At 32.6% G+C, this 57671-nt stretch carries 57 protein-coding genes and 3 tRNA genes (2 of these 60 running past the window's edge); 9 read left to right on the forward strand and 51 right to left on the reverse strand.

The features are described from left to right. From ACY3IT_RS07250 to ACY3IT_RS07315, 14 genes are all read right to left on the reverse strand, one after another. Positions 1-97, reverse strand: the 5' portion of a protein-coding gene (locus tag ACY3IT_RS07250; protein ID WP_463082284.1) for a CBS and ACT domain-containing protein. The gene continues 545 nt to the left of window position 1, outside the view; only the first 97 of its 642 coding nucleotides appear in the window; the start codon lies at positions 95-97; its stop codon lies beyond the left edge, outside the window. Positions 98-103: 6 nt separating this feature from the next. Next, the gene (locus ACY3IT_RS07255; RefSeq protein ID WP_463082285.1) at positions 104-808 is read right to left on the reverse strand and encodes an ABC transporter ATP-binding protein; all 705 of its coding nucleotides are present in this window, start codon (positions 806-808) and stop codon (positions 104-106) included. Continuing rightward, on the reverse strand, positions 795-1574 hold the full coding sequence (locus ACY3IT_RS07260; protein ID WP_463082286.1) for an ABC transporter ATP-binding protein: 780 nt from the start codon (positions 1572-1574) through the stop codon (positions 795-797). Before ACY3IT_RS07260 ends, ACY3IT_RS07255 begins: the two co-directional genes overlap by 14 nt. Then, a complete protein-coding gene (locus ACY3IT_RS07265; protein WP_463082287.1) occupies positions 1574-2551 on the reverse strand; it encodes a branched-chain amino acid ABC transporter permease in 978 nt (325 codons plus the stop codon). Before ACY3IT_RS07265 ends, ACY3IT_RS07260 begins: the two co-directional genes overlap by 1 nt. Beyond that, the gene (locus ACY3IT_RS07270) at positions 2551-3429 is read right to left on the reverse strand and encodes a branched-chain amino acid ABC transporter permease (RefSeq protein ID WP_463082288.1); all 879 of its coding nucleotides are present in this window, start codon (positions 3427-3429) and stop codon (positions 2551-2553) included. Before ACY3IT_RS07270 ends, ACY3IT_RS07265 begins: the two co-directional genes overlap by 1 nt. Positions 3430-3516: 87 nt before the next feature. Then, complete coding sequence (locus ACY3IT_RS07275) at positions 3517-4647, reverse strand: ABC transporter substrate-binding protein (RefSeq protein ID WP_463082289.1); 1131 nt, start codon at positions 4645-4647, stop codon at positions 3517-3519. 124 nt (positions 4648-4771) lie between these two features. Then, the gene (asnS, locus tag ACY3IT_RS07280; protein ID WP_463082290.1) at positions 4772-6073 is read right to left on the reverse strand and encodes an asparagine--tRNA ligase; all 1302 of its coding nucleotides are present in this window, start codon (positions 6071-6073) and stop codon (positions 4772-4774) included. A gap of 12 nt (positions 6074-6085) precedes the next feature. Next, positions 6086-7366, reverse strand: coding sequence for an amidohydrolase (locus ACY3IT_RS07285; RefSeq protein ID WP_463082291.1), 1281 nt, complete (start codon positions 7364-7366; stop codon positions 6086-6088). Then, positions 7363-8397 carry an S-methyl-5-thioribose-1-phosphate isomerase gene (gene mtnA / locus ACY3IT_RS07290; RefSeq protein ID WP_463082292.1) on the reverse strand — a complete coding sequence of 345 codons (1035 nt, stop codon included), beginning with the start codon at positions 8395-8397 and terminating at the stop codon, positions 7363-7365. Before mtnA ends, ACY3IT_RS07285 begins: the two co-directional genes overlap by 4 nt. Further along, the gene (gene mtnP / locus ACY3IT_RS07295; RefSeq protein ID WP_463082293.1) at positions 8394-9185 is read right to left on the reverse strand and encodes an S-methyl-5'-thioadenosine phosphorylase; all 792 of its coding nucleotides are present in this window, start codon (positions 9183-9185) and stop codon (positions 8394-8396) included. The genes mtnA and mtnP overlap by 4 nt, the downstream gene beginning before the upstream one ends. Further along, on the reverse strand, positions 9182-9934 hold the full coding sequence (locus ACY3IT_RS07300) for a zinc dependent phospholipase C family protein (protein ID WP_463082294.1): 753 nt from the start codon (positions 9932-9934) through the stop codon (positions 9182-9184). Before ACY3IT_RS07300 ends, mtnP begins: the two co-directional genes overlap by 4 nt. A gap of 25 nt (positions 9935-9959) precedes the next feature. After that, positions 9960-11060 carry a glycosyltransferase family 4 protein gene (locus tag ACY3IT_RS07305; RefSeq protein WP_463082295.1) on the reverse strand — a complete coding sequence of 367 codons (1101 nt, stop codon included), beginning with the start codon at positions 11058-11060 and terminating at the stop codon, positions 9960-9962. Between the two features lie 11 nt (positions 11061-11071). Next, positions 11072-11719: a cyclase family protein gene (locus ACY3IT_RS07310; RefSeq protein ID WP_463082296.1), complete on the reverse strand. Its 648-nt coding sequence runs from the start codon at positions 11717-11719 to the stop codon at positions 11072-11074. A 101-nt stretch (positions 11720-11820) separates the two neighbouring features. Further along, positions 11821-12357, reverse strand: a complete 537-nt coding sequence (locus tag ACY3IT_RS07315) for a type II secretion system protein (protein WP_463082297.1) — start codon at positions 12355-12357, stop codon at positions 11821-11823. A 276-nt stretch (positions 12358-12633) separates the two neighbouring features. Here ACY3IT_RS07315 and pyrE point away from each other — a divergent pair, with 276 nt between their 5' ends. After that, positions 12634-13203: an orotate phosphoribosyltransferase gene (pyrE, locus tag ACY3IT_RS07320; RefSeq protein WP_463082298.1), complete on the forward strand. Its 570-nt coding sequence runs from the start codon at positions 12634-12636 to the stop codon at positions 13201-13203. Positions 13204-13854: 651 nt separating this feature from the next. On the opposite strand, the gene lysS is transcribed toward pyrE, so the two are convergent. From lysS to ACY3IT_RS07385, 13 genes are all read right to left on the reverse strand, one after another. Beyond that, entirely contained in the window at positions 13855-15426 is a 1572-nt protein-coding gene (gene lysS / locus ACY3IT_RS07325; RefSeq protein ID WP_463082299.1) for a lysine--tRNA ligase, read from the reverse strand. Further along, positions 15420-16634: a methionine adenosyltransferase gene (locus ACY3IT_RS07330; protein WP_463082300.1), complete on the reverse strand. Its 1215-nt coding sequence runs from the start codon at positions 16632-16634 to the stop codon at positions 15420-15422. Before ACY3IT_RS07330 ends, lysS begins: the two co-directional genes overlap by 7 nt. A 188-nt stretch (positions 16635-16822) precedes the next feature. After that, a complete protein-coding gene (xylB, locus tag ACY3IT_RS07335; protein WP_463082301.1) occupies positions 16823-18370 on the reverse strand; it encodes a xylulokinase in 1548 nt (515 codons plus the stop codon). A gap of 174 nt (positions 18371-18544) precedes the next feature. After that, positions 18545-20335, reverse strand: a complete 1791-nt coding sequence (nuoF, locus tag ACY3IT_RS07340) for an NADH-quinone oxidoreductase subunit NuoF (RefSeq protein ID WP_463082302.1) — start codon at positions 20333-20335, stop codon at positions 18545-18547. Between the two features lie 29 nt (positions 20336-20364). After that, on the reverse strand, positions 20365-20733 hold the full coding sequence (locus tag ACY3IT_RS07345; RefSeq protein WP_463082303.1) for a (2Fe-2S) ferredoxin domain-containing protein: 369 nt from the start codon (positions 20731-20733) through the stop codon (positions 20365-20367). A gap of 1 nt (position 20734) precedes the next feature. Continuing rightward, positions 20735-21268: an ATP-binding protein gene (locus tag ACY3IT_RS07350; protein ID WP_463082304.1), complete on the reverse strand. Its 534-nt coding sequence runs from the start codon at positions 21266-21268 to the stop codon at positions 20735-20737. Beyond that, positions 21265-21753, reverse strand: coding sequence for an NADH-quinone oxidoreductase subunit NuoE (gene nuoE / locus ACY3IT_RS07355; RefSeq protein WP_463082305.1), 489 nt, complete (start codon positions 21751-21753; stop codon positions 21265-21267). Before nuoE ends, ACY3IT_RS07350 begins: the two co-directional genes overlap by 4 nt. A 2-nt stretch (positions 21754-21755) precedes the next feature. Beyond that, complete coding sequence (locus ACY3IT_RS07360) at positions 21756-22499, reverse strand: PHP domain-containing protein (protein ID WP_463082306.1); 744 nt, start codon at positions 22497-22499, stop codon at positions 21756-21758. An 18-nt stretch (positions 22500-22517) separates the two neighbouring features. Continuing rightward, entirely contained in the window at positions 22518-22886 is a 369-nt protein-coding gene (locus tag ACY3IT_RS07365; protein ID WP_463082307.1) for a DRTGG domain-containing protein, read from the reverse strand. Then, positions 22883-23230: a serine kinase gene (locus tag ACY3IT_RS07370; RefSeq protein WP_463082308.1), complete on the reverse strand. Its 348-nt coding sequence runs from the start codon at positions 23228-23230 to the stop codon at positions 22883-22885. The genes ACY3IT_RS07365 and ACY3IT_RS07370 overlap by 4 nt, the downstream gene beginning before the upstream one ends. Next, complete coding sequence (locus ACY3IT_RS07375; protein ID WP_463082309.1) at positions 23217-24542, reverse strand: [Fe-Fe] hydrogenase large subunit C-terminal domain-containing protein; 1326 nt, start codon at positions 24540-24542, stop codon at positions 23217-23219. The genes ACY3IT_RS07370 and ACY3IT_RS07375 overlap by 14 nt, the downstream gene beginning before the upstream one ends. Next, the gene (locus ACY3IT_RS07380) at positions 24539-25411 is read right to left on the reverse strand and encodes a CBS domain-containing protein (RefSeq protein ID WP_463082310.1); all 873 of its coding nucleotides are present in this window, start codon (positions 25409-25411) and stop codon (positions 24539-24541) included. Before ACY3IT_RS07380 ends, ACY3IT_RS07375 begins: the two co-directional genes overlap by 4 nt. Further along, the gene (locus ACY3IT_RS07385; RefSeq protein WP_463082311.1) at positions 25408-25767 is read right to left on the reverse strand and encodes a DRTGG domain-containing protein; all 360 of its coding nucleotides are present in this window, start codon (positions 25765-25767) and stop codon (positions 25408-25410) included. Before ACY3IT_RS07385 ends, ACY3IT_RS07380 begins: the two co-directional genes overlap by 4 nt. A 238-nt stretch (positions 25768-26005) precedes the next feature. On the opposite strand from ACY3IT_RS07385, the gene ACY3IT_RS07390 reads away from it, so the two are divergent. Further along, complete coding sequence (locus tag ACY3IT_RS07390; RefSeq protein ID WP_463082312.1) at positions 26006-26932, forward strand: patatin-like phospholipase family protein; 927 nt, start codon at positions 26006-26008, stop codon at positions 26930-26932. Here ACY3IT_RS07390 and ACY3IT_RS07395 read toward each other — a convergent pair. From ACY3IT_RS07395 to ACY3IT_RS07415, 5 genes are read right to left on the reverse strand one after another with little or no spacing between them, the layout of a single operon-like run. Beyond that, on the reverse strand, positions 26929-27435 hold the full coding sequence (locus ACY3IT_RS07395) for a nitroreductase family protein (protein ID WP_463082313.1): 507 nt from the start codon (positions 27433-27435) through the stop codon (positions 26929-26931). The two genes, ACY3IT_RS07390 and ACY3IT_RS07395, sit on opposite strands and share 4 nt — an antisense overlap. Next, positions 27436-28362 (reverse strand): zinc metalloprotease HtpX, encoded by a 927-nt coding sequence (gene htpX / locus ACY3IT_RS07400; protein ID WP_463082314.1) that lies wholly within the window; start codon positions 28360-28362, stop codon positions 27436-27438. Between the two features lie 3 nt (positions 28363-28365). After that, positions 28366-28917 (reverse strand): LemA family protein, encoded by a 552-nt coding sequence (locus tag ACY3IT_RS07405; RefSeq protein WP_463082315.1) that lies wholly within the window; start codon positions 28915-28917, stop codon positions 28366-28368. Positions 28918-28955: 38 nt separating this feature from the next. Then, positions 28956-30197: an adenosylhomocysteinase gene (locus tag ACY3IT_RS07410; protein WP_463082316.1), complete on the reverse strand. Its 1242-nt coding sequence runs from the start codon at positions 30195-30197 to the stop codon at positions 28956-28958. Positions 30198-30200: 3 nt separating this feature from the next. Continuing rightward, positions 30201-30800 (reverse strand): hypothetical protein, encoded by a 600-nt coding sequence (locus tag ACY3IT_RS07415; protein WP_463082317.1) that lies wholly within the window; start codon positions 30798-30800, stop codon positions 30201-30203. Positions 30801-30913: 113 nt separating this feature from the next. Between ACY3IT_RS07415 and phoU the strand changes: the two genes are divergently transcribed. Both phoU and ACY3IT_RS07425 read left to right on the forward strand, forming a co-directional pair. Next, positions 30914-31570, forward strand: coding sequence for a phosphate signaling complex protein PhoU (phoU, locus tag ACY3IT_RS07420; RefSeq protein ID WP_463082318.1), 657 nt, complete (start codon positions 30914-30916; stop codon positions 31568-31570). A 6-nt stretch (positions 31571-31576) separates the two neighbouring features. Continuing rightward, entirely contained in the window at positions 31577-32728 is a 1152-nt protein-coding gene (locus ACY3IT_RS07425) for a hypothetical protein (protein ID WP_463082319.1), read from the forward strand. On the opposite strand, the gene ACY3IT_RS07430 is transcribed toward ACY3IT_RS07425, so the two are convergent. The 3 genes from ACY3IT_RS07430 to ACY3IT_RS07440 all read right to left on the reverse strand — a co-directional run bounded on the left by ACY3IT_RS07430 (position 32720) and on the right by ACY3IT_RS07440 (position 36624). Further along, positions 32720-33364, reverse strand: a complete 645-nt coding sequence (locus ACY3IT_RS07430) for a cytidylate kinase-like family protein (RefSeq protein WP_463082320.1) — start codon at positions 33362-33364, stop codon at positions 32720-32722. The genes ACY3IT_RS07425 and ACY3IT_RS07430 overlap by 9 nt on opposite strands. Positions 33365-33387: 23 nt before the next feature. Beyond that, positions 33388-33870, reverse strand: a complete 483-nt coding sequence (locus ACY3IT_RS07435) for an adenosine-specific kinase (RefSeq protein WP_463082321.1) — start codon at positions 33868-33870, stop codon at positions 33388-33390. A gap of 69 nt (positions 33871-33939) precedes the next feature. Then, on the reverse strand, positions 33940-36624 hold the full coding sequence (locus tag ACY3IT_RS07440) for an ATP-dependent Clp protease ATP-binding subunit (protein ID WP_463082322.1): 2685 nt from the start codon (positions 36622-36624) through the stop codon (positions 33940-33942). 165 nt (positions 36625-36789) lie between these two features. Here ACY3IT_RS07440 and ACY3IT_RS07445 point away from each other — a divergent pair, with 165 nt between their 5' ends. The 3 genes from ACY3IT_RS07445 to ACY3IT_RS07455 all read left to right on the forward strand — a co-directional run bounded on the left by ACY3IT_RS07445 (position 36790) and on the right by ACY3IT_RS07455 (position 38133). After that, positions 36790-37578, forward strand: coding sequence for an inositol monophosphatase family protein (locus tag ACY3IT_RS07445; RefSeq protein ID WP_463082323.1), 789 nt, complete (start codon positions 36790-36792; stop codon positions 37576-37578). Beyond that, a complete protein-coding gene (locus tag ACY3IT_RS07450; RefSeq protein WP_463082324.1) occupies positions 37575-38051 on the forward strand; it encodes a hypothetical protein in 477 nt (158 codons plus the stop codon). The genes ACY3IT_RS07445 and ACY3IT_RS07450 overlap by 4 nt, the downstream gene beginning before the upstream one ends. A gap of 5 nt (positions 38052-38056) precedes the next feature. Beyond that, a tRNA-Arg gene (locus ACY3IT_RS07455) sits at positions 38057-38133 on the forward strand. 7 nt (positions 38134-38140) lie between these two features. On the opposite strand, the gene ACY3IT_RS07460 is transcribed toward ACY3IT_RS07455, so the two are convergent. From ACY3IT_RS07460 to ACY3IT_RS07505, 10 genes are all read right to left on the reverse strand, one after another. Beyond that, complete coding sequence (locus tag ACY3IT_RS07460; protein WP_463082325.1) at positions 38141-40201, reverse strand: alpha-amylase/4-alpha-glucanotransferase domain-containing protein; 2061 nt, start codon at positions 40199-40201, stop codon at positions 38141-38143. A 3-nt stretch (positions 40202-40204) separates the two neighbouring features. Continuing rightward, positions 40205-41776 carry a 1,4-alpha-glucan branching protein domain-containing protein gene (locus ACY3IT_RS07465; RefSeq protein ID WP_463082326.1) on the reverse strand — a complete coding sequence of 524 codons (1572 nt, stop codon included), beginning with the start codon at positions 41774-41776 and terminating at the stop codon, positions 40205-40207. Between the two features lie 103 nt (positions 41777-41879). Beyond that, positions 41880-42992, reverse strand: coding sequence for an ABC transporter ATP-binding protein (locus ACY3IT_RS07470; protein ID WP_463082327.1), 1113 nt, complete (start codon positions 42990-42992; stop codon positions 41880-41882). Positions 42993-43124: 132 nt separating this feature from the next. Then, a tRNA-Arg gene (locus tag ACY3IT_RS07475) sits at positions 43125-43201 on the reverse strand. A 92-nt stretch (positions 43202-43293) separates the two neighbouring features. Continuing rightward, positions 43294-43369 (reverse strand) — tRNA-Phe (locus tag ACY3IT_RS07480). Positions 43370-43420: 51 nt separating this feature from the next. Next, complete coding sequence (locus tag ACY3IT_RS07485) at positions 43421-43852, reverse strand: LysM peptidoglycan-binding domain-containing protein (protein WP_463082328.1); 432 nt, start codon at positions 43850-43852, stop codon at positions 43421-43423. Next, positions 43818-46418 carry a calcium-translocating P-type ATPase, PMCA-type gene (locus ACY3IT_RS07490; protein WP_463082329.1) on the reverse strand — a complete coding sequence of 867 codons (2601 nt, stop codon included), beginning with the start codon at positions 46416-46418 and terminating at the stop codon, positions 43818-43820. Before ACY3IT_RS07490 ends, ACY3IT_RS07485 begins: the two co-directional genes overlap by 35 nt. Positions 46419-46446: 28 nt before the next feature. Then, positions 46447-46974, reverse strand: coding sequence for an HNH endonuclease (locus ACY3IT_RS07495; protein ID WP_463082330.1), 528 nt, complete (start codon positions 46972-46974; stop codon positions 46447-46449). Positions 46975-47008: 34 nt separating this feature from the next. Next, entirely contained in the window at positions 47009-47842 is an 834-nt protein-coding gene (locus ACY3IT_RS07500) for a sugar transferase (RefSeq protein ID WP_463082331.1), read from the reverse strand. Next, entirely contained in the window at positions 47826-48380 is a 555-nt protein-coding gene (locus ACY3IT_RS07505) for a Rossmann-fold NAD(P)-binding domain-containing protein (RefSeq protein WP_463082332.1), read from the reverse strand. Before ACY3IT_RS07505 ends, ACY3IT_RS07500 begins: the two co-directional genes overlap by 17 nt. A gap of 65 nt (positions 48381-48445) precedes the next feature. Between ACY3IT_RS07505 and ACY3IT_RS07510 the strand changes: the two genes are divergently transcribed. Next, positions 48446-49486: a hypothetical protein gene (locus ACY3IT_RS07510; RefSeq protein WP_463082333.1), complete on the forward strand. Its 1041-nt coding sequence runs from the start codon at positions 48446-48448 to the stop codon at positions 49484-49486. 18 nt (positions 49487-49504) lie between these two features. Continuing rightward, positions 49505-50224 carry a LolA family protein gene (locus tag ACY3IT_RS07515; protein ID WP_463082334.1) on the forward strand — a complete coding sequence of 240 codons (720 nt, stop codon included), beginning with the start codon at positions 49505-49507 and terminating at the stop codon, positions 50222-50224. Here ACY3IT_RS07515 and ACY3IT_RS07520 read toward each other — a convergent pair. The 6 genes in view from ACY3IT_RS07520 to polA are tightly spaced (at most 3 nt apart) and all read right to left on the reverse strand, a layout consistent with a single transcriptional unit that may run on beyond the window. Next, positions 50205-51155: an ROK family protein gene (locus ACY3IT_RS07520; RefSeq protein ID WP_463082335.1), complete on the reverse strand. Its 951-nt coding sequence runs from the start codon at positions 51153-51155 to the stop codon at positions 50205-50207. The two genes, ACY3IT_RS07515 and ACY3IT_RS07520, sit on opposite strands and share 20 nt — an antisense overlap. Continuing rightward, on the reverse strand, positions 51118-51603 hold the full coding sequence (locus tag ACY3IT_RS07525; RefSeq protein WP_463082336.1) for a methylated-DNA--[protein]-cysteine S-methyltransferase: 486 nt from the start codon (positions 51601-51603) through the stop codon (positions 51118-51120). The genes ACY3IT_RS07520 and ACY3IT_RS07525 overlap by 38 nt, the downstream gene beginning before the upstream one ends. Further along, positions 51578-54427 (reverse strand): excinuclease ABC subunit UvrA, encoded by a 2850-nt coding sequence (gene uvrA / locus ACY3IT_RS07530; RefSeq protein ID WP_463082337.1) that lies wholly within the window; start codon positions 54425-54427, stop codon positions 51578-51580. The genes ACY3IT_RS07525 and uvrA overlap by 26 nt, the downstream gene beginning before the upstream one ends. Further along, positions 54424-56412: an excinuclease ABC subunit UvrB gene (gene uvrB / locus ACY3IT_RS07535; protein ID WP_463082338.1), complete on the reverse strand. Its 1989-nt coding sequence runs from the start codon at positions 56410-56412 to the stop codon at positions 54424-54426. The genes uvrA and uvrB overlap by 4 nt, the downstream gene beginning before the upstream one ends. A gap of 3 nt (positions 56413-56415) precedes the next feature. After that, the gene (gene coaE / locus ACY3IT_RS07540) at positions 56416-57024 is read right to left on the reverse strand and encodes a dephospho-CoA kinase (RefSeq protein ID WP_463082339.1); all 609 of its coding nucleotides are present in this window, start codon (positions 57022-57024) and stop codon (positions 56416-56418) included. Beyond that, positions 57021-57671, reverse strand: partial view of a DNA polymerase I gene (gene polA / locus ACY3IT_RS07545; RefSeq protein WP_463082340.1) — the end only. Its footprint extends 1920 nt past the window's final position; 651 of the gene's 2571 nt are visible here — the last part of the coding sequence; its start codon lies off the right edge, out of view; its stop codon occupies positions 57021-57023. Before polA ends, coaE begins: the two co-directional genes overlap by 4 nt.

The raw sequence follows: 57671 nt of genomic DNA on the forward strand, positions 1-57671 counted from the left end.
TTACTTGGGATTCTTGCATTATCTTCCATGCTTCCAAAATAGACGTATCAGGAGATACACTTATAGGATTTTTGGTCATTCGCATTCTAACAAGCATAATAAATCAACCTCCTAAGTAGGCCTTCTTAACGGCCTCATTATTAGCAATCTCCTCTGTCGGACCTGAAAGGACAATTTTTCCTGTTTCCATAACATATACCCTATGGGCAATGGAAAAAGCCATATTGGCATTTTGTTCTACAAGAAGGAGAGTTATTTTTTCTTCATTTATCTTTTTTAATACAGAAAAAATCTCTTGAACAAGTAAGGGAGCAAGTCCCATAGAAGGCTCATCAAGTAAAAGAAGTCTCGCATTAGACATTAAAGCTCTACCTATGGCAAGCATTTGTTGCTCTCCACCACTTAATGTTCCAGCTAATTGTTTTTGTCTTTCTCTAAGACGAGGAAAAAGATTATACACAAATTCTAAATTTTTTTCTACTACCTTTTTATCTTTAACAAGATAAGCACCCATTTCTAAATTCTCTTTTACAGTCATGTTAGGAAATACTCTTCTCCCCTCAGGAACATGTGCAATTCCAAGGGAAGCAATCTTATATGATGGTAATTTGGTAAGGTTTATTTCGTAAAAATAAATATCACCTTTTACTATTGGAGTTAATCTAAATATAGAACGAAGGGTAGTTGTTTTACCTGCACCATTGGCTCCAATAAGAGCAACTACTTCTCCTTCTTTAACATCAAGATTTATACCTTGTAAGGCTTTTATACCACCATAATAAACATGCAGATCTTTAATGGATAACACCTTTTACCTCCTTACCCAAATATGCCTCAATAACTCTTGGGTTATTTTTAACTTCTTCAGGTTTTCCTTCTGCAATTTTCATACCAAAATCCAATACAATTATTCTCTCACATATATTCATAACTACTTCCATATGATGTTCAATAAGTAAGATGGTAAGATTGAATCTCTCTCTTATAGTAGATATCAAATTTACAAGCTCAAGAGACTCATTTAGATTCATACCAGCTGCAGGTTCATCTAAAAGTAAAAGGGAAGGCTCGGTGGCCATTGCTCTTGCTATTTCAAGTTTCCTCTGCTCTCCATAAGGAAGATTTTCTGCAATTTCATCTTTTCTTTTGTAAAGTCCGAAGAAATCTAAGTATTCTTCAGCCTTGTCCCTCTGAATACTTTCTTGTTGAATATACTTACGATTAGAAATTAACGTATCAAACAAGGATGCATTATAAACTTTGTGCATAGCTATCATCACATTTTCTAAAACTGTTAGTTTTTTAAATAACCTTGGATTTTGAAATGTTCTTGCTATTCCAAGCTTTGTTATTTGATAGGGTTTCATACCTAATAAATTTTTTCCATTAAATATAATACTTCCTTTAATAGGTAGATAAAAACCAGTCATTAGATTAAAAACAGTCGTTTTTCCAGCCCCATTAGGACCAATTATTCCTAAAATCTCATTTTTTTCTACTTCAAAAGAAAGATCTGAAACTGCCATCAGTCCCCCAAAGGCACAAGATAGATTTTTCACTTCTAAGATAGCCATTAGCCTATCCCTTTCCTTCTCAAGAATTTATATAATCTGTAAAAGGAAATCTCTCTATTACCCATAAGTCCTGAAGGTCTTACAAGCATCATTATTATCAGAGTTAAAGAATAAATAATTAATCTTAAGTGTGCAAAACCCCTTAATACCTCTGGAAGAACAGTTAAAACAAAGGCTCCAAAAATAGATCCCGTTATACTTCCAAGTCCTCCAAGTACAATCATGAGTAATATTTCCACAGATCTCATAAAAGTAAAACTACTAGGATGTAACATCATTAAGTAATGGGCAAAAAGTCCTCCTGCGATTCCAGCAAAAAAGGCACCTATAGAAAAGGCAAGTACTTTATAATAAGTAGTATTTATTCCCATACTTTCAGAAGCAGTTTCATCTTCTCTTATAGATATTATTGCCCTACCATGAGAAGAATTTATGACCCTGTATATAACCACAACAGCTATAAAAGCCCAAAGAGCAACCCAAGTTATATCGGTTAGCTTTGGTATACCAGGAAAACCTCTTGGTCCTCCTACCACATCTAAATTTAAAATTGCAACCCTGATGATTTCACCAAAACCTAAAGTGGCTATGGCAAGATAATCCCCTTTAAGTCTTAAAGTAGGAATACCTATCATTAGTCCTAACAGGGCAGCAAACAAACCTCCAATAATAAGAAAAGCTAAAAATATAACTCCTTGAGCCAAATCTCTCGGAAGAAAACTTAACATATTTAATAGTTTCTCTCCCTGATAGATACTTAGGGCTGCACTAAAATATCCTCCTGCTGCCATAAACCCTGCATGCCCAATTGAGAATTGTCCTGTAAAACCATTTATCAAATTTAAACTTACTGCAAGAATAGAATTTATCCCAAAAAATACTAAAATTTGATATATATAAGGATCCAAATTCTTACTTAATACAGAAAGAAATAATATTAATATTAATGTTGATAAGGTCAAAAGATTTCTTCTCATCACACCTTTTCCCTCATATATTTTCCTAAAAGTCCTGAAGGTCTAACTAAAAGAATTATTATAAGAATTATAAAAGCAACAGCATCTCTAACAGTAGATGATATAAAGGCAGAAACTAAAACTTCCGCAATACCTAAAATAAACCCACCAAGCATAGCTCCTGGTATTATTCCAATACCCCCTAAAACAGCTGCCACAAAAGCTTTTAAACCTGGCATAACTCCCATATAAGGTTCTATTTTATTAAAATATAGCCCTACAAGTACGCCACCTGCAGCTGCTAAAGCAGATCCAAGAGCAAAAGTAAAAGATATAACACTATCAATATTAATCCCAAGCATCAACGCCATCTCTTTATCTTGAGAAACAGCCCTCATTGCTTTCCCTATCTTTGTTCTCATAACAATAAATTGGAGGAGTATCATAAGAAGAATAGATATTAACAAAATTATAATTTGACGATTAGTCAAAATAAGACCACCTATATTGTATATATCTACAGGAATACTTTGGGGAAAAGATCGGGGTGACGCACCTACTATAAGTACCATCAAATTCTCTAAAAGAAACGAAACACCTATAGCTGTTATCAATAATGAGATCCTTGGAGCTATTCTTAAGGGTCTATAAGCAAATCTTTCTATAAGCATACCTATGACACTTGCACCGATCATTGCTACAACAAGCCCTAAAGCAAAAGGTAAATTCCAAGAACCTAAAGCAAAATAACCTATAAATGCTCCTACCATAAATATGTCTCCATGAGCAAAATTAATAAGTCTTAATATACCATATACCATGGTATAGCCTAAAGCAATTAAGGCGTATATACTACCTAAGGATATTCCATTTATTATTTGCTGTAATATATCAACCATCTATCCACGCTCCATTTTAAAGATAAAACCTTTATATTATACAAGAAGGGAGGTAGATAAATCTACCTCCCTTATATTAAAAACTTGTTATGGCTTCACTGTAGTCCTATAAACTTGTTTTCCATCTTTAATCTCAATTATAACTGCACTTTTTACTGGATTTCTATTTGCATCAAAAGTTATTACTCCTGTCACTCCTCTGAATCCCTTTGTGGCTGCAAGAGCATCTCTTATCTTTGAAGAATCTGTACTACCAGCTCTCTTAATAGCATCTACCAATAGTTTGGCTGCATCATAAGCAAGAGCAGCTAAAGCATCTGGTGTTGTTCCATACTTCTTTTGATAATTCTTTACAAAGGTTTGAACTACAACTTCCTTTGAATCAGGACTATAGTGGTTGCTGAAGAAACATCCTTCAGCAGCTTTTCCTGCTGTTTGAAGAAGTACAGGAGAATCCCAACCATCTCCGCCACCAAATGGAACAGTTATTCCAAGCTCTCTTGCTTGAAGAAGGATAGGCCCTACATCGGCATAATATCCTGGTACATATACAAAATCTGGTTTTGCTGATTTGATTTTAGTCAGTTGAGCTCTAAAATCAGAGTCTCCCTCAGAATATGACTCTTCAGCCACTATCTTACCACCAAGAGCGGTAAATTTCTGTTTAAAGAATTGGGCAAGTCCTTTACTATAGTCACTTGTCACAGCGGTAAGTATGGCTGCAGTCTTTAATTTTAAATTTTTATAAACAAAATTTGCCATTACTTCCCCTTGGAAATCATCTATAAAGCATGCTCTAAAGATATAATCTCCTACTTGTGTTACTTTTGGATTTGTTGCGGTTGGTGTCAGAAGTACTATTTTAGATTGTTGAGCAATAGGAGCTACTACTAAAGTAACAGAGCTTGTTACTTCTGCTATAAGAGCCACAACCTTATCTCTCTCAATAAGCTTTTTAGCAGCGTTTGCTGCCTCTTCTGGTTTGTACTGGTCATCTTCAATTAGAAGTTCAATCTTACTTCCTAATACTCCTCCTCTTAAATTAACCTCTTCAATGGCCATTTTTGCTCCATTTGCGCAGGATGTACCAAAAGTAGCCAATGGACCAGTAATTGGGAATATAGCTCCTATTCTTATTGTTCCTGCTGCTTGTAAGGGTATTACCAAAAGAAAAATTGAAACCATAGAGATTAGGAAAAGTTTTGTAAAACGCTTCATTTCTTCACCTCCCTAAAGTATATTTATAAAAAAACAGGGACATTCTCTAAAGAACATCCCTGTTCTAAGTATTGAAAAGTATAACTAAATTTTTAGCTTAATGTCAACTCCGTATATTTTCAAACTAAGGATAAATTCTATATATCATCCTCGGGAATGGAATTGCTTCTCTTACATGTTTTAAACCGCATATCCATGCTACTGTTCTTTCTATACCAAGTCCAAAACCTGAATGAGGCACACTTCCATATCTCCTCAAATCTATATACCATTCAAAAGCTCCCTTTGGTAAATTATATTCTTTAATTTTCTCTTCTAATAATTTTAGATCATGTATTCTCTGACTTCCACCAATAATTTCTCCGTATCCTTCAGGAGCTAAAAGGTCATTATTTAAAACTTCATCGGGATTATATGGATCTGGTTGCATATAAAATGGTTTTATCTTAGCAGGATAATGATGAATAAATACTGGTTTATCAAATTGATTTGAAATTATTGTCTCCTCATCACCACCAAAGTCATCTCCATATTCCACATTTAAACCATTATTTTTAAGAATTTCTATAGCCTCTCTATAAGTAATTCTTGGAAAAGGTGGTACTACATTTTCAAGAGGTTTTGTGTCTCTCTCTAATATTTCAAGCTCTCTTTTTCTTTTTTCCAAAACTCTCTGAACTATATAACTAACCAAGTCTTCTTGTAATTTCATATTATCTTGCCAATCCCAATACGCCATCTCTGGTTCAACCATCCAGAATTCTGTAAGATGACGTCTTGTCTTTGATTTTTCTGCTCTAAATGCTGGACCAAAACAATAAACTTTACCAAGTGCCATGCATGCAGCTTCCATGTAAAGTTGTCCACTTTGTGAAAGATAGGCTTTTCCAAGATCAAAATAATCAAGAGAAAATAATGTGGTTGTTCCTTCACAAGCGGAGGGTGTCAATATAGGGGCATCAACTAAAACAAACCCCTTGCTATCAAGAAAATCTCTTATAGCTTTAACTACTTCACTTCTTATTCTTAAAATAGCATTTTGCCTCCTTGATCTAATCCACAAATGTCTTCTTTCAAGAAGAAAATCTATAGAATGATCTTTCTTCTGTATTGGATATTCTTCAGAATAGGAAACCACATTTACTTTTTTCAACATCAACTCATAACCACCAGGAGCCCTTGGTTCTTTTTTCAAATCTCCAATCACAATTATGGATGACTCAATTGGAATTTTCTCAAAAAAATCAAGCTCTTCTTGATTAAAATTATCCAAAGTTGCTACACCTTGTATATAACCTGTACCATCTCTAATAATAAGAAAAACAACCTTACCACTTGATCTTTTATTAAATAACCACCCTCTTATTTCAATTTCTCCCTCTTGTATCTTAGGAATATCTTCAATGTAAACCCAGGAAGCTGCCATAGCTTCATCCTCCTAATTTTTTTTAATTAAATCAAAAGCTCTTTTCTCAGCCTCATATATAATCTTCTCTTCATCAAGAGTTTTCAATTCTCTCTTCTCCATTAAAATTCTACCATCAACAATAACAGTATCTACATCAAAAGCCCCAGCAGAATATACAAGATGAGATAAGAAATTATGACGAGGATAAAAATGTGGTTTGTTAATATCTACAAGGATTAAATCTGCCTTATATCCTTCCTTTATTACCCCAGAATCATGCCAGCCTAAAATCTCCATACCACTTTTTGTAGCCATAGTTATTGCATCCTTAGCTGGGATTGCTACTGGGTCTCTTTCATATCCTTTATGTAATATTGCAACAAGCCTTATTTCCTCCCACATATCCAGATTATTATTACTAGCGGGGCCATCAGTACCAAGACCTACCTTAACTTTTTTCTCCAACATTCTTTTCACAGGAGCAATTCCAGAAGCAAGTTTAAGATTACTCTGTGGGTTATGAGCAACACCTACACCTTTTTGGGAAAGAATCTCTATCTCTTCATCATCTACAAAAACACAATGAGCAGCAAGAACTGGCACATTAAAAAGACCTATTCTATTCATCAAACGGACAGGAGTTAAACCATATATATTTTTAATATTCTCTACTTCTAATACTGTCTCCGAAAGATGAGTATGAATACCAACATTTAACTCAACAGCTTTATTTATTACTTTTTCCAAAAAAGAAGGTGGACAGGTATAAGGAGCATGAGGTGCAAGCATTACTTTTATCCTTCCATTCTCTTTATTATGCCAATTTCTTGCAAATTCTACTCCTCTATTTAGAATCTCATCCTCATCCCCAGCAATACCTATCATTCCGACTGAAAGAGAGGCTTTTATTCCACTCTCAGAAACTGCTTTTGCAACTTCATCCATAAAAAAATACATATCTGCAAAAGCAATGGTACCAGACTTTATCATCTCACAAAGTCCTAACAAACTTCCCCAATATACATCATCAGCTTGAAGTTTAGCCTCTTGTGGCCATATTTTTTCCTCTAACCACTCTTTCAATGGTAAATCATCTGCATAACCCCTAAAAAGAGTCATAGCAAGATGAGTATGTGTATTTACAAGTCCTGGCATAGCAATTTTATTTTTCCCATCAATTTTATAATCAATATTTTCAAAATCTTTTTTATCAGAAATTTCCATAATCTTATCTTCTTCTATTAATATATTCTGATTTGATATTACTCTATCTTCTTGAAGAATATCCACATTCTCTATAAGAATTCTCATTTGAATATTTCCTCCTTTATTTTTAAAATTTTCTCTTTAAAGGGAGGATAAATAACACCCTTATCAGTTATTATCCCTGTAATAAGTTCGGCAGGTGTTATATCAAAGGCAGGATTTAGAGCCTTTATCTCATCCGAGGTAATTTTCTTACCCATACACGTAAGGACTTCTTCAGAATCTCTTTCTTCTATAGGAATATCAGATCCATTTTCAATGCTAAGATCAAATGATGAAAAAGGTGCAGCTATATAAAAGGGAATATTATGATAATTGGCAAGAATAGCTATCATGTATGTACCAATTTTATTTGCTGTATCTCCTCTTAAAGTAATTCTATCAGCCCCTACGATTACAATATTTACAAGACCCTTAGACATGACATAACCCACCGTATTATCAGTAATTAAAGTAGAAGGAATTTTCTCTTTATAAAGTTCCCATCCAGTAAGTCTTGCTCCCTGTAAAAGGGGACGAGTCTCAGTAAAATATACATGCTCTAACTTTCCCCATTTCCAAGCCTCTTTAATAACTCCAAGAGCAGTCCCAGGACCTATGGTAGCCAAGCTTCCAGTATTACAATGTGTCAGTATTCTTGCCTTTTCAGGTAATATTTCAGCACCATAATTAGATATAGCTTCGGATTTCTCTCTTTCCTCATTCTCTATTCTTTTAGCCTCTTCAAGAAGAAGGATCTTAATATCAGAAGGTGATAAATTCTTATTATTATTTAAAACATTTGCCATTCTATTTATAGCAAAAAACAAATTTACAGCAGTTGGACGAGAGATGGCAAATTCACTCATTACCTCATTTAAATAATCCACAATATTGGAACCTGTGTACTTGATTGCAGCAAGAGCAATTCCATAAGCAGTAGCAACCCCAATAGCAGGTGCTCCTCTTATTCTCATTTTCTTAATAGCATCAATCACTTGTTGATATTTAAAACACAAAATATAATCTTCTTTAAATGGGAGTTTAGATTGGTCAAGAATATATAGGACATTATTTTTCCACTCTATAATATTCATAATATCCCCTTCTCCTTATACTCCTTTAATGCATCTTTACATATACATTTTCTTTCCTTAGGAATCTTAGGTATCGCTCTTGCAAATAATTTTCTTACTTTCTCTATATTCTCAGACATAACATCCAAAACCTCCTGATGAGTCAAAGGAGAGGGAGATATACCTGCAGCATAATTAGTTACTAAGGAGACCGAAGCATAACACATCTCAAGCTCCCTCGCTAATATAACCTCAGGAACATTGGTCATCCCAACTACATCACCAAAATAAGAAAACATTTTTATCTCCGCTGGGGTTTCAAAACGAGGTCCCTCTGTGCAAATATAGGTACCATAATAATGGATTCTCAATCCTAATTCTTTTGCTGTTTTAAATAAAATCTCTCTCAATTCTGGACAATATGGTTGTGTAAAATCTATATGAAAGACTTTCCCATCATCTCCATTAAAAAATGTATAATCTCTTTTCTTTGTAAAATCAATAAATTGATCAAGTATTACAAGATCCCCTGGCATAAGATCCATCTTCAGACTCCCCACAGCAGTAGTTGAAAGAATCCTTTCTACCCCAAGACTTTTTAGAGCCCACATGTTAGCCTTGTAATTTATCCTATGAGGTGGAACTGAATGACCTGCTCCATGTCTTGCTAAAAAAGCTACTTCCTCTCCTTGATATATACCCTTTAATATCTTGGTATCCCCATAAGGGGTAGAAATTATAATCTCTTGAGGACTTTCCAAAAAGGCAGGATCATATACACCTGTACCCCCAATGATCGCTATTCTCATTTAGTAACCTCCCTTTTTAATCTGAAAAAAATACCCTTTATATAATCTATAAGATCATTGACAAGATCTATAAATGAAGTTCCTCTTGTACCTCTCTCAAGAGCACTATAAAAATAGCTTGCTACATCAAAAGTTGCTTCATCTATTTGCCTTTGGGTAATTTTTGAAACATCCGAGAAACCTTTTCCTCTTAAATAAGCTCTTTCAATATCACTATAATATTTAGACGCAATTTTTGCTCTTTCTATAATATAACTCATAGGGTAAGAGATATATTTTAAAGACTTTGGTCTTTTAGGTTCAATTACTTCTGCATCTTTCTCATATTTACTGTGAAAGAGATTCTCTGTTTTGCTTGTTGCTGTATGAAGAGGTTGATTCAAATCAGCAATATAATGAGATAAAACTCCCAGTTGAAAAGCTATAAGTCGCCAAGGTTTTTTATCTTGAATTAATCTAATAATTTCTAAATATTTTTCTCTTACCTTTTCAGGACCTTTTCCTTTACTTCCATATACATGATAAATGTGGCTATCAAAATCCCTATAAATTCTATCTGGGGCTGTACTTCCATCTATTATTTCATCAAAATATGGTGATAGTTTCTTTTGATACTCCTTTGGCAAAGCATAAAATGCTTCCTTTGCTATCTTTTGATGAGTTTTACCTCCCCACCCCAAAATGGGGGTACTAAGAAGTAATATGATAAGAAAATATACGAATAATTTCTTATAACAGAATCTTCTCATAACGGTAAATATTTTATCACAAAAATTAAGCATTATTTAATATCTCATCCAAAAACTCTTTAAATTCTTTTAAAAATCTATCTTTTGAAAATCTATATGCATTTTTAACTATATTTTCAGTTTTGAAATTATCTCTTTCATTTATAAACCTAAAAATAGCTTTCTTTAAAGACTCCACATTCTGCTCATAGAAAAAGATACCAGTTTCCCCCTCTATCACAGTCTCTAAAGCTCCTCCTTTTCCATAAGCAATTACAGGAGTTCCACTTGCTTGAGACTCGACAGGAACAATACCAAAATCTTCTTCTGCTGGGAAAATTAAGGCTTGAGCTTTGGATAAATAATCCCTAACAATATGATCTTCTTGCCAACCTAAAATTCTAATATTTTCTTTAGCAATTTTTTTTATTTTTGACATTTCCTCTCCATCCCCAATAACAACAAGAGGTAACTTTATCTCATTAAATACTTCCACCACTAAATCTACCTTCTTATAGGGAACTAAACGTGACAGAACCAAAAAATAATCATCCTTATCTTTAGAAGGAGTAAATTTATCAATATCTACGGGAGGATATATAACTTTGGACTCTCTTTTATATATTTTCCTTATTCTCTTTGCCACATTTTTTGAATTTGCAATATAATAATCCACTCTATTTGAACTTAAAACATCCCACATCCTTAAATAATGGAAAATTACTTTAACAAACAAACCCTTTATACCAGTATCTACCTTATGATCTCTCAAATATGGAAAATAAAGATCCCAGATATATCTCATAGGAGTATGGCAATAACAAACATGTGTCTGATGCGATTTAGTTATTACTCCTTTTGCCACACAATGGCTACTGGAAATCACTAACTCATATTTGCCAAGATCCAATTGCTCTATAGCTAAAGGCATTAGTGGAAGATAAAAAGAGTACTTTTTCTCGCTAAATGGCATATATTTTATAAAAGAAGCATAAACCTTATTTTTTATATTCAGTTTTTTCAAGGTTTCCTCAGAATACACTAAGGTAAAAATATCTGCATTAGGGAAAATCTCTAAGATGGCTTTTAATACTTTTTCAGCCCCTCCTATATTAACTATCCAATCATGAACTATTGCTACTTTCATTTTCAAACCTTTTATACTTCTACAGGAAATAATACGGCTCTTACAGGTGATCCTTCTCCTCCTTCAATCTTTAAAGGAAGAGAAACAATAAAATATAGACCTTCCCTCACATTTAATAGGTTTAAACCTTCTATTATTCCTATTTCTTCCCTCAAAAGAGTCCTATGTACCTCTCTCCCTTCATCTCCTCTTGGTCCAATTGATAGATAATCGATTCCCACCGTCTTTATTCTTTTGCTTGCTAAATATTTAGCTGATTCAATAGATAATCCTACATAATTATCATGAAATTTATTTTCTCTCAACAGATATGAATTCTTAGTTTTAAAAAGGATTATATCACCTTCTGCAATAGGCAAAGAAACGATGTCATCTAACATTATTTTCTCTTCATTTTTTATTAAAAAAACTTTAGCTAAACCCAAAAATTTATATATATCAATCCTATCAAGAGTCTTCCCATCCTCAAGAAAATGATAAGGTGTATCAATATGAGTACCTGTATGAGAACCCATAACTATCTTTGATAAATTTGCATTTCTTCCTTCCGATATTTTTGATACCCATTCCCTTTGAAATTTAGGATCATTAGGCCAAAAAACCATATTTTCATTTATAAGTAAACTAACATCTATTGGTTTATCCCAAATAATTTTCATTATTAAACCCTCCTTTTTTAAGTATTATAACATCAATCTATAAGAAAAATATTCTCTGTCCGCATTGTAGAAAAACATATAAAGATTAAAGTAAAAGTAAATTAAGGTAAGCAATTTCCACAAGGCGAATATCCATTCTCTACAGCTTCATTTCGAGTTTTTAAAAAAGTTTGATTTTGAGGAGAAGGAAGAGTCCAACACCAAGGATAATGAAATTTCTTTGTTCCTTTATTACCTACATAGAACTTGGGAGGATAGTAAAAGATTGTATATGCTTTTTCTTCATAAGCATAAAAAATTATGTGGGCATTTTTAAAATTATCATTCTTAAAAGCATTTCTGAAATAAGTTATATCTGATGTAAAGGTGTAATGCTTATCATTATAAGGACTAATAGGATATTCGAAAAATTTAGATAAAAGATCTTGTAATTCGTTGAGATTTGGATATCTTCCATATTTTATAGCAAAAATCTCAATTTCTTTAGTTATCAATTGCATATTATTATGCTGAGTATCTCTCTTCGCTTCTTCTATGGTATTAAAATATAGAGGTAATGCTAAAGAAACTAAAATAAATAAGATACTTATAACAATCAAAATTTCTAAAGAAGAAAAACCCCTCCTCACTTTCGTCATGCCATTAATATCTAAAAAAGTATTTAAAATTTATATATTTAAAATAAATTATAACTCAAATTTAGTAAATTTTCAAAAATTAAAAGCAATTGACCTTTAGAAGGAGAAAAAATCATATTTTTTTATATTCTATTTGAGCACAACATCTTGCAGTATGTCTATACAACATTTGTACTTACCCTAAATAAACATATCTAAAATCACTTGACCTAAATAAATTATGTGTAGTATCTTTAACATAGTTAAAATAAATTAAAAGAGAAAGGAAATTCATATATGGATTGGCTTAATGTATTTAAAGCAAAAGGAGCTTTTTTAGAAGGCCATTTTTTATTATCCTCAGGTCTCCATAGTCCAAATTATCTCCAATGTGCCCTCATACTCCAATATCCTGATTTATCAGAAAAGATCGCAAAAGAAATAGCAGAAAAAATACCTGAGTACTTAAAGATTGATGTAGTAGTTGGTCCTGCTCTCGGTGGAATTATAATTGCCTATGAGCTTGCAAGGGCGTTAAACGTAAGAGGAATATTTGCAGAAAGAGAAGAAGGTAAAATGACACTAAGAAGAGGCTTCAGTATCAAACCAGGAGAAAAAGTCTTAATCTGTGAAGATGTAGTTACTACAGGTGGTTCTGCGTTAGAGGTAGCAAATTTAATTAAAGAAAATGGAGGAGAGGTAGTTTCTTTTGCCTGTATTGTAGACAGAAGTGGAGGAAAGAATATTTTTGACAAACCTCTTTATTCTTTAATTCAATTAAAACTTGATACCTATAAACCTGAAGAATGCCCCCTCTGTAAGGCAGGAATTCCCTTATTAAAACCAGGAAGCAGAGGACTAAAATAAAAAGGGGATAAGAGATTACTTCTATCCCCTTATATTCTCAATATCATTATATTCCTTATAATAGTGTTTCCTTGAACTACTCCTGTAAAAATCACAATGTTGTAACTAATTCTCCAGCACCTCCCGTTACAAGATTCTTATATAATATCTTCATATCTTCCAGAAATATTTTTTGTTGCTTGGTGGAAAGTTTTATATTTTTCCCATTGAAACGCGCAAGTTTTATTCAATAGAAGTATTACTTGCCCATATAGTTTTTTACAAACTTTTACTTTTTAAAGGTAGGAGGTAAAATTACTTAGGGATTAGATATTGTTCTCAAACTTGTTGAATTTTTCAACTCAAGTATACTTTTAGTTTATATTGCACATAATCCAGATTTTGTTGAAACAAAGGATGAATTAAAATGGAATTTTAAATGATGACTGTCAATACTATGAAAAACCTCAATGAAAAGTAGAAAGTTATATGGAGCAAGATACATACTCGTTAAAGTAGCAAAAAATATAGTTAGACATGCCCACTACTCTGTAAATGAAGAAGATATAAGATAATTATCTTTACCTATTAGTGATAAAAGACCTAATAATTAAAACATTCTGCCGTTTGAAAAAATTATAGTAATTTTTTTTAATGGACTTTTTTAAAAATCTAACTTCCTGCTTCCAATAGTCTACTTACAACAAAATCTTTCGGCAAAGATATTAAGAAGTAACCAGCTCTTGGCCCTGATGTTTGATTGAGAAAAGAAAGATATATAAGCTGAAAAGCTCTTTTTCCTTCTATTCCATGTTCTTGCGCTAAGTTATATATAAAGTTTTGGAGTTCATTACCTTGCCAATCTTTTTCCTTTATTTTATTAGCCAAAATTCTTAAAAATTCCTTTTCCTTAGGAAGAAAGGTTTTAACTATTTCAGGTGTCTTTTCCTGTAATTTAAATTTCACCTGAGATGGTGCAAATTTTTCAAGCCAATTTTTTACATATTCAATCCTTTTTAATATCTCATCAAACTTACTAAGCTCACTTTCATAACCGCTTCTTATAAGCATCTCTTTTAGAAGTTCATTATTTCCCAAGGATATTTGAGTTAATGTAATTATATGCCTGAGTGGTACTTGTGGCCCTATCTCTTTTGGAATCTCTCTTACCTGTGAAAGTTCATAAAGTCTCGCAATTTCAGCCCACTCTTCTTCCGTACCTTCTAATCGGTAATAAATTCTCTCCAATCTTTCATAATCCTCTGCTAAAAGAATATATCCATTTACTGGATCAAAATCTATATGCTTATCTGGTTTATATCTCAATATGAGATATCTTACCCATGAAGGGGGGAGGATTTCTAATATTTCATTAATAGAAATAGCTATCCCTTTTGAGCTTGACATAGCTCCTTTCCCTTTCAGATATATCCATTCATATACAAAGGGATAAGGAGGCTCATATCCAAATATCTCTTTCGTAATGACCTTTCCTGTATCATAAGAACCACCTGTAGTAGCATGATCTTTCCCAAAAGGTTCTACTGTAACTCCAAAAATCTTCCATCTACCCGGCCAATCAAGTCGCCAAGGAAGTTTTGCTTCTCCTTTGCTATAATCTGATACTCCTTGATGACCGCATTTACATTGATATTCCACTTGATGTTTTTTAGTATCATAGGAAATTATTTTTGTAGTAGCTAACCTTCCACATTTTTCACATTTTGGAAGGAGAGGAACAAAATCTTTCTCTAAATTTCTCCCTGCTATTTCATTAAGAATCTCTTTTATTTTTTGATTATTTTCCAAAGTTAAGTCAATAATCTCAGTATACAAGCCCTTTTTATAACTTTCGTGAGCCTTTATTACTTTTGGTTCAATACCTAATACTTTTATTGCTTCTAAAAATGGTTCTAAAAAGTGTTCTGCATAATTCTCATGACATCCTTCAGGATCAGGAATTTCAGATATGGGCTTTCCTACATGTTCAGCATAAGATTCTGGTAAGAAAGGATATACTTTTCTTAAAGGGTCAAATGTATCAGCTATATAAATAAAATCTACTTCTGAACCTTGATCCCTTAAAGCTCTTGAAAGGGCATCACCAGTTAAAATCTCCCTCAGGTTCCCAAGATGGATGGGACCTGAGGGAGTAATACCAGTTGCTACCACATTTTTATTACCTTTTAACTTAATTATTTCAGATGCTGCTATATCTGCCCAATGCGGGACTTTTTTTACCATACAGAATACTTCCCTTCTGCTAATTCATTGCAGAATTTTTCGATATTAGCAAGCTCATTATCAATAATGTTTTCTACTGATTTTGATATATCATAAATTGATACACCATTTTCTAAAATAAGTTGAGCAGTAGCAATTTTTGGTTGATCAATTGGCCTTCCAATTTGACTGCAAAGCCATACATATACCTCTTTTATACCAGGAACATTCTGATAAATTTCATTTGCTATTTTATGAGTCAAAATATTGTATATTTTTCCTACATGGCTTACAGGATTTTTACCTGCAGCTGCCTCCGTTCCCATAGGGCGATTTAGTGCAATAACACCATTTACTCTATTTCCTCTTCCCACTTGTCCCGAGTCAGCATCTTCAGCAGAAGTTCCAAGAACACTTATATACATTCCATCCATGCCTCTTTCAGGATCATCCAATGTGTTAATATCTATTGTTATCTGATCAAAATTTTGAGCTCTCTCTTGTACAAACTTTTCAACTATTCCTCTAATTACTTCCTTTTTCTCAAAATAATCTTGCACACTATTAACATATCTATCGATGAAAGGCATAGCTATAGTAATTTGCAAATTTCTTTTTTGACGAAACGCCATTATTTTTATGTCTTCTCCTACTTCGGGATGAATTTTCTTAAATTCTGGGGAGTTAAGATATCTTTCAAGTTCTAAAACTATTTTTTCAGTGGATGTTAAAGGTGCATATCCTACAGCAGCTGAAGTATCGTTAGCTGGAAGAAGACCTTTTCTTCTTCTGAAAATATCAGTAAGCTCTGGAGAGCCAGGATAAAGCTCCACTTGATATATTACATGTTTATCAGGGTCAACAAATCTCAAGTTTTTTCTAAACCATTCTTTAGCAGTTTCTATTGCTATCTCTTCTACAGGAATTCTAATACCATCAACTTCAAAAGTCGCTCTGTCTCCTATTACTAAAAGCATTGGTTTTTTCACTTCTCCACCAATGCCAAGCCTTCTTTCAACCTCTCCAGCTACTAATAAACTTTTATCAATATTATGGTGTAATACATTTCCCACCCTTCTTATATACTCCTGGGAAAGATTTACAGATATCTGGTCCATGATTGCATCACATATAGAGTCAGGATGTCCTACACCTTTTCTTTCAACTAGTTCTACTCCATGTTCTTCTACTGGTAATGAATTTAATTTTTCAACTACAATGTTTCTCATCTTTCCTATCCTCCTTCTTACTTTTTTGTTGAAAATAAGCAAAAAAATAATATCACAAGTTAATTAATATTACAACAAAAAGTTTATATTAAATAAAAGTAATACATTTTTCTTAAAATTGCAATAAAAAGAGGGGAACATTTTAGTTCCCCTCAATATTATTTTATTATAAACGTATGTTTAAAAAATTACTTCTTATTAGAGTAATATCTCTCTATAAAATTATGTAATTTTCTATAATATTCCTTCATTATAGGATACAATTCTCTGTAAAGACCATATAATTCTTCATATAGTTTTGCTCTTTCTTGATCTGGTTCTTCTCTACTTACTACTTTTACTACTTTATCACAAGCATCCTCTACACTCTTGTAAACTCCAACACCAACTCCCGCAAGTAGAGCAGCGCCATAGGCGGCACCTTCTGTTACATTTATAGTAGTGATAGGAGTATTAAATACATCAGCTAAAATTTGTCTCCAAAGAGGACTTCTTGCACCTCCAGCTATAGCTCTTATTTCTCTCATATTTATTCCAAGAGCTTTCATAAGTTCCAAAGAATCTCTTAAACCAAAAGCCACTCCTTCTAACACTGATCTTACAAAGTAAGGCTTATTATGCCTCAAACTAATTCCCACAAAAATCCCTTTTGCCATAGGATCGGCATGAGGAGTTCTCTCACCAGTAAGATATGGTAAAAATATTAATCCCTCTGATCCAGCTGGAACATTACCAGCTTCCATGGTTAAAAACTCATAAGGATCTTTTCCTGTCCATTTAGAAAGCTCTGTTTCTATCTCCCCAAAAGAGTCTCTAAACCATCTAAAGGATCCACCAGCTGATAACATAACTCCCATAGTATGCCACTTTCCGGGAACTGCATGACAAAAAGTATGAAGTCTTCCCTCAGGATCTCCTTCTGGAGTATCCAGATGAGCAAAAATTACTCCTGAAGTTCCTAAACTTACAAATAAGACCCCACTTTTTACAATCCCACTACCTACTGCTTGCGCTGCATTGTCACCTCCACCACCTACAACAGGAATCCCTGCAGGTAGACCGATTTCTTCAGCAACTTTTGGAAGTAAGGTTCCTGTAATCTCAGGAGATTCATATACTTTTGGCATCCAATCCTCTGGAATATCAAGAAGATTTAACATCTCTTTAGACCAAGTTCTCTTTTTTACATCAAAAAGCAAAGTACCAGAAGCATCAGAAACTTCTGATGCATACTCCCCTGTTAATCTGAATCTTACATAATCCTTTGGTAATAATACTTTAGCAACCTTAGAATAATTCTCTTGCTCGTTCTCTCTAAGCCAAAGGATTTTGGGGGCTGTAAATCCTGTAAGAGCAAGATTTAAAGTAAGTTCAAGAAGTTTTTTAACCCCTCCTACCCTTTCTACAATCTCGTCGCATTGCTTAGCTGTCCTTTGGTCGTTCCAAAGAATAGCTCTTCTAATTACATTACCTTTTGAGTCAAGAAAAACAGAACCATGCATTTGCCCAGATAATCCTATACCTTTTATCTCTTTTGGTGATACGCCAGTTTTATTTATTAAACTAATAATTGCATCCTTTGTTGCCTTCCACCAATCCTCTGGATCTTGTTCAGACCAAGAAGGAAAAGGAGTATATAGAGGATACTCAAAAGTTGAACTTCCTAATACTTTTCCTTCCTCATCAATAAGCAAAGCTTTAGTTCCAGAAGTACCCACATCAATACCTAAAAGCACTTTTTTCCACCTCACCTTTCCTATGGAGTTTTATCTTTGATTATAAAAACGTTTTTCTTTTTAGTCAATAAAAAAATAAAGATACCATAAAAAATTTATAATATTTCCTTATAAAACTCTTCTTTTAAGAGTTGTCCCTTTTCTCACTATAGGGAGGAGTAAAACTCCTCCCTATTATTCTTTTCTAATAGCTTTAAATGGACATACCTGGAAACATATTCCACACTTAGTACATTTACTCTGATCAATAACATATGTTCCATCTTCGTCTTTATAGATCGCCCCTACAGGACAATTTCTAAAACATATAGAACATTTCCTACACTCTTCCCTTATTACCTCATAATGAATCAAGGCAGTACAAACTTTTGCAGGACATTTTTTATCCCTAATATGGGCAAGGTATTCATCCTTGAAGTATTTTAATGTTGTTAAAACAGGATTAGGAGCTCCTTTCCCAAGACCACAAAGTGATGTATTTCTCACAGTATAAGCCAATTGTTCAAGCTCTAATAAATCCTCTTCCGTCCCTTCACCTTTTGTTATTTTATCTAAAATTTCCAACATTCTCTTAGTACCTACTCTGCATGGTACACACTTTCCACAAGATTCGTCTTGCGTAAAAGACAAGAAAAATTTAGCAACATCTACCATACAGTTATCTTCATCCATAACGATAAGTCCACCAGATCCCATGATGGCTCCAAGGGCAGTTATTGATTCATAATCTATAGGTGTATCTAAGTATTCCGCTGGTATACAACCCCCAGCTGGACCTCCTATCTGGACAGCTTTAAACTTCTTTCCATTAGGTATTCCACCACCAATATTGTAAACTACCTCTCTCAAAGTTATACCCATAGGTACTTCTATAAGTCCTGTCATATTTATTTTCCCAGCTAAAGCAAAAACCTTAGTCCCTTTACTCTTCTCTGTTCCATAACTTGCAAACCAATCAGCACCATTAATAATTATTGGTGGAATATTAGCCCACGTTTCTACATTATTTATCACAGTAGGTTTTCCCCATAATCCAGAATTTACTGGAAAAGGCGGACGGGGTCTTGGCATACCTCTTTTACCTTCTATAGATGCAATTAATGCTGTCTCCTCTCCACAAACAAAAGCTCCTGCTCCAATTCTAATCTCAATATCAAAGGAAAAATCAGTACCCAATATATTGTCTCCTAAAAGGCCATAATTTCTTGCTTGTTCTAAAGCTGCAGTAAGTCTTTTAATAGCTAAAGGATATTCAGCTCTTATATAGACAAATCCTTTCTTAGCTCCAATAGCATAACCTCCAATTAACATACCTTCAATAACAGAGTGAGGATCACCTTCCATAATACTTCTATCCATAAAAGCTCCAGGATCCCCTTCATCTGCATTACAAACTACATACTTTTCCGATCCAGAAGCTTTTCTACCAAGCTCCCATTTTAATCCAGTAGGAAAACCCGCTCCTCCCCTTCCACGAAGACCAGATTTTTTAACTTCAGAAATTACATCTTCTGGAGACATTTGAGTAAGAACTTTTGCAATAGCAGAATAACCATCTCTTGCAATATATTCCTCAATATTTAGAGGATCAATAAACCCTACATTTCTTAAAGCAATTCTTACTTGATTTTTAAAAAATGGAAGATCGTTAATGGTTGGTATAAATTGTTTTTGCTCCGGTTCTTTTACAAGAAGCCTCTCCACAATCCTACCCTTAATAAGGTGTTCATATACAATCTCTTTTGCATCCTGTGGCTTTAATTTAACATAAAAAGTCCCCTCTGGATATATGGCCATAACTGGCCCTAAATCACAAGTACCAAAACATCCAGTTTCAATAATTTTTACTTCATCGTAAATACCTGCTTCTTTTAATTCCCTTTCAAGGGCTGATTTGAAAGTTTCTTCACCTGCAGAAATGCATGCTGCACCTGCACATAAAAGAATATGTGCTCTCTCTGGCATTTTTAAACCTCCTTATATTGTTTTATTCTTTATTCAGTAGAAAGAACATCCTCAGATACAACCTGACCATTAACCACATGTTGAGCAATTATCTTTCTTGCCTTTTCAGGGGTTACATGTTTATAAAGAACCTTATGTCCTCCTAACTTTTGAACAGATATTAATGGCTCATACTCACAAAGTCCAATACATCCTGCCTGAGTTACAACCACATTTTTTAAACCTCTTTTTTCTATCTCATCCAAAATAGCCAATAATGTCTCCCTTGCGCCAGCTGCTATTCCACACGTCCCCATATGTACTACTATCTTATCCTTACCTTCAGGACTCCTCATCTCAAGTTCTGCTTGAGTCTTTTCTTTAATCTTCTTAAGATCCTCTAAAGTTAATTTTTTCATTTTACCAACCTCCCAAATTTTCATTTAAAAATTCTTTTAAAAAAGAAATTACTTCTGGAGAATTAATAGGTATTCTAATAGACTCCTTTATTTCCTTTGTAGAAATATTGATCTCATCACCATTTTTAACTATCTTAATCTCAAAATCTATATCTGGATTTGTAGCTATCAAGCCCCATATAGTCCCAGAAAGATTTCCCATAGGAGGTAAATCTACACATAAAAAAGGAACTTCTGCATAAATCTCTGTGCCTTTTCCTACCTCAGAGTTAATCTTTACCTCTCCCCCACAATTTTTAATCAACTCGTAAAATAGAGGAATACCAAGACCAACTTTCCTTGTAGTTCTACTTGTAAAAAATGGATTTTTAATCTCTTCTAATATTTCTTTTGGCATACCTTTTCCATCATCTTTTATAATTATATACAAAATTCCCCTTTGGAGATCTTTTCTAATCTCCAAGTAAATATTTTTTGCATTAGCTTCTATAGAATTTTGTACAAGATCCAAAATATGAAGAGATAATTCTTTCATTGATGTTCTTTTCTAAAGTTTTCAATTAATTTTCTCAACTTATCAGGAGTAAGTTTTCCATAAACATCATCGTCTATCATGAGAGCTGGTGCCATACTACAAGCTCCAATACACCTTACAAGATCCAAAGAAAAGAACCCATCCTCTGTTACTTTACCTTCTTTAAGTCCCATCTGCTCAAGAGTTCTGAGTAAGTCCTCAGCTCCTTTAACATAACAAGCCGTTCCCATACAAAGTCTTATTACATGCTTGCCTTGAGGCTCAAGTCGGAAAAAGGAATAAAATGTTACTACACCGTAAATCTCACTTAATGGTACTTTTAATCTTTCAGAAATCAGTTCTAAAGCTTCACGAGGTAGATATCCAAACTTTTCCTGAACTGCGTGAAGGATCATAATCAAAGATCCCCTTGAGTTTGCAAAACGGTCTAGAATCTTTTCTACCTCTTTCTGAGCATATTCGGAAAACTTTAATTCTACTGCCATTTCTATACCTCCATTTCCTGTATTTTTACATTTTTTTCTTTCAAGCTTTTAAAAACTGCTTTTTTAGAAAATTCTTCTAAATATATAAAAGTTTTTGGTTCTTTTATATCCTCTAAATAGTGAGCATCAGAAGAAATTAAAAATTTCTTATCTTTCAGTTCTGGGTGCTCGCTAATAAATTTAGTATAGCTTATCTTGTTAGACAATTCTATAAAATCAAAAAATAAATCCTTCGGAATAAAACCCAAATTTGATATTATACTAAAGGAAGGCCTATCCACATGGGCTAATATTATTATCCCGCCATATTCTTTTATTTTTTTAACTGTGTCTGTAACCCTAAGTGATATAGAGGTATTTAATAACCTTTCCTCTATTCTTTCTACCTCATCATTCTCATTAACCACTACTTGTACTCCAAAAATTTCTTCTCTATTTTTAGTATCTGGTAAATAGTTAAAAATATCTTTTTGAAATTTTAAAGCTGTATCATAATCTTCAAATAAAGCCAATATATGCACTTCTTCACTGGTTTGAATTTCCATACCTGGTATTACTAAAACACCCATTCTATCTCCCCAGAAAGAGATAGCAGGATAATTTTCTACCATATGATGATCGGTTATCGCTATAACTCCTATATTCATTTTCTTTACTCTCTCTATAATGTTTTTAGGACTCATACTCCAATCTCCACAAGGAGAAAGAACCGAATGTATATGCAAATCTATCCCTACCCATGCCAAATAAAAAATTCCTCCTCACTATGAATCATTAATAGAGGTAGGCACAATACCTTTATTATATAGAATTCCACTAACCTCAAAAACTATTTTATCAGTACTTATAAGAATAATTCCTTTTTCTTTAGAAAGTTCAACAACTTCCTTAGGAACTACTTTTCCTCTGCAGACAATTATCATTGGTATATCAAGAATCTCAGCAGTGCGAACAATTTGTGAATTTGTGATCCCCGTAATAAGTACCACATCTTTTTCATTAGAAGTTACCATAGCTAACACATCACTCATAAGATCTGCAGCAAAAGCCTTTTTAATATCTACCTCATCTAACAAATTTTCTCCTGCCAATACCTTCCCATTAATCAACTCTACAATCTCTCTTGCCTTCATTGAAGCCTATCTACTCCTTTTATTCCTAAACTATAAAGTTTACCTACCACATTAAAGGCATTATCTTTAGTAATTAATAAAGCAATTTTTTCTTCTTTTGCCTTTTTAATAGTCTCTTCATCAGGATTTTGACCTGAAACAAAAATTATACTTTTAATTCCAGTAAGTACTGCAACTGCTATAGTATTTACATGAGTCTGAATAGTAACCCATACCGAATCTTCGGGAGCATGAGCCATAACAAAAGAAAGCAAATCACTTACAATTCCACCCCTAATTTCATAATCCTCATCCATATAAATAACATTTAACTCCAAATTTCTAACAATTTCACTCAGTTTCATCTTTTTCTTCCCTCCGTTTTAAGACAACCGAAGAGGATCTTCTGGATAATTCTTCCATCTCTTTTGCCATTTTCCATAACTTTTCCTTAAGAAGAAATATACAATCATAGATTTGAGCATCTCCTCTCACTATATCTTCTGCTAAAGCAGCGCAAGTAGGAGATCCACATGAACCACAATCAAGTCCAGGAAGCATTTCCATTATTTTTCTCATATCCTCCATCTTTCTTAAAGCCCTATTTATATCTTCATCTAATTTCCAAATAGGTCTTGGTAAAATAGGAGAAGTTCTTAATACTTCTGATAGATTTATATCCTCACAAAGAGATTTTTTTATAAAATCTTTATCAAGTTTTTTGTATAAGGCTAAAATTCTTTTCTTGGCAAGATAATAGTTCTCAGGATTTAATACCCCTCCAACACAACCTTCCTCACAAGCCCTAAGCTCCAAAAACTTCACATCCTGAAGTTTATTTCTTTCTAAATCTTCAAGAACTCTGGCTACCTTTTCTATACCTCCCACACTTATTACTTCTTCTTCGTTGAATACCATTCCCTCTCCCCCAAGAGCTCCTGATAAAATTCCCTTTGCATAAAACCCACCATCTATTGCTTCTACCTCTCTATTGTCATCTTTAAGTTCCTTTTTTATTTTTAAGTAAATATTATCAATGCCTATAACAAATTCAAAACCTTCTTCCTTATTTTGTTTTAAATATGTAGCAAAGGCAGGACAAGGAGTAATATAAGCAAGATGAAGTATTCCTCTTTCTTCCTTCTTCCATAACTTTTTTATTATACTCCCCGCTATCTCAACAGGTGTTTTAAAGGGTGATAAGTTAGAAATCAAAGTAGGAAAACGTACTTGTATTAACTCTACAACAGCAGGACAGTAAGTGGATATAAGTGGAAGATTGCGAGAACTATTAATATAGTCCATAAGAGCTTCTTGTAAAAGGAATAAACCACAGGTAGTATCCCAAACTTCTACCGCATTAGTTACCTTTTTAATTGCTCTTTGAATCTCAAAAGGAGAATAATTAGTTGTAAATTGGGAATATATCTCGGGAGATATTACTACAACTAAATTATCTAAATAAGATATACTATCATAGGTGTGAGTAAATCCAAAAGGTGCATGATATGGGCAAACTCTAATGCATTCCCCACAATCGATACATCTATATGGAAGAATGAGGGATTTTCCATTACGAACCCTCATAGCTTCAGTAGGGCAATGCCTTATACAATGAATACACCCCTTACACCTCTGCAAATTAATAGCCACTGAATGAATATATTTCTCACTCATTGTCTTTCCCTCTTTAAATATATTTTCGAGTACACCTTTGTACCCTTTCCCACTTCGGACTCAATCTTTAATTCATCTGATGAATTCTTAATATTTGGAAGTCCCATACCTGCCCCAAATCCCATTTCCCTAATATTATCTGGTGCTGTTGAATAACCTGGTTGCATAGCAAGCTCTATATCAGGAATTCCTGGACCTTCATCCTCAGCAATTATTTCAATATACTCTGGTGTAACTTTTACTCTTAAAACTCCCCTGTAGGCGTGAATAACTATGTTCATCTCAGCCTCATAAGTGACGACCGCAACCCTTCTAAGTATATCTACACTTATTCCAAGTTGTTGCAAAGCTTTTTTTATATTACTGGACGCCATACCAGCAAGAGCAAAATCTCCCCCTAACACAGGAAACTCCAAAGTTAATATATTTTCCTCTTTGGGCTCCTGAGTAATAGTTCCTTCTATATCTTCCACATCTACCAAATTCAAAACTACATCCTTAGTACTTAACATTCCTAAAACCTTTTTTTCATTATCTATTACAGGAAATCTTCCATACCTAAATTGTCGGAATCTAATCAAAGCTTCATACAAAGTATTATCTGGAGACAAACATTTTGGATCTCTTACCATATACTTTCCACACGGTGAGTTTAAATCGCCATTAACAAGTGCCACAATTACATTCTCTACAGTGACTAAACCTACAAGCCTATCTATATCATCTACAATAGGAATTGCATCAATTCTTTTGATTCTCATAATTTCTTGAATTGAACGCATATCTTGGTAAGGTTTTAACCTTACTATATCTGTGTTCATTATATCTTTTACTTTTATTTTTTCTAAATATTCCTTAGGTATCTTCAAATATCAAAATCAACCTTCTTTCCTTGAAACCCAGCTACATATAATTTTCCACATGCCTCATACATAGGGTATTTTGTTGTAAGAAGAGGAATACCAGATTTCTTTGCTACTTCTATTACATCTTGATAGGGTATTTTACCTCTAACAAACACGACTCCAGCCAAATCTAAAATCTCAGCAGTTCTTATAACCTGTAACGTAACAAGACCTGTAAGGAGAAGCGAATTTGCCTCTAAGAGACAAAGAGCATCACTCATTAAATCTGTTGCACCTACATACAAAACCTCATTTTCAAGTTTCTCTTCTAAACATAGAACTTCAGCTTTTAATATTTCTTTTACCTTCTTAAGATTCATTTCTCTCTCCTCAAAATATTTTCAGGTTTAATTTAAACACATTTTTAATATCATTGTCAACAAAGATAAAATATGATATAATCCTAAATTTTTTTTAATCATACCTATAGGGGTAAACTAATTTGTTAAAATTTTCTCAATTCATTTAGGTTTTTAAAGATAATAATTATTGATATACAGTAGTAAGGTATATAAAACTAGTGATATATATTCAGTTGCAATGTTATATAATATAAACATGAAAAAGAAGAAGATAGGACTTGCATTAGGTAGCGGAGGAGCAAAAGGTCTTTCCCACATTGGAGTATTAAAAGTACTGGAGAGGGAAGGAATAGAAGTCTCTTATATAAGTGGGAGTAGTGCAGGAGCTTTAATAGGTGGATTATATGCAAAAGGATATTCTGCAAAAGATTTAGAGAAACTAGCCTTAGAAATAGGAAAAAATAAAGAAGAATTTTATAAACTTTTTGATTTTTCAAAATCTCTCCAAGGAATTATAAAAGGTGAAAAAATATTAGAGTATTTAGATAATATATTAGAAGGCACATTATTTTCGAACCTAAAAATACCATTTATATCTTTAGCAGTAGATCTTATTACTGGAGAAAAAGTAATTATAAATGAGGGAAAAGTATCAGAAGCTATTAGAGCAAGTATATCCATTCCTGTGATATTTCAACCTTATCCTTGGAAAGATAAACTCCTAATAGATGGGGGTGTACTTTCCCCTGTTCCAGTTAAAGAATTGAGAGAGATATATAAACCAGATATCATCATAGGAGTTAGTTTGCATAAGAGAACAAATTGGAAACCTAAAAAAGAAATTCAGATAGATATCCCCTATCAACCCAGCAATATAACAGAAAAAATCACATATAAAATGTCTCAGATAAAGCTCCTTAAGGAATTTCAACAGAGGTTAAATCCATTATTAAACCCATCCTTATTTGAGGTCCTTATGCAGACCATAGATATTATGAATTATGAATTAGAAAATCAGAATCTCAAAAATGCAGATTTAGTTATCATCCCTGAGGTACAAAATTTTGGAACTTTTGATTTTGATAAAGCTTCCGATATTATAGTCTTAGGTGAAAAAGCCATGGAAGAAAAGCTTGATTCCTTAATAAAGCTTATAAAAAAGAAAAAATTTATATTCTTCTAATAAACCTGTATTATTTCATCTAACGGGAGTCTTGGTTTTTTTGGGGGATCTTCAGCTGGATACCCTAAGGTCATAAGTTGTATTACCTCTGCTTCCTTAGGAAGATTTAATACTTCTTTAACTTTATCTTGATAAAAAGATCCTATCCAACAAGTTCCAAGTCCTTCTTCTACTGCTTGAAGATGTATATGAGTTAAAGCTATAGCAACATCTATATAATGAGCAGGTATTCCACACCTCATTACATAATCCTTATCTAAAACATAAGCCACTATAATTATGGAAGCCTTTAACATAAAAGGCTGATGAGGAGAAGCTTCTTTAACCAATCTTTCCTTCAAATTTTTATCTCTCACAATAATAAATCTCCATTCCTGCCTATTTCTTGCTGAAGGAGCATGTCTTGCCGCCTCCATTATTCTTAGAAGTTTTTCCTCCTCTATATCCTTATCTAAATAATCTCTTATACTTCTTCTCTTATTTATAGCCTCAAAAACATCCATTTATTTCACCCCCATAAGTTTCCATCTTTCTCCCATCATCCTCAATCTTTTTATTCTTTCTTCTATAGGCGGATGAGTACTAAAAAGATTATTTATATTATATTTTTTGAGGGGATCAGCAATATATAAAGGAGCAGTGATATTATTCGCTCTCCTTACAGGATTTGGATCCTTAGCTATCTTTTCCAGTGCAGAGGCAAGACCTTCAGGATATCTTGTAAGCATAGCTGCAGTAGCATCTGCCATATACTCTCTCTGTCTTGACAAGGCAAATCTTAAAATTGTTGCTACTAAGGGAGCCACTAAGGCAACAATCAAAGATATAATACCTAAAAAGTCTTGGTCTTTAGTTTTTCTTTTTCCTGAAAAGAAAGATCCATAATAAAATGATCTTTTTAAACTATCTCCAAGAATTACAATTAAACCTACCAATACAACCGCTATAGTTTGAAGTCTTACATCATAATTTTTTATATGTGATATCTCATGAGCAACTACTCCCTCAAGCTCCAATCTATTCATCTTCTCTAAAAGGCCAGTAGTTACAGCAATTGCACTATTTTTTGGGTCTTTTCCTGCAGCGAAAGCATTGGGTGATGGATCATTTATTACATAAATTTTAGGTGTAGGAATACCTGCAGCTATGCTCAAACCTTCCACAATATTTATAAGATAAGGATATTCATCCTTTTTTGGCTCATATGCATCACTTATAGATAGAATTAATTTATCACTATTTTTATACGCATAGTAGTTTACTGTTAAAGTAATTAACAAAGCTATGAATATAGCTATTTCTCCTAAATTGAAAAAATAGATTATAGAATAACATACAAAGAAAAGAAGAATAGATATAAGAAATAATATTAACCATGTTTTTCTCTTATTTTGTTCTATAGCTTCATAAAAAGTATAAGTATTCTTCATAAATTAAAAGCTAACTTTAACAGCTTTTCTTTCCTCTGGATTTTCCACTTCAAAATATTCTTTAGGCTTAAATCCAAAAATATTTGCGATTACAGAATTTGGAAAAACCTGCAAAGATTGATTATAAATCATAACAATGTCATTATAAAATTGTCTTGCATAAGCAATTTTTTCTTCAATTCCACTCAATTCTTCCTGCAACATAAGAAAATTTTGATTTGCCTTTAAATCTGGATAATTCTCAACTATGGCAAAAAGGGTTTTTAAAGTAGAAGTAAGTCCTTGATCTGCTTGAGCTATTTCTCCTGGGGTCTTCGCACTCATCATTTGCGCTCTATAAAGAGCAATTTTATCAAATATTTCTTTTTCATGAGATGCATAACCTTTAACCACTTCTACTAAGTTTGGAATTAGGTCATATCTTCTCTTTAGTTGTACATCAATTTGAGCCCATGCATTCTCCACCCTATTTCTCAAAACTACTAATCGGTTATATATGACTATAACAAACAGAGCCAAAAATATTAATATACCTAAGATGATTAAACCTAACATTTTAAAAACCTCCCCTAAAAAAAATTTAAAAATCAAAACTAATTCCAACTTTGAAGATAGCGAATCTGCTCTTCTGTAAGAGTATCAATTTCTATATTTAGGCTTTTGAGCTTTAATTCTGCAACTTCTTCCTCTATTTCTCGAGGAACTTGAAGCACTCTCTTAGGTAAATTTCTTCCATGCTCAAGCAACCATTTCATCACCAAAAACTGAACTCCAAAAGAAAGATCCATTATTTCGACAGGGTGACCATCACCCCCTGCTAAATTCAAAAGCCTTCCTTCTGCTATAACATAAAGCCTCTTATTATTAGGAAGGACATATTCATGTATATTTTCTCTTACCTCTTTTTTATTAATTGCTAATTCTTCTAAAGATTTCATATCTATCTCCACATTAAAATGTCCTGCATTAGCCAATATGGCTCCATCTTTCATATTCAAAAAGTGCTCCTTAGTTATCACCTTACAATTCCCCGTTGCTGTTATAAACACATCTCCTAACTTTACAGCCTTTGAAATTGGCATAACTTCAAAACCTTCCATATATGCTTCTAATGCCTTAATAGGATCAACTTCAGTTATAATAACTCTTCCTTTTAATCCTTGGATTTTATGAGCTATACCCTTTCCAACCCATCCATATCCTGATATTACGAAAATTTTTCCTGCAACTAACAAATTGGTGTTTCTCATAAAGGAAGACAAAGCAGATTCACCAGTACCAAACCTATTATCAAATAAAAATTTTGTCCTTGCATCATTTACTGCTACTATTGGAAAAAATAATCCCTTTTCTTTTTCAAGGGCCTTTGCTCTTATAACACCTGTCGTAGTTTCTTCTCCCACACCTAATATTTTACTTTTTAAACGTGAAAATTCCTTATACAAAAGGGTTGTAAGATCAAAGCCATCATCAATTAAAAGATCAGGTTCTTTATTTAACACTTCCCTCAGATTATTTATATAATCTTCTTCTGTTTCTCCTCTCCAAGCAAAAACTTCTACTCCTTCTTTTACCAGATAAGCTACCACATCATCTTGAGTAGATAAAGGATTACTTCCAGCACATACTACCTTTGCTCCACAATTTTTAAAAGAAAGAGCAAGTCGTGCAGTTTTTGCCTCTAAATGAATACACATCCCGATAGTAGTATTTTTAAAAATTTGAGTAGAAGAATAGTTTTTTTCAAGAAGATTTACTACAGGCATAAACTGTTTTGCCCAATAAACCTTTCTTTCTCCATTTTTCCATTGATTAATATCCCTAATTTTGCTCATAATTTATCTCTTTTTCGTGTTTTGCATAGCCATAAATTCTACCTCACTTTTCAATATTTGCAAAAAGAGATTGTTTCCCACATTTTTATTCTCTTTCATATACTTTTCTATTCTTTCTCTCTCAAATGATATCACCTTCAAAAAATCATCAACGGTAAATATGGGAAGACCAAATTCATTTTCTCTCTTCTCTAATTTCGCTAATTCCTCTTGTAAAATACTCTTTAGCTTTGTCCCGCGGGAAGATTTAGGGTAAAGATTAGGAAGATATAAATTTTTTTTACGGGTTTGATATTCCTTCTCAAGTAAACTCAAAACCTCTAAAAACTCTTCATCAGTAAAAGAAGGAAATTCTAATAAAAATTTATACACCAACTCTTCTAAGAATAAAAATAAATCCCATTGGAGTCTTGTAAAATCAGCAGGTTTTTCTTCAACCCTCTCTATAGTGTGTATTTGAGCTTCCTTTAAATAGATACAATCTTGAGTACAATTTATCTCCTTTATACGCTTTGTGCCACAGCACTCAGTACATATAAAGGCGCTAAGAGCTGGACATTTTCTTTTACCTTTTCTTTTCCCACATATAACACATACACTCATGAGATAAATTATAGCATGAAGATTTTAAAATAACATTAATTGAATCCCATCAACTATGAATATATAATTACTCTATCAAAAACCAATAAATTTTTTAAAAGAGGAAATTCAATTTGGAAAAGACTACCATAACAAAAGAAATAGAAATCTTAAGAGAAAAACTTATACGTATGGGGAGCATTGTAGAGAAAATGCTCCATCAAACTATTGATTCAATAAGAAGAAGAGATCTAAAATTAGCCCAAGAAGTAATTGAAAAAGATAAATTGGTAGATGACTATAACTGGGACATAGAAAATCAATGTATTAGTATACTATCTAATTACCAACCTGTGTCAAAAGATTTAAGAATTATAACCTCTACAATGAAAATTGTAAAAGATTTAGAAAGAATTGGTGATTACTCTGTTGATATTGCTAAATATGTTTCAAGTCTCCTTGAATATTCCTTTGAATTACCTATTTCCGATATTATATCCTTAGCCTCTTTCGTTGAGCAGATGACAAGAGAGACAATAAGAACATATTCTAAGCCAGATTTAAACAAACTAGAAAGATTATCAACATACTACAACCTTGTAAATCAAAAGTATCAGGAAACATCAGATGAATTGTTAGGTGAAATTTATAAAAATCCTATACTTACCCAACAAATTATCCAATTAATAATGATCTCTCGTTATTTAGAACGTATTGCTGATCATGTAACAAATATAATAGAGCTTATATTCTATATAGAGACTGGAGAAAGAAAAGAATTACATGGATGAAAAATAATGGAATACGTATTAGATGAAAACTCCTTATCTATAGAGGACTTTGTAGATATTGTTAAGAAGAGATATATAATAACTCTTTCTGAAACTCTTTCTCAAAAAGTTAATCAATCTAATAATCTTCTAAATATATATATTAGACATTTTGACTCAATATTTAAAGATGAGAAATTTAATAAAATCTTCTCTAGTTCTTATTTAAATAAGGAGGAAAAAAGATCTATTATTATCACATTAATATACACTGCATCCAATGGAAATTCAGGCATAAGCTATAAAACCATAAAAGAGATTATAACTAAAATTGGTAGATTAGAAGATATAGACATTCCAGAAACTTCTTTAAGTCCAATAAATATGCCTCCATATGGCTATATTTTATCCCACTTAGATACCTCAGATGTGGAAAGAAGAATAATTCTAAAAAGTAAGGGTTATTATATAGCTATCTTAGCTCTTTTATATTATAGATTAGAGATTATTAGAAAAATTCTATCGGTAATCTTTGTCCTATATTATAGAACAGTGAAATTTCAAAACCCTTATATTGATCCCTATATTTTAGCTTCAAATCCTCATTTATCCTTGATTAAATTAGGAGAGAATATAAATATCCTAACAAAAAAGGAAAATGATAGATCTTTATTGGATTTAAATTCTATTGAAATTTCTTTTCACAAACTCTGTCATCTTTATGATTTGTCCTACAAACTAAAAGAGATATTAAATATCGAATTAAACTCTTCCCAATTCCCTATAATTTTTAATATAGACAAAGAAAATTATGTTTTAAATCCTTTAAACACAACGGAAAAATATTTATTAACTATTTACTTGGAAAATATTACTAAAAATATTGTTGAGATTTTGTCTACCCTTTTTCCATCCTCAAAATATAAATTATTCACAATAAAAAACTCTAAAAATTATGAGAGCAGTATACTATATTTTAAAGAAACCATTCGTATAACAGAAGAGATTTTAAGTAAAATACTATTAGAACTTTTAAAAATAAATAATTTACAAACTGAACTAAAAAATCTTTTAATAAATTTCCTGAAAGAATTTAAAATAAAAACTCAAGAAGAACTAACATTATCCCTTGAAAATCTAATCTCCTTTTTAGAGAATCAAATAGAAGAACTATACTAATTTAATTGTTTCTTTTATAACTCTAACAATCTTATCAATTTCCCACATACCCATATTGATTACCATATGATATAATTCTGGGTCATTCCAATCTACATTATAAAACCTATATAGATATTCTTGAGCAGCCCTATCCTTTTCAGAGATGTATTTTAAGGCTTCCTCCTTTGAAAAACCCTTTTTCTTCATTATATTCTCAATTCTAAATTCTAAAGGAGCTATTACTCTTAGATGTAAAGTGTGGGGAATATTCCTAAGAAGAATTTGTCCACCTCTTCCCACAATTACCACATTATCCCAATCCACCAACTTTTTAATTACTGCTTGTGTAAAGGCCAAAGAATTTTCTTCATCAAAAGTTTTTGTGGTAATAACGGTTCTACCTGTTTCATCTTTTTCTTTAACGGTTATCTTACCTAAGGGGGTCTTTCTGTTAAAAAGCTGTTCAAAAAAGCTTTTTATTTTATAATTATCTTCATTGTAATCTATAACTTCAGCCTCGCTTAATCCAGAAGCAACAGCTATCTCTGTCATTAGGAGCTTATCAAAATACCTATATCTAAGTTCCTGTGATAACTTTTCTGCTAACTCATCTCCCATACTTCCTATCTGTCTTGATATGGTAATAATAGCCACAAAAACACCTCCCCCTAAAATGCTTAAAGTTTATATCCTATTTTTCTAAGAAATTCCTTTCTATGTTTCATATCTTCCTCTCCTTCAATTCCCTTTGGTTTCACACCATCAATTACTCCTAAAACCCCTCTACCTATTCCGTCATCTGCAACTATTACTCTAAGAGAGTTAGCTGTAGCAGCAAAAATATTTACAACTTCTGGCACATGTTTTATAGCATTTAAAACATTTATAGGATAAAAATTCTTTATAAATATTATAAAAGTATGGCCAGCAGCTATTTTTTGCATATTCTTTATGGCTAATTCCTCCATTTCTTGATCAGTACCTATATGCCTTATAAGGGCAGGACCCGAAGCCTCACAAAAAGCAATACCAAACTTTGCAAAAGGTACACTATTTACAATTGCCTCATATAAATCCTCTACAGTCTTTATAAAATGCGTCTGACCAAGTATCAAGTTAACATCTTCAGGTTTCTCAATCTCCACAATTTGAATCTCCATATTTTCAACCCCTCCTATTCTAATTCTTTAAAAAAAAAGGGGAGGAATTTTCCTCCCCTTTTATTAACTTCATTTTGCTTTAACTTCTTCGGTTATCTTTTCAAACTCTACTTGATTCTTTTCTTGATCATACTTAACCCTTATCTTATCTCCTTCTTGGATTGTACCATCTAACATGGCTTTAGCAAGCTTAGTTTCAATTTCATTCCTTATCTTTCTCTTAAGTTCTCTTGCTCCAAATTCTGGACTATATCCTATTTCAGCTAAAAATTCTATTACTGAATCGTCAAACATAAGATCTACATTCTGAGCTTTTGCTGTTCTTCTTACTCTTTCCAGTTGTAATTTCACAATATCCTTTATCTGCTCTTTAGTAAGAGCATGGAATACAATTATCTCGTCAATTCTATTGAGAAATTCAGGCCTAAAGTATTTCTTTAATATTTCCATAAGCTTTTCTTTCAATTGTTCATATGAAAGCTTATCCTTTCCGGTAGCACTTAAATTAGCCTGAATAATATCAGAACCAATATTACTTGTCATAATTACTATGGTATTTGTGAAATCTACAACCCTACCTTTTCCATCTGTAAGTCTACCAGCATCGAATACTTGTAAGAGAATGTTATGCACGTCTGGATGAGCCTTTTCTATTTCATCCAAAAGTATCACGCTATAAGGTCTACGACGAACTCTTTCTGTTAATTGGCCACCCTCTTCATATCCTACATATCCTGGTGGTGCACCAATTAGTCTTGATACAGTATGTCTCTCCATATACTCACTCATGTCAATCCTTATAATAGCATCTTCATCACCAAACACCGCCCATGCTAATGCTTTTGCTAATTCAGTCTTTCCTACTCCTGTAGGACCAAGGAACAAGAATGAAGCTATAGGCCTATTCTTTTCTCTTAATCCTGCCCTTGCCAATCTTATAGCATCACTTACAGCTTTTATAGCTTCGTCTTGACCAACTACTCTTTCATGTAATTTTTCTTCAAGTCTTAATAATCTTTCTTTTTCGTCTACAGTAAGTTCTGTTACTGGAATACCAGTTAATGAGGAGACTATCTCTGCTACATGTTTGGCTCTAACTTCTGGTACCTCAGAAGCTCTTTCTTTCTGCCAAGCTTCAGTTTTTTCTTGAAGCTCTTTTTCAAGTTTTTGAATTTGTTCCTCTAATTCTTTAGCTCTATCATATTGTTTTCTTGATGTAGCATATTCCTGCTCTCTCTTTAGAGATTGTATCTTAGACTCTAATTCCTGAATTTCAGCCGGTCTTGAAGTAAGCATAATTCTTACTCTTGCAGCTGCTTGATCTATAAGATCAATAGCTTTATCTGGTAAGTACCTGTTAGTTATATATTTATCCGATAGCTCAGCTGCTGCAATTATTGCTTCATCTGTTATCTTTACCTTATGATGGGCCTCAAATCTATCTCTAAGCCCTCTTAAAATCATAATTGTTTGTTCTACAGTTGGCTCAGCTATAAAGATAGGCTGGAATCTTCTTTCCAAAGCAGCATCCTTCTCTATATATTTTTGATATTCATTTAAAGTGGTTGCGCCAATTAAATGCAATTCACCTCTTGCAAGAGCAGGTTTAAAGGCATTAGCTATATCTAAGTTACCTTCTCCAGCAGCTCCTGCACCAACTATAGTATGAATTTCATCTATAAAGATAATTAAGTTGTCTTGATTAGCAATTATTTCATCAAGAATCTGCTTTACTCTTTCCTCTAATTCTCCTCTATACTTAGTACCAGCAACTATTGAGTTGATATTTAATTCTACTAATCTCTTATCTCTTAATACTTCTGGTACTTCGCCCTTAACAATTCTTTGTGCCAATCCTTCCACTATTGCTGTCTTTCCAACTCCAGGCTCTCCTATTAAAACAGGATTGTTTTTCTTTCTTCTTGCAAGTACTTCAATAACTGTCTCTATTTCTTTAGCTCTACCAATTACTGGATCAAGTTTTCCTTGTCTTGCTAGCTCTGTAAGATCACGAGAATATTTATCTAAGGTAGGAGTATTAGTTCTTCTTCTTGTTTTTGCCTCCTCTTTACCTCTACCAACAACTTTAATTGTAGCTTGTCTTAAAGCCTGAGGAGATAATCCATATTTTCTTAAAACAGTAGAGGCAAATCCCTCCTCTTCTTCGGCAAGTCCAATTAATAGATGCTCAGGACCTATATAATTATGTTCTAAATCCCTTGCAGCCATAAACGCTCTCTCTAAGGCACTCTTAAGCCTTGGAGAGATATCTACTTCTACTTCTTCTCCTTCAGGCTTGAAGCTACCCTTAGGAGCATTATTTTCTATATATATCTTTATGTCCTGAGGAGAAAGTTTAAATTGTTTTAGTATTTCACCTACCACATCGTTATCAAGAAGAACATATAGCAAATGTTCTGTTCCTACTTGATTTTTCCCAAAATCTACAGCCTTTTTAGCTGCCTCCTGTAGCAAATTCTTTGAAACCTCACTCAAATAGTCTCCTATATCAATAGCCTCTCTTTCTCTTTCAGGGTATCTTCCAAAAGGAGAGCCAAATTCATCTCCAAAAAAGTCTCTAAAAAGATCTCCAAAGAATAACGATTCTAAAGGAGAATAACTTCTTTCTTGTCTCCTTATTTTGCTATAACACTCTTCACAAATATCTAAGACACGCCTTTGACCATTTTTGATAGTATACACCCTTACAGTAGCAGGGTTTTGACTACAAATATCACATAATTTTCTACCCATACATTTCACCTCCTTTTTATTATATCAAATTTCACAAATTAATGTTCTATATATTAAAACTGTATATATATTACATCTACATATTGTTTTTGTCAACATATTTGAAAGAATAATTTAAAAATTTTATAATCAAAAGAAATGCTAACATCTGGAGGGAAAAGTATAATGTTAAGATTTTTGGAATCTGCAATAAATATAGCCAAAAAGTCTGGAGATTTCATAGTTTCTCATTTAGAAGATGAGAAAATTATAGAATTAAAAGGAATTTCTAATCTGGTTACTTCCATAGATAAAGAATCTGAGAAATTAATTATAAAATGTTTAGAAGAAAATTTTCCAGATCATTCCATATTAAGTGAAGAAAGGGGATTTTTGCAAAAAAAATCTGATTATACATGGATCATAGATCCATTGGATGGCACCACAAATTATGCCCATAGATTTCCTTTCTTTGGAGTAAGCATTGCTCTTAAATATAATGAAGAAATAATATTGGGAGTTATATATGATCCCATAAGAAAAGAATTATTTTTCGCCTTAAAAAATGAAGGGGCTTATTTGAATGATAAAAAAGTAGCAGTATCAAAAACTAAGAATATTGCAGATGCACTAATAAGTACAGGCATGCCATATGAACTAACCCTAGATGAAAAAAATTTCTTACCTTTTATTAATTTATCTTCAAGAACACATGGAATAAGAAGAGCAGGATCTGCAGCATTAGAGATTGCTTATGTGGCCTGCGGAAGATTAGATGGCTTTTGGGCAAGAAAACTAAAACCATGGGACATTGCAGCAGGAATAATTTTAGTAAAGGAGGCAGGAGGAAAAGTGACTGATTTTAACGGTAATGATATACAATTAGATGATGATACTTTTTTAGCATCTAATGGACTTATTCATGATAATATGCTAGAGATCATAAAATTGGAAAGGATAGTGATTAAGAAATGAAGATTTTTCCATTTATACATTTTATTAATTCTCTTCTTCATATTTTTTCTCTTTCTTATCTTATTGGATCACCTACTTTTTTAGTTATTTTAGCATTAAAAGAAAAGTTCAATAGAGAGGAATTTTTAAAAGTTATTAACAAATATATTTATTTTTCTTCCTTTTTCTATCTTCTTTTCTTTATTACTAATCTAAACTTCTTACTTATTGATAATACCTTTTCTTACTTTTTCAAGAAAAATCCATATGTTAAAATTCTAATAGAAGTCTATGTACCATTTGTAATTGGAACTATACTTATGAGTTTGCATCTTTATAGTAAGACATCTAAACTTTTAAAAGTCAAACTTCCAATACTTATACAAAAAGAATGGAGAAAGATTCAAATAGATCTTGTTGTTATAGTAGAGTTTTTCTTGGTTATAATAATTATTGAGGCATTAATTTTCTACTTAATTTATATAATACCTTAAAAGGTGCGCCCGTAGCTCAAAGGGATAGAGCATCGGTCTCCGAAGCCGGTGGTTGGAGGTTCAAATCCTCTCGGGCGCACCAATAATTATCAATAAACAATAAATTTCACACGAGTTTCCCAACTTTGATTTGGTCCTAAATTTATATGATAAAAATGTACAAAATCACTTCCTTGATATACTCTTTCAAACCCCTCTTCTGATAAAGATACAGTCTCAATAGGATATCTATAAACTTTTGTTTCCATATCAAGATAACAGTCTAAATTTATTCCAATACCAGAACTTATACCCCATCTATTTATACTCTCAACTCCCATAGAATTAAGAGGAGCCTTCTCATTTTTTGTAGAAAAATAATAAAAATCAGGATGATTAGGTGCCAAGAAATTTAAATTTATCTCCCATGAGAAATTCAAACTAATATTTTCATCTTTCAAATTTATAATTCGATAATATACTTCAATTTCATTCCTATCCTTAGGAATTAGAAAAATCTTGTATAATTCAAAATCTGAAAATCCCTTTTTAAAGGAACAAAGGAATCTATTATTTTCTTCCTTTATATCATAGTCAAATTTCTCATAGAAAGTATCGATTATTAAATTTTCGTTATCTTTTAGTAATAAATCTATAGCTGGTTCTTTCTCATAAAATTTTTCAATAAAAGATACCCTTCTGTGTCTATCATAAAATAATACTTGATCTAATCCTTTCTCTTTAGCTGTCCATCTTTCATGAATACTTTTTCCTAATACATATTCTTCTATTTTATGAAGCTTCTCATGATAAGCTTCTCTTCTACGGGTAAGAACATTAGTAAGATTAAAAGACTTATTTTTAAAATCCCATTCTATTAATGATCCTCCATAAGAGGGTGAAAAATAAAGATTAAAAACAGAAGATTCAATGATAATCTCATCTTTACCGTCACAATCAAAGTCAAAAATATTATACTTGAAATCCCCATCAACAAAATTTTCTGCTTTAATTAAATGTTCATAAATAGCAGATCTTAAATGTGGAAGATAAAGTCCACCAAAAATTCCATGCCAATACGCATCATTCGCTTGCCCTTGCCAAAGTTCCTCTAAGGCTTTATTTTTTAACTCATCATTATTCGATAAATCAATTTTTTTCCTCACATACAACATCTTCTTTTGCATATGATTTGATTCGTCATATTTGCTGAGAAAATTTCTCCAAAAACCCCCTTTAATAAATGGTGCATATATTTCCCATGTACCTTCATTCTTAAGTTTTTCTGCTAATCTCTCTAAATTTAATTGTGCATCTGGAAACAGAACCCATTCCATCATTTCTCTGTAGGAGGCTGTAGGTAAGTAAATTCTCCCTTTAGGGGGATATTTTTTCATGTACTCATATAAATTAACAGGTGTTATTAATAAAAAATTTTCCTCCAATTTCTCGAAAAACCTTTCAAGCCATTTTTCTTCATACACTAAATTATATGTATCAGGCCAAAGCCCAAATTTTTCTCCATCATCAAAAAGAAGAGCTATTCTATCTCCCTCTACTGTTGCATACTTATCCAAATATTCTACTGTCTCTTGAGGATCTGCAAAAGGAATTAGATATCTCAATTTCATACTAATTGGAAAAACAGCTAATTTATACCCTTCTTCTTCCATTAAGTAATAACCAAAAAGGTCATCTTCATTTAATCCAACTGATAGAAAATGAGCATCATCTACAATCACATACTCAATACCAGCCTCTGCTATAAATTTAACAAGATGAGGTTCCCAAACTCTTTCTGCAAGCCACATTCCTTTTGGCCTTTGCCCAAATTTATTATAGATATAATCATTTAGTTTTTTTATCTGCAAAATTTTATCTTTATCAGGTATTATGGGTAATATAGGTTCATAAAAACCACCGCTTAATATCTCAACTTGTTCCCTTTCTGATAAAGCCTTAAGAATCTGAAAATACTCTGGATGATTATTCTCCAACCAAAGCAATAAATATCCTGAAAAGTGGACATTGAAAGGAAATTTTGGATAGTTATAAAAAAATTCAATAAGAGGCTTATAACACATTTGATATGCTCTTTCAATTACAAAGTCAAAGTTTCCTACAGGTTGATGATTATGCAGTCCTAAAGAAAAATATATCTTTTTTTGCATCCTCTACCTCCTTTCAAAGATTCTATAATTTAAGGACAAGAATAAAGAGTCTTTATCTTCTAATTTTTTCAATGTCCTATAATCTTCAATAGATAATTTATCCTCATTTAAAAAATTAGATAGATCCTTAAAATTGTTATAGTGTTCATAAAATCTATTAAAACCATATTCTTTGGCTTGTCCTGTGGTAATTAAAAATGGCCAATCACTACTTTCAAGGAGTAATTTCTCTCTTCCCATTTGATTTAGTACCTTTTCCTTCCATAATGGAACTTTCTGTTCTTTTACACTTGAAACAATCTCTTCCATAAATTCCTCTATTTCATAAATTTTTTCCCATAATTTATAAGTTTCCTCATTAAGCCACACTTCATGTTTTCCACCTCTTCCCCATGATGATTCAGGAAGATCAATTCTTTCTTCTGGCTCAAATTTTTCTAATGCTAAGCTTGCGTTTATACTTTTAACCCTTTTACTTTCATTTAGAAGCTCAAACACTCTCTCAATAAACATGAGTCCCTCAAACCACCAATGTCCAAATAGTTCAGTATCATACATTGCAGTCACAATTCCCTCTTCTTTTATCTCATTTTCTAAAATACTTACGAAATGTTCAGCATGTTCATAAACTCTACCTTTGGCTAACAATGGATCATAAACATCTTTTTCCCCTAATCCCTTGGTTTTATCTGTTATTCTCCAGTACTGAATACCTGAAGTATCTGCTTTTTTGTGAAATTCTCTATAAACTCCATCTCCAGGATATCCCCATTCTGCAGACCAAACTTGCATACTCGTCTTACTATCTCTTCCAAAAACAACCACATTACTATCGGATACTAAATATGGTTTATAAATACTTCTTTCAGTATTTTTAATCTCTACTTCTTTCTTTTTAAAATAAGGATAATCCGAAGGTTCTCCACCAAGGATTGTATGGGTATCAACAAAGAAATACTTAATATCAAAATTCTCTAAAAATTTTTCAATCCCAGGCTTATAGGCACATTCAGGAAGCCAAATACCCTTAGGAGGTCTGTTAAACTTTCTCAAATATGTCTCTTTACCAATATAAAGCTGAGCGTATATAGATGAATTCTTTTTTAAAAGAGGCAAATATGCATGAGTTGCAGATGAGGTTATTATATCAAGATATCCTTCCCTCTGAAGATTACCCCAATATCCAAGAATATTATATGATATTTTATTCTTAAAAAAATCTAAAATCTCTTCAAAATACTCAATATAAAATTTTGCAACTTCTGATTCTTCCTTATTCTCCCTCTCAAATAAAACATAATCTTTTTGGGCCATTTCTAACTTATTGTTTATATATTTCTCAGTTTCATAAATCATATAAGAATCCATCATCATCTCAGATAGAACTGGAGTAACACCTATGGTTAAATGCCATTCAATACCCTTATCAATTAATCTATCAAAACATATGGAAAGGGGTATATAGGTTTCCAACATAGCCTCAAAGAACCATTCCTCTCCAAAAGGCCATCTTCCAGCCTTTTTAACATAGGGAAGATGGGAATGAAGCACCAAATTAAAATATCTCTCTACCATATTAATCCTCCTTATTAACACATGTTAATAATTATATATAAAGGAAGGGGGAATTTGGTTCCCCCTTCCTTAACATCCCTAATACCCCTTTCCTTAATAATCCTTAAATTATAGCCATCTGAGTAACAGGATCAAAAAGATGCATCTTTCTTAGATCAAACATCACTTTTACATTTTCACCCATCCTTGCCCTTGTTTCTGCACTAACTCTTGCTACCACACTTACAGGTCCATTTAATAAATATAAATATACTTCAGTTCCCATAGGTTCTAAAACTTCTACTTTTAGATCTGCTACAGCTTCTGGTATTAGATCTTCTGTTTTCATAAGAGCCACCTCATATATATGCTCTGGCCTTACTCCCAAAATAACCTTTTTGCCCAGATAGTTTTTGGCATGTTCTGCCACAAAAGATTGCATATCAGAAGGAATTCCTAATTTGAAACTTCCAAGATTAAGAACTTTAGCATCTTCAGAAAGAGTTGCATCAATGAAATTCATTGGGGGACTACCTATGAAACCAGCTACAAATACATTATTGGGTTTTTCGTAGACTGTTAAAGGATCATCTACTTGTTGAACCACTCCATCTTTCATAACTACAATTCTATCGCCCATTGTCATTGCCTCTGTTTGATCATGAGTCACATATATTGTAGTGACCCCAAGAGTTCTTTGAAGTTTCTTAAGCTCAGCCCTCATTTGTACTCTTAACTTTGCATCTAAGTTAGATAAAGGCTCGTCCATAAGGAAAACCTTAGGTTCACGAACAATTGCACGACCTAAAGCAACACGCTGTCTTTGACCACCGGAAAGTTCTTTGGGTTTTCTCTTTAGCAGATTCTCAATACCTAACATCTCAGCAGCTGCTTTAACTCTTCTGTCAATTTCACTCTTTGGATATTTTCTAAGTTTTAGACCAAAAGCCATATTATCATAAACAGTCATGTGAGGATAAAGAGCATAGTTCTGAAATACCATTGCTATATCTCTATCTTTGGGGGGTACATCATTAACTATTCTTCCATCAATATAGATGTTTCCAGATGTTATCTCCTCTAATCCAGCAATCATTCTTAATGTAGTTGTTTTACCACAACCAGATGGTCCAACAAGAACAATAAACTCTTTATCCTTGATATCAAGAGACACATTATTAACAGCTATAACATCACCAAATTTTTTTGTTACATTTTCCAATTTTACCTCTGCCATCGCTTCTACCTCCTTAGAGTTCTTAATGATTCATGTTTTAAAGAGCACAAAGAATACTGTGTTTTAATTATATGTACCACCTCCAAGTATTATATATTGAAGCGTAGGGTAGGTAACGCGGGTATTCAAAAGTGGTGCGCCCGAAGGGATTCGAACCCCCGACACGCGGTTTAGGAAACCGCTGCTCTGTCCTACTGAGCTACGGGCGCTTAGGAGTTCGAAAGGTAAAAAAGAATTAAAAAATCTATAAAAAAGATAAAAACCCTTTCTTATCAAATTCCTCTTTATTCTCCCCATTATATGGTGCGGACGGAGGGAATCGAACCCCCGACGCAGGGATTTTCAGTCCCTCGCTCTACCGACTGAGCTACGTCCGCACTCTTGGATAAATTATATCAAATAAACTTATTAAAGACAAGGGTTTATATCTATTTGTTATTTATTGGAATAATTAATTTTTGTCCTACCACTAAATAATTAGGATCTTTTAATTTATTTATTTTGGCCAACTCTTGCCAACTTATTCCATATTTTTGAGCAATTCCAATAATAGTATCTCCTACCTTAACTTCATATATAATCTGGGATGGATTTTGTATTTCTGGTTGTGAAGATTCTTTTTCTTTAGTGCTTGATTGAGAGGATGTAGAAGTTACGGTCTTCTGAGCTGTCATTGTATAGGTTTGAGTATTTGTTACATTTGTTAACGTGTATGTTGGAGTATATACAGAACTTACTGTATTACTCTTTATAGATGTATAAATTGGTCTTTTTTCAAGAGAAAATAGTTGACTCGTTAAAAAGAGAATTAATAAAAAACTTATACTATAAATTAACAGCTCTCTTAAAAATTTTTTCATATATTTTTTCTCCTATTAATTTATAAATTGGTAACAAGCTCAATAAAATAACAAAAACAAGATCTTTTAGATCTAAAATCTCTATATTAAAAAATCTTATTCCCCAAGGTGTATATAGTACTAAAAGCTGGATAATAATTGAAAATGTTATAGCTAAACTTAAATATTTATTTGAGAATAACTCTCCAAAAATCTTTTCTCTTCTCCTTAATGAAAGGCTCAAGGCTTGGAAAATCTGTGAAAAAACAAGACCAGAAAAAGCCATAGTCCTTGCAAAATTTAAGCTTTTAGCTAACCCAATATTAAATAATATTAATGAAGAGATCCCTATAAAAATTCCATCAATAACTATCTTTCTCCATAATTCTTTATTAATAATACCTTCTTCTATTCTTCTTGGCTTTCTCATCATAATATCTTTTTCATAGGGTTCTATTCCTAAAGCTAAGGCTGGAAATCCATCAGTTATCAGATTAATCCAAAGAAGCTCTAAAGGTGTCAAGGGTAAAGGTAAACCTAAAAATATACTCATACTTACCACAAAAATCTCACTTAGATTACACGAAAGTAAATAATATGTCACTTTTTTTATGTTATCAAATATTCTTCTTCCTTCTTTAACAGCCTTTACAATTGTAGCAAAACTATCATCAAGAAGGACAAGGTCTGATGCTCCTCTAGCCACATCGGTTCCTCTCAACCCCATACTCACCCCAATATCTGCCATTTTTAATGCAGGGGCATCGTTTACACCATCTCCTGTCATTGCAACTATTTCTCCTCTTTCCTTTAACTCCTTTACGATATCCATCTTATGTTCTGGTAAGACTCTTGAAAAAATAACTACATTGTCCCAAGATATATTATTTAAACCAAGTCTATTTATATCTTCCCCTGTATAATATAAACTATTTTCCACATCCATTCCAAGATCTTCTGCTATCTTTTTGGCTGTTAAAAGATAATCGCCTGTTACAATTATAGGACGAATGCCTGCCTTTTTACATTCTTCAATAGCCTCCTTTACCCCCTCTCGAAGAGGATCCATAAATCCCAAAAGACCTAAAAAAACAAGATCCTTTTCCCAATTATCTTTGTCTATTAAATCTTTAAAGGTTCTCTTTGCTACAGCTAAAACCCTTAAACCTTGTTTGGCCAACTCATCCTGAGCCTCTAAAAATTCCTTTTTCTTTTCTTCTGTTAATTCTATTTCTTCACCATTTAGATAATAAAACTTACTTTTTCTTAAAATTTCCTCACCAGCTCCTTTTACCGCAAGAAAATATAAATCATCTAATTTATAAAGAACACTTACTCTTTTCCTTTGAGAATTAAATGGAATTTCATCTACTTTTTCGCAATAATTTAATGGATAAAGCTTCGAATAATGATTATATATTGCCACATCTAATGGGTCACCTATAAGACTACCATCATCTTTTTTCTTTACATCGCTTGCTAAAACAGCAGTAAAAAGCAACTCCTTTATATAATCTTTTTCCTTTACAAAATCTTCTTTTTTAATTATTTTTCCATCTGGTAAAATTACAGAGACAAGATCCATCTTGTTTTCTGTTAAAGTACCTGTCTTATCAGTACAAATAATAGATGTGGCTCCTAAAGCTTCAACAGCAGAAAGTCTCCTCACAATAGCTTTGTTTCTTGCCATCTCTTGTACACCTAATGCAAGAAGAATAGTAATAACTGTAGGAAGACCTTCAGGAATAGCTGCAACTGCTAAACTTACAGACGTAAAAAACATTTCAAAGGCATTTCTTCTTTGAATAACTCCTATAATAAAAACTAAAAATATGATGGCAAGAATTACATAAGTTAACTGTTTTCCAAGTTTCTCTAATTCTTTCTGAAGAGGAGTTTTTTCTTCTTCTATCTCAGATAGCATACGAGCAATATTTCCAAGTGCTGTATTTAAACCTGTTCCTATTACAACACCCTTTCCTTTACCAGAAACTACAGTGGTTCCCTTAAAGCCCATATTAAGTTGATCCCCTAAAGCCATGTCATTATCCGCTATAAAATCTGCATTCTTTGTCACTGCCACCGATTCACCGGTTAAAATAGACTCATCAACTTGAAGATTTGAAGTTTCAATCCATCTAACATCTGCAGGTATTTTCTCTCCTTCTTCTACAAGAACTATATCACCTGTTACTAAGTCCTCTATGTTAATTTCTTTAATCTTACCATCCCTTATAACTTTTACTTTAGGAGTTATATAAGATTTTAAAGAAGCAAGAGTCTGTTCAGCTTTAAACTCTTGAAAAGCACCTAAAAAAGCATTTATAAGCACAATAATCAAAATAGCTATCGCATCCTTTGTCTCTCCTAAAACAAAAGAAATAAAGGTAGCAATAAGAAGTACAATAGTAAGAAATTCCTTAAACTGTCTTAATAAGATACTTATAAAACTCTCAGGTGGTTTTTCAGGAATAGTATTTTTACCATACTTCTCTAACCTTTTTCTTGCTTCTTCCTCAGACAGTCCCGCATTAAGATTCACCTCTAATTTCTTTAATACTTCCTCCTTAGACATTTTATACCACATGAGCATTCCTCCATATATAATTCAAATGTTAAATATCTACATTAAAAAAATATTTTTTCCATCCTTCGTTTTTTTCTTCCTCTAAATATTTAGCTAATCTAAAATAATAAACATGTTTAGGAGCTTTAGGCTCCTTCAAAAGTCTCATATTAGCCTCTTCAAGAGTCCTATCTCCCTTCTTATGATTACATTCCTTACATGCAGTTACCAAATTTTCCCAAACAGATTTTCCACCAAGCCTTTTAGGTACTACATGATCTATTGTTAACTCTCCTCCTTTTTTACCACAATATTGACATGTATAATTATCTCTCAAAAATATCCCTTTTCTTGAAAGCTTGAGTTCTAATCTTGGTCTTTTTACATAGTAAAGTAGCCTAATCACAGATGGTATCTCAAGTTCTAAAGTTGCACTTCTTACGACGCCACCATTTGTTTCAAGAGTCTCTGCCTTCTCTTGTAAAATAAGACTAATTGCCCTCTTAACTCTACATACGTCCAAGGGTTCATAATTACTATTTAATACCAATACCATTTCATTCAAAAGTTCTTCCATGAAAAGTCACCATTTAGATTATATCATAACTTGTTTAGTAAGCACCCTTTCCCAAAAAAACAGCAGGAATAGTTTTAAGAATTATCTTTATATCTAAAAGAAGACTCCAATTTTGTATGTAATAAAGATCCAATGCTATTCTTCTTGCATAACCCAAATTGCTTCTACCACTAACCTGCCAAAGACCTGTTAAACCAGGCTTTACTCTAAGGACTTCATCTTTATATTCACCATACTTTTCCAGCTCCTTAAAGGTTACAGGCCTTGGGCCCACAATACTCATTTCTCCTTTCAAAATATTAAAAATCTGTGGAATCTCATCTAAACTAAACTTTCTCAAAAATTTACCTATACGTGTTATCCTTGGATCTTTTTTAAGCTTAAATTCTTTTTCAAATTCCTTCTTTAGCTCTGGATATTTATCTAAAATCTTATCTGCCTCCTTATACATTGTCCTAAATTTCCACAAATAGAATGGCTTACCATATCTACCTACTCTCAGATGCTTATAAAAGATAGGACCCTCTGAATCCAACTTTATAAGAATAGCAATTATTATAAAAAGTGGAGAAAATACAATTAGCCCTATAGTTCCTAATACTATATCTATAATCTCTTTTATATAACCTTGAAATCCTTCTAAATTAGAAATTTCAAGCTCCATAATTGGGATACCACTAATTTCATCAAAAGATATCCTCTTGCTAAAAAAGAGATAACTTTCCGGCACCATTTTTATATAAACTCCTTTTTTTCTTTTCAAAGATACAAGTCTCAAGATCTCCCCATTATTTAGCCTTTTAGCCACTAATATCTCATTAATACCTTTTTGAGAAACTAATTCCTCAATATTACCTACTATCCTCAATCACATCTATAACATTATAATTTAAATAAGGATTTTGCTCCCAAAAAGATTTAATTACTTCTGATATTTCATTTCTCCCTACTATAATTACTTTATTAGAAATTTTGCCTATAGTAGACATCTTTAAAAGAAAAAGAATTATCCTTGTAAAAAAGGTTAATATTATTGCCACTCCCCAAGTTAATATAAAAACTAACCTCGAATAAAAAAAATCACGATAAAAGAAAGACAAAGAAGAAACCAAAAAGGTACCTATAGTAATAGCACTAAATACTTGTTGAAAAGATAAAAAATTCTTAGATCTATAGACCTTATATATAATTAAAAGTAAAACCCAAGCAACAAATAAAATTAAGTTAAGGGTAAAATAATATGGAAAAAATTGAGGAATTTCGTTTCTTTCTACATAAAAATATGGAATCTTACTTAACAGGTTAAAACGAACAAAATAAGCCAAAGGTAAAGAAAAACTTAATGTTATTAAATCTAATATTACAAGTATAAGTAAAAATAAAGCTTCTCTTCTTTCTTTCTCCATACTTGATAAATCTCCCTTTTTGGATTATAAAAAGATTTATAGAAAATGTCAAAAGGGAGGGAATTATGAGAAAGATTATAATAATATCTCTATCCTTTATCATCTTGTTTTCCTTAACTTATGCGTATGAATGGGGTAAAATGGAAATTTCAACAGAGGTAAATTCTTCATATGGCCAAGACTTTAATATCTCTTTTGAAAGATGGTGGAGTGACAATTTGGGTTTAGGGTCCTCTATTTTATACAACACTCTAAATAAGGAAATAAACTATCATCTTTTTATCCAATCCCCACATTTAAAGATAGTATCAGGTCTTTTTTATCCATCTTTGAACCTTTTTACAAATAATTTAAGATTGAATGGCTATCAATTAAGTTTATATTTAGGAAATAATGAGATTTTTTATCTATCTGGAAAAGGAAGTAAAACATTTGAGGATCTACCTTCATTAACCCATTTAGAACCAAATATACCCTTAAAAATTTTAGGATGGAGTACCACGTTTTCCAATAATAATTATCTTACCCTTTTTATTTTATCTCTAAATAAAAATAATACCGAAAATTATATGGCAGACATCTTATTTGTAAGAAAAATTCATCTTCCTCTTGGATTTCTATTACTAGCTCAGGAGACAAATTTATACCTTAAAGATTCAAATTTAAATTTTAGTGTTTTATTTAATGGAGAAATAAATATTGGAAGTTTAGGAATAAGAGGATTCATAGGATATTTAAATGGAAACACTCTTTCTTTGTCTTCCTTAGATGAAGGGGATTTAGGTTTTAAACTTTCATTAGCTTTACCATTAAGCAGTAAAATATTTCCAGAATATAGCATAGGCTATTTTTACAATACAAAAGACAATGAACACAAAATAGATCTGGGAATAAAAGCCCAATGGAATGTTACTAATAATTTAAATGTTGAAGGCTTAGTAAGATATCTTATCAATTTATCAGGAAAGAATTATATCTTTACTAAATTAGCCCTCAATTTTCCTGCCTTGGAAGGAGCTATGTGGAATAGCCTCTATATAAAACATGAATTGAAAGAAGATTCTGAAAATACAAGTCTTGGAATGAAAATTTCCTATCAGTTTTAAAAAGGGGGTAATTAAAAGATGAAAAAGATTCTAAATTTAGTACTAATTTTTTCTCTCTTTCTTTCCTTTGTATATACTCAAACTCCTGATTCTATTCTCAAAGAAATAGAGAATAAATGGAACTCAGCAAAAGATATAAGTATGAAAATGACAATGACGGTTTATTCTTATTCCAGCAAAGGAGAAAGCCTTCCCACAAAGATGTCGATGGAGATTAAGGCAATAAAAAACCCATCTATTTTAAGAATAGATTTTACAGAACCAGCACTTCTGGCTGGACAGATATTTTTGATTGATGCTGAAAAACAAATAACAAAAATGTATTCACCTTCCACTAAGCAAATTATTGAAGCTCCTTACACTGTAACCCAAACCTCTACTATTTCTTTTTCCTCTATTCCTATGATTGGCTCTAGTGAAGACTTTTCATTAAAGTTAGAGGAAGTTACTGAAAAAAATCAAAAATTATATAAGATTACAGGAATTCCTCAAAAACCAGAATTAAAAGCCAATTATTCATATTTAGAATTTTTTATAACAAAGGATTATATACCCTTAAGATTAAAGGTTTATGATGTACAAAATAGGCCATATATAGAAATATTGTGGTCAGAAGTAAAAATTAATTCAAATTTATCTCCTAACACTCTAAGAACATTACCTCAAGGCAAGATTATAAAACAAAAAGAGCCATTAAATATGACCACACCTATTCCCTTTATGTCGCCTTCAAAGTAATCTCATGAAGTGCTACTGAAAAAGCTCCATATAGACCTACATCTTCTCCAAGTTGGGCAGGGACAATTTCAACCATATCTACAGGAACCAAAAAGACTCTCTGCCCAACTATTTCTTTTATTTTAAGAATGACATCCTCTCCTGAAAGACCTACGCTTCCCCCAATTATTATCCTTTGAGGAGAAAGAATCGTGATAATATTACCTATCCCAATACCTAAATATTCCATTGCCTGATTCCAGATATATGTTGCTACCTTATCTCCTAACAACATAGCAGACCTTACATGTTTTGCAGTAATTTCTTCCTTCTTACTCCAATCTAAAAGTATAGTATCTTCCCCTCTTTCTATAGCCTCTTTAGCCCTCTTTGCTATAGCAGTTCCAGAGGCAAGAGCTTCTAAACATCCTTTATTACCACAATTACATAATGGGCCATCAGGTAGAATGGTCTGATGCCCTACTTCTCCAGCACTATCTCTCCTACCATGCAAAATTTTTCCATCTATAATAATTCCTCCCCCTATCCCTGTACTTACAGTCACATAAACTAAATCTTTTACTCCTTTTCCAGCCCCAAAATAATATTCTCCCAGACAAGCTGCGTTAGCATCATTATCCATATAAACAGGAATTTTGAAAGCTTCTTCCAAATCTTTTTTTAAAGGTACTCCATTCCATCCTGGAAGATTAGGAGGTGAATATATTTCTCCTTTAATTCTATCTAATGGACCTGCTGTTCCTATTCCTATGGCTATTACATCTGGAGTTAAAAACTTTTCTATATTTTCTACCATTTCTTCCAATATCTTTTGATAACCCCTCTCAGGTCTTGTTGGAAATACAACTTTCTCTTCCAAAATTCCTTCTTCCTTAAATCTTCCTAATGCAATCTTAGTCCCACCAATGTCTACAGCTATATACTTTCTCATTTTCTATCGTCACTCCTTCCATTCTAAGAAGCCATATTTTTAAATCTTTTCCAAAGGAGAAATTACCTATATTTCCATCCTTCCTAACAACCCTATGGCATGGGATCACAATCAAAAAAGGATTCATTCTTAATGCATTACCTACAGCTCTACTTAAATTTTTATTTCCTAATTCTATAGCAATACTTCCGTAATTTGTAATTCTTCCATAAGGTAAATTTCTAAGTAATTGGTATACTTTCACAAAAAATCCGGGAATATACTTCATATCAAGTTTGAGATCTTTAAAATCTACCATCTTACCAGAAAAATAATCTAAAAATAAATCCTTTCCTGGAAAATCCTTCTCAATTTCCTCTTTAAAACTAAAATATATTTTTGTAATGACTCCCTTTTCAAACTCTACTACTAAAAATTTATTATTATCTATTCTTAAAGCTCCTTTCACTCACTTCCTCCTTTAAATTCAAAATCCTTTTTAAAAATTGTCCTGTGTATGACCTATCATTCATAGCTACATCTTCAGGAGTACCCTCTGCTACAATCTCACCACCCCTATCTCCTCCTTCAGGACCTAAATCAATAATATAATCTGCTGTTTTTATCACATCCAGATTATGCTCTATAACAAGTACAGTATTTCCAGCATTCACTAATCGATGAAGCAGATTTAATAATTTTTCTACATCAGCAAAATGTAATCCTGTTGTTGGTTCATCTAAAATATAAAAAGTCCTACCTGTACTTTTTCTTGAAAGTTCTGCTGCAAGCTTGATTCTTTGAGCCTCTCCTCCTGAAAGAGTAGTAGCAGGCTGTCCCAATTTTATATATCCTAATCCAACATCATACAATGTTTCCAGCTTTCTTCGAATAGATGGAAAGTTTTCAAAGAATTCCAAGGCTTCTTCTACACTCATATCTAATACATCTGCAATATTTTTACCTTTATAATTTATTTCTAAGGTCTCACTATTATATCTTTTCCCTTTACATACTTCACATGGAACATAAATATCAGGTAAAAAGTGCATTTCTACTTTTACCATACCTTCCCCTTTGCACGCTTCGCATCTTCCACCCTTCACATTAAAGCTAAATCTTCCAGCTTTATATCCTCTCATTTTAGCCTCTGGTAATTGGGCAAAAAGTTCTCTTATTTCCGTAAAAACATTAGTATAGGTAGCTGGATTAGATCTCGGAGTTCTCCCTATAGGAGATTGATCAATGACAATAACCTTATCTATATATTCGGTACCTTTTATTTCCTCATAATACTCGCTTCTTACCTTCTTTCCATGTAATGCTTTCTGAAGAGCAGGATATATAATCTCTTCCACAAGAGTACTCTTTCCAGAGCCCGATACACCAGTAAGGCATACAAAGGCATTTAGTGGAATTTTAACATCTATATTTTTTAAGTTTCTTGCCTTAGCCCCTTTAATTTCTAACCATCTTCCACCTATATTCCTTCTCCTTACAGGAATAGGAATTTTTCTCTCACCCCTAAGATATTGGGCTGTTAAGGATTCAGGATGTTTTATTACCTCATTTAAAGGACCAGCAACAACAATTTGTCCCCCTTTTTCTCCAGCTCCTGGCCCTATATCTACAATAAAATCTGCGGATCTGATTATTTCTTCATCATGTTCTACAACGATTACTGTATTTCCAAGATCTCTAAGATTTTTTAGATTCTTTATTAATCTCTCATTATCTCTTGGATGTAATCCTATACTTGGTTCATCAAGGACATATATAACTCCTACAAGTCCTGACCCAATTTGAGTAGCAAGCCTAACTCTTTGAGATTCTCCTCCAGATAATGTAGATGCAGATCTATCAAGAGTTAAATAATCTACACCTACCTCTATTAAAAAATTTACCCTTTGAATTATCTCTTTCAATATGGGTGATGCAATAATTCTTTCTCTATCAGATAAGGAAAGATTCATAAGAAAATCCTTTAATTCCACAAGAGTTAAAGAAGAAACATCAGCTATATTTTTACTCCCTACAAATACTGATAGAGCTTCTTTCCTTAATCTCTTTCCCCCACATTCACTACAGGGGGAAAAAACCATAAATCTCTCATAGAAGTTTTTAACATCCTCAGATTCTGTCTCTTCATATCTTTTCATAAATATATTTATTAAACCCTCAAAATGTCTATATCCATAAATATCCCAGTCGGGAAAATTTACTTCTACCGCAAAAGGTACACCATATAAAAGAGATTTTAGTTGATTTTCTGTAAAAAATTTAAGGGGAGTATCAAGATTAAAACCAAGCCTCTTTCCAATATTGGCCAGTAGAATTTTATAATAAGGAGATATTTCCTTTCCCCAAGGGATAATTGCCCCTTCTGATATAGATTTTTCATAATCCAAAATCAAATCTGGATCAAATTCTTTTTTACCTCCAAGTCCAGAGCATACAGGACAAGCCCCATATGGACTATTAAAAGAGAAAAATCTTGGAGTTATCTCCCCAAAACTAAAACCACATATTGGACAAGCATAATTTTCACTGAAAATGTGTTCTTCCACTTTATCTCCCACATATTTTTCCACAATTAATAATCCTTCACTAAGTTTTAAGGCCAATTCTACCGAATCAGATAATCTTGTCTTTATATCAGGTTTCACTATTAATCTATCTATGATCACAGAAATATCATGTTTTTTATTCTTATCAAGTTCTATTTCATCTTCTAAGGAATAGAGCTCACCATCTATTTTTACTCTTAAAAATCCTTCTTTTCTTAAATTCTCCAATAACTTCTTATACTCTCCTTTTCTTCCCCTTACCACAGGAGAAAGGATTTGAATCCTTGTTCCCTCTTCCCAAGAAAGAATCTTTTCCACTATTTCCTGGGAGGTTTGGGCAGAGATTTCAATACCGCAATTGGGACAATGGGGTCTTCCAATATTAGCAAAAAGAAGTCTTAAATAATCATATATCTCGGTAACTGTACCTACCGTAGATCGAGGATTTTTTATCACTGTTTTTTGATCTATAGAGATAGCGGGTGAAAGACCTTCTATAATATCCACATCAGGCTTATTTAACTGTCCTAAAAACTGTCTTGCATAAGTAGAAAGAGATTCTACATATCTCCTTTGCCCCTCAGCATATATGGTATCAAAGGCAAGTGAAGATTTACCAGAGCCACTTATCCCGGTAAATACAATAAGTTTGTTTCTGGGGATATCTAAATTTATATTCTTTAAGTTATGCTCTCTTGCTCCCCTAATCTTTATATAATCACTCATAATTTTGTCTTTTTCTTTAATTCATTCTTTAATTCTTTTATTTGATCCCTTAAATATGCCGCTCTCTCAAAATCAAGTTCCGCAGCAGCAGAATACATCTCCTTTTCAAGCCGCTTTATAACCTCTCCTATCTCATCTATAGATAGATTTTTAGATACAGCTTTGTAATCTGCTTTTTTCTCACTAACTGCCTCAACAAAATCAAAAACTTCTTTCACAGATTTTTGAATACTTCTTGGAACTATTCCATGAGCTTTATTATATTCCATTTGAATTCTTCTTCTTCTCTCCGTCTCTTCAATAGCCCTTCTCATAGAATCGGTTATAGTATCTGCATACATAATTACTTTACCATTGACGTTTCTTGCTGCTCTTCCCATCACTTGAATAAGAGATCTTTCTGATCTTAAAAACCCTTCTCTGTCAGCATCTAAAATTGCTACCAATGAGACCTCGGGTAGATCTAACCCCTCCCTAAGAAGATTTATCCCTACTAGTACATCAAATTTTCCCAATCTCAGATCCTGTAAAATTCCTGTTCTTTCTAAGGTTTCTATTTCTGAATGCAGATAGGTTACTCTTATACCAAGATTAGATAGATATTCTGCCAGATCCTCAGCTGTTCTTTTTGTTAATGTAGTTACAAGAACCCTTTCTCCTCTTGAAACTGCCTCTTTTATCTTTGAAATTAAATGCTCAATCTGACCCTCCGTTGGATGTACCTCAATTTCAGGATCAAGTAATCCTGTAGGTCTGATAAGTTGCTCTACTATCTGTTCTGAAATACTAAGCTCAAAATCTGCAGGTGTTGCAGAAACAAAGATCACTTGTGGAACCCTTTCCCAAAATTCTTCAAAAGTCAAAGGACGATTATCATAAGCTGAAGGAAGTCTAAATCCATATTCTACTAAATTATCCTTTCTTGATTTGTCACCATGATACATAGCTCTAAGTTGAGGAATAGTTAGATGAGATTCATCAATAAATACTAAAAAATCCTCAGGAAAATAATCCAGAAGGGTATAAGGAGGATCACCAGGTTTTCTACCATCAAAATGTCTTGAATAATTTTCTATTCCCTTACAATAACCTACCTCTTTTAATAGTTCTAAATCATAAAGGGTTCTCGCTTCTAATCTTTTTGCTTCAAGAAACTTTCCTTGAGATCTAAGCTCCTCAAGCCTTTCTTCCAATTCTTTTCTAATAGATTCTATAGCCCTTTCTAGTTTCTCCGTAGGAGCAATATAATGGGTGGCAGGATAAATAAAGGTGCTTTTTAAATCACAATTTCTTTTACCACTTATGGGATCAACCTCTGATATTCTTTCTATGATATCACCCCAATATTCTACTCTAATCGCAGTTTCTCCTCCTATAGGAAATATCTCTACTAAGTCTCCCCTAACTCTAAACTTTCCTCTTGTAAATTCATAATCATTTCTTTCATATTGTAATTTTATAAGTTTTCTTAAAAGTACTTCCCGAGGTATCTCATCACCCTCTTTAATCATAAATATCATCTGTTCATAATCTTCAGGAGAGCCCAAACCATATATACAAGATACACTTGCAACCACAATAACATCTCTTCTTGAAAGAAGACTACTTGTAGTACTATGTCTTAACCTATCAATTCTATCGTTTATATCTGCATCCTTTTCTATATAAGTATCAGTTTGAGGAATATAGGCCTCAGGTTGATAATAGTCATAATAACTTACAAAATACTCTACAGCATTATATGGAAAAAATTCTTTAAACTCACTATATAGTTGGGCTGCAAGGGTCTTATTAGGAGCAATTACCAGAGTAGGTTTTTGTACATTAGCTATCACATTTGCCATAGTAAAAGTCTTACCTGAACCAGTAACCCCTATAAGGGTCTGGTATCTCAGGCCTCTTTTAACACCTTCGGTAAGCTTCTCTATAGCCTGAGGTTGATCTCCACAGGGTTTAAATTCAGATACTAGTATAAAACCATTCATAATTTACTCCAAATTCTTATTATATAACATCCTATATAAGTATGAAATTCTATCCAAAACCTGCTTTTTAGTATATTCCTTATCTTTATCATTATAAACAATGAAATGAGCTTTTTTAATTTTTTCTTCTAAAGGCATCTGAGATTTTATTCTTTTTATAGCTTCCTCCCACGATATCCTATCTCTATCTATGATCCTTTGTATTTGGATATCAAGAGGCACATAAACTACCCATATTTCATTAAACCAATTCTCTATACCCACCTCAAAAAGTAAAGGAACTTCTACAGCAATTATTGGTTTCTCTTTTAATTCTTCCATTTTCTTTATAATCTCTTTTAATACAGGGGGATGAAATATACTGTTTAATTTTAATCTTGCAGATTCATCATTAAAGATAATATCAGCAAGTTTTTTTCTATTTAAATTTTCACCTTCAAAAACTTCATTTCCAAAAGTCACTCTTATTTTTTCAAGATAATATGGATCTTTTTGGAGATCTTTCACAATATCATCAGTACTAATAACAGGAATACCTAAATCCCTCAAAATTCCAAGGACTAAAGATTTACCAGATGCAATTCCTCCTGTAATTCCAATCTTATAACTCATTTTAATTCAGCAAGGTTTTTACCAACTGAAATTTCCACCACAAGAGGAACCAGGAGCTTAACTATATTCTCCATTTTTTCTTTAGCCATCTTAGGCACTATTTCCATCTCATCTTCAGGTACCTCTAAAATCAACTCATCATGAATCTGAAGGATGAGTCTTGATTTATAATTCCTTTGCTTTATTTCATTAAAAATATCAATCATGGCAAGTTTAATTATATCAGCAGCAGTGCCCTGTATAGGAGCATTAATAGCAATTCTTTCATAAAGACTTCTTACCTGCTTATTTATACTTTTAATTTCAGGAATATATCTTTTTCTTCCAAAAATGGTTTTAACATAAGCCTTTTCTCTCGCCTCATAAAGAACCTTATCTATATATCTTTTTACATAAGGATAATGTTTAAAATATGTATCTATAAATTTTTCGGCCTCTTCAGGGAGAATTCCGGCTGTTTCTGATAATCCAAAAGCAGAAATACCATATATAACTCCAAAATTTACAGCTTTAGCACGTGATCTTAAAAGATCATCTACCTTATCCTCTGGCACACCAAATATTTCAGAAGCAGTTTTCCTATGAATATCTTCCCCTTTTTGAAATGAGGATATTAACTTAGGTTCTTGAGATAAATGGGCCATAAT

The organism is Dictyoglomus sp. GBS (assembly GCF_055179815.1).

Coding starts and splice junctions, on each gene's coding strand:
- ACY3IT_RS07510 (WP_463082333.1), top strand. CDS start 48,446: ATGAGAAAGATTATAATAATATCTCTATCCTTTATCATCTTGTTTTCC.
- ACY3IT_RS07260 (WP_463082286.1), bottom strand. CDS start 1,574: ATGGCTATCTTAGAAGTGAAAAATCTATCTTGTGCCTTTGGGGGACTG.
- ACY3IT_RS07275 (WP_463082289.1), bottom strand. CDS start 4,647: ATGAAGCGTTTTACAAAACTTTTCCTAATCTCTATGGTTTCAATTTTT.
- ACY3IT_RS07435 (WP_463082321.1), bottom strand. CDS start 33,870: ATGGAGATTCAAATTGTGGAGATTGAGAAACCTGAAGATGTTAACTTG.
- ACY3IT_RS07445 (WP_463082323.1), top strand. CDS start 36,790: ATGTTAAGATTTTTGGAATCTGCAATAAATATAGCCAAAAAGTCTGGA.
- ACY3IT_RS07425 (WP_463082319.1), top strand. CDS start 31,577: ATGGAATACGTATTAGATGAAAACTCCTTATCTATAGAGGACTTTGTA.
- ACY3IT_RS07365 (WP_463082307.1), bottom strand. CDS start 22,886: ATGAAGGCAAGAGAGATTGTAGAGTTGATTAATGGGAAGGTATTGGCA.
- ACY3IT_RS07450 (WP_463082324.1), top strand. CDS start 37,575: ATGAAGATTTTTCCATTTATACATTTTATTAATTCTCTTCTTCATATT.
- ACY3IT_RS07415 (WP_463082317.1), bottom strand. CDS start 30,800: ATGAGTGTATGTGTTATATGTGGGAAAAGAAAAGGTAAAAGAAAATGT.
- ACY3IT_RS07490 (WP_463082329.1), bottom strand. CDS start 46,418: ATGTGGTATAAAATGTCTAAGGAGGAAGTATTAAAGAAATTAGAGGTG.
- ACY3IT_RS07495 (WP_463082330.1), bottom strand. CDS start 46,974: ATGGAAGAACTTTTGAATGAAATGGTATTGGTATTAAATAGTAATTAT.
- htpX (WP_463082314.1), bottom strand. CDS start 28,362: ATGAAGAATACTTATACTTTTTATGAAGCTATAGAACAAAATAAGAGA.
- ACY3IT_RS07465 (WP_463082326.1), bottom strand. CDS start 41,776: ATGGTAGAGAGATATTTTAATTTGGTGCTTCATTCCCATCTTCCCTAT.
- nuoE (WP_463082305.1), bottom strand. CDS start 21,753: ATGGCAGTAGAATTAAAGTTTTCCGAATATGCTCAGAAAGAGGTAGAA.
- nuoF (WP_463082302.1), bottom strand. CDS start 20,335: ATGCCAGAGAGAGCACATATTCTTTTATGTGCAGGTGCAGCATGCATT.
- ACY3IT_RS07410 (WP_463082316.1), bottom strand. CDS start 30,197: ATGAGCAAAATTAGGGATATTAATCAATGGAAAAATGGAGAAAGAAAG.
- ACY3IT_RS07460 (WP_463082325.1), bottom strand. CDS start 40,201: ATGCAAAAAAAGATATATTTTTCTTTAGGACTGCATAATCATCAACCT.
- ACY3IT_RS07375 (WP_463082309.1), bottom strand. CDS start 24,542: ATGAGTGAGAAATATATTCATTCAGTGGCTATTAATTTGCAGAGGTGT.
- ACY3IT_RS07390 (WP_463082312.1), top strand. CDS start 26,006: ATGAAAAAGAAGAAGATAGGACTTGCATTAGGTAGCGGAGGAGCAAAA.
- ACY3IT_RS07515 (WP_463082334.1), top strand. CDS start 49,505: ATGAAAAAGATTCTAAATTTAGTACTAATTTTTTCTCTCTTTCTTTCC.
- uvrA (WP_463082337.1), bottom strand. CDS start 54,427: ATGAGTGATTATATAAAGATTAGGGGAGCAAGAGAGCATAACTTAAAG.
- lysS (WP_463082299.1), bottom strand. CDS start 15,426: ATGGTAAAAAAAGTCCCGCATTGGGCAGATATAGCAGCATCTGAAATA.
- ACY3IT_RS07265 (WP_463082287.1), bottom strand. CDS start 2,551: ATGAGAAGAAATCTTTTGACCTTATCAACATTAATATTAATATTATTT.
- ACY3IT_RS07350 (WP_463082304.1), bottom strand. CDS start 21,268: ATGAAAGAATTATCTCTTCATATTTTGGATCTTGTACAAAATTCTATA.
- ACY3IT_RS07405 (WP_463082315.1), bottom strand. CDS start 28,917: ATGTTAGGTTTAATCATCTTAGGTATATTAATATTTTTGGCTCTGTTT.
- mtnP (WP_463082293.1), bottom strand. CDS start 9,185: ATGAGAATAGCGATCATTGGGGGTACAGGTGTATATGATCCTGCCTTT.
- ACY3IT_RS07385 (WP_463082311.1), bottom strand. CDS start 25,767: ATGAATCTTAAGAAGGTAAAAGAAATATTAAAAGCTGAAGTTCTATGT.
- ACY3IT_RS07440 (WP_463082322.1), bottom strand. CDS start 36,624: ATGGGTAGAAAATTATGTGATATTTGTAGTCAAAACCCTGCTACTGTA.
- ACY3IT_RS07300 (WP_463082294.1), bottom strand. CDS start 9,934: ATGAGAAGATTCTGTTATAAGAAATTATTCGTATATTTTCTTATCATA.
- ACY3IT_RS07270 (WP_463082288.1), bottom strand. CDS start 3,429: ATGGTTGATATATTACAGCAAATAATAAATGGAATATCCTTAGGTAGT.
- asnS (WP_463082290.1), bottom strand. CDS start 6,073: ATGGCAGCTTCCTGGGTTTACATTGAAGATATTCCTAAGATACAAGAG.
- ACY3IT_RS07370 (WP_463082308.1), bottom strand. CDS start 23,230: ATGAAACTGAGTGAAATTGTTAGAAATTTGGAGTTAAATGTTATTTAT.
- ACY3IT_RS07285 (WP_463082291.1), bottom strand. CDS start 7,366: ATGAGAATTCTTATAGAGAATGTGGATATTCTTCAAGAAGATAGAGTA.
- mtnA (WP_463082292.1), bottom strand. CDS start 8,397: ATGAATATTATAGAGTGGAAAAATAATGTCCTATATATTCTTGACCAA.
- ACY3IT_RS07310 (WP_463082296.1), bottom strand. CDS start 11,719: ATGAAAATTATTTGGGATAAACCAATAGATGTTAGTTTACTTATAAAT.
- ACY3IT_RS07305 (WP_463082295.1), bottom strand. CDS start 11,060: ATGAAAGTAGCAATAGTTCATGATTGGATAGTTAATATAGGAGGGGCT.
- ACY3IT_RS07330 (WP_463082300.1), bottom strand. CDS start 16,634: ATGAGAAACATTGTAGTTGAAAAATTAAATTCATTACCAGTAGAAGAA.
- ACY3IT_RS07505 (WP_463082332.1), bottom strand. CDS start 48,380: ATGGAGAAAGAAAGAAGAGAAGCTTTATTTTTACTTATACTTGTAATA.
- pyrE (WP_463082298.1), top strand. CDS start 12,634: ATGGATTGGCTTAATGTATTTAAAGCAAAAGGAGCTTTTTTAGAAGGC.
- ACY3IT_RS07315 (WP_463082297.1), bottom strand. CDS start 12,357: ATGACGAAAGTGAGGAGGGGTTTTTCTTCTTTAGAAATTTTGATTGTT.
- coaE (WP_463082339.1), bottom strand. CDS start 57,024: ATGAGTTATAAGATTGGAATTACAGGAGGAATTGCATCTGGTAAATCT.
- ACY3IT_RS07520 (WP_463082335.1), bottom strand. CDS start 51,155: ATGAGAAAGTATATAGCTGTAGACATTGGTGGGACTAAGATTGCATTA.
- ACY3IT_RS07485 (WP_463082328.1), bottom strand. CDS start 43,852: ATGAAAAAATTTTTAAGAGAGCTGTTAATTTATAGTATAAGTTTTTTA.
- ACY3IT_RS07470 (WP_463082327.1), bottom strand. CDS start 42,992: ATGGCAGAGGTAAAATTGGAAAATGTAACAAAAAAATTTGGTGATGTT.
- ACY3IT_RS07395 (WP_463082313.1), bottom strand. CDS start 27,435: ATGGATGTTTTTGAGGCTATAAATAAGAGAAGAAGTATAAGAGATTAT.
- ACY3IT_RS07345 (WP_463082303.1), bottom strand. CDS start 20,733: ATGAAAAAATTAACTTTAGAGGATCTTAAGAAGATTAAAGAAAAGACT.
- uvrB (WP_463082338.1), bottom strand. CDS start 56,412: ATGAATGGTTTTATACTAGTATCTGAATTTAAACCCTGTGGAGATCAA.